The organism is Streptomyces sp. NPDC028305 (assembly GCF_055569495.1).
In genome coordinates, this window is record NZ_JBVHTN010000012.1 from 286,984 (window position 1) to 344,654 (window position 57,671).

Sequence of the window (57,671 nt, forward strand, 5' to 3'; positions counted from 1 at the left end):
AAGGCGGAGCCGACGCAGACCTGACTGCTTGCTCCCGCGCGCGAGCGCTCAGGAAGCGTCGGAGACGACGGAGCGGGGCGCCTGCCGAGACCGGGCCCGCGCCGTAAGCGGGAGTCCGCCGAATGCCTGATCGGCAACGCGCTCCAGCGCGACCGCGTCGAACCCGGCCTTGGCCAGCACTTCCATGCCCCGATTGATCGCCATGAGCAGTTGGCTGACTCCGGGGGCGTCCGCCTCGGGATCGAGGTCGCCATGTCGCTGCGCGGCCTGAACGCACTCGGTCAGCGAACTTTCAATTCTCATGAGGGCCTGCCTGACGCGTGCACCGGCCCGCGGATCATGGTCGGCTCCCTCGACGACGAAGCCGGTCACCATGCAGCCGAGCTGGTCGGGGTCATCATGCACAAATCGCGCTGACGCCATGAGATATGTGTGCAGCCGTTCCAGCGCGGTGTCATCGGGGCCTTCGAGTACGGCCGCCCAGCCTGCCTCACTGCGGTCGCAGTAGGCCTCCAGCGTCCGCAGGTACAGCTTGCTCTTGTCGCCGAAGGCGGCGTAGAGGCTGCCGCGGCCCAGCCCCCCGGCCTTGGCGATGTCGTCAACGCTGGTGCCGGCGTATCCGGCACGGCGGAACTGTCGCTCGACGGCCTGTACGACCTTGTCCTTGTCGAATCCCGGTGGGCGCCCCATGGGGCCAGCGTACAGGCCGGACGGCCATTCTTGACATTCCGTTCCACAAGTTCCTACCGTTCCTGACAGAGCGGTCCAGAACTCTGGTGTCCGTCACTCACGGCATCCCGCGAATCCCTCAGAACGGATGAGACGCATGTCTTCGCAAGATCAGATGGCCCCTCCACGAACACAGCGGGGAGGTGGAGGCTCCTCGAACGCCCGTCCGGCTCTCATCCTCGCCGTGCTGGCCATGGCGAGTTTCCTTGGCCAACTCGACGTGTGGATCACCAACGTCGGCCTGCCGGACATCGGGCAGGGCGTCGGCTCGACGTCTCTGTCGGATCTGAGCTGGGTGCTCAATGGGTACGCGATCGTCTATGCCGCCTTTCTGGTCCCCGCGGGGCGGCTTGCCGACCGCTTCGGCCGGAAGGCCGGCTTCGTCCTTGGCATGGCTGTCTTCGTAGCGGCGAGCCTGGGGGCGGGTCTGTCCGGCGATGTATGGGTGCTGGTCGTCTTCCGTGCCTTTCAGGCGGTGGGCGCCGCCCTGCTGACCCCGGCCAGCCTGGGCCTGGTGTTGACGAGTGCTCCCGCCGACAAGGTGGAGCGGTACGTCAAGATCTGGTTCACCGCAGGTTCGCTGTCCGGGGTATGCGGGCCGATCTTCGGCGGGCTGCTGGTCCAGGTCTCCTGGCGGTGGCTGTTCCTGGTGAACATTCCGATCGGGCTGCTCGCGATGGCGCTGGCCGCGCGACTCGTGGCCAACGTCAAGCACGAACAAGACGCCCGCATCCCCGACCTGCTCGGCGGTGTCCTGCTGATCATCGTGGTCGGCGGACTGTCTTTCGGCGTGGTCAAGGCGCCCGACTGGGGCTGGTCGGACGTCCGCGTCGTTTCGTCTCTGGTCGTGGCAGTGGTCGGGGTGGTGGTGTTCCTGCTCCGCTCGTCACGTCACCGGGCGCCCGTGGTGGACCTCTCACTCTTCCGTGACCGGATCTTCGCCTCGGCGAACCTCGCCGCCACCCTGCAACTGGCCTCGTTCGCCGGCTTCCTGCTGTCGACGATCCTCTGGCTCCAGAGCCACTGGCACTACTCCGCCATCAAGACCGGATGCGCCAGCCTTCCCGGTCCCGTGGCCTTCGCACTGGCTGCCGCTCTCGGTGAAGCCCTCCAGCGCCGATTCCGGGTCCCGGCCGGTTTCATCGCCGCGGTCGGCAGCGCCATCGCCGCTGTCGGCATCCTGCTCTTCGTCGTACTGCTGCACAACGACCCGAACTACGCGTCCGGAGTCCTCCCGAGCTGGTTGATCTTCGGGGCAGGCGCCGGGCTGGCGCTTCCGACCGTCGTCTCCTCCGCGACGGTCGGCCTGCACCCCGAGCAGGCGGCTACCGGCAGCGCCATCGTGACCATGGCAATGCAGATCGGTTCGGTCGTCGGCATCAGCATCCTGGTCGCCATGCTCGGCACCGCCTCCGGTGGAGCCTCTCTCGAGACCTACCAGCACGCATGGTTTGTCGCGATGGGACTCATGGCTGCCGCAGTTGTGGTGTCTCTGGGCGTATCGAAGAAAAAGGTGGTGGCAGTCCGATGACAGCGTCCATTCCGGCTCAGGCTTCCCGCGCCACGACCCTCGGCGGCGGGCGGTCCCGCTGGCTCGGCCTTCTGGTGGTTTGTCTCGGCGTCATGATGGCCTTCGTCGACGTCACCTCCACCATCTCGGCCCTGGGTGAAATACAGAGCGACCTGCACGTCAGTGCGAGCACGCTGGTATGGATCACCAGCGCGTACAGCCTTGCTGTCGTGAGCTTCGTGATGTCCGCCGGAACCTTCGGCGACCTCGTGGGACGTCGACGCGTGTTCAGCCTGGGTGCCGCCGTCTTCCTGGCCGGCAGCGTACTCGCCGTTTTCGCCGACAGCGCCGGCATGCTCATCACCGCACAGGCGATCGCGGGCCTCGGCGGCGCAGCCGTGTTGCCGACGAGCCTGGCGATTGTCAGTGCCACCTTCACCGACCCGCACGAGCGCACCGCCGCGATCGGCATCTGGGCCGCGTGCTCCGGACTGGGCCTGGCCATCGGCCCGATCCTCGCCGGAGCCCTGCTCGAACATTTCTCCTGGCACACCGTCTACCTCGCCAACATCGCCATCGCCGGCATGGCCATCCTCCTGGCCCCGGTCTTCGTGGCCGAGTCCAGACTCCCCACGCGCAAGCCCGATCTTGCGGGCCTTGTCCTGGGCACCGTGATGACGGCCTCGGCCACCTACGCGATCATTCAGGGTGGCGCCACGGGATACGCCAAGGCGCCGATCATCACCATGTATGTGGTCTTCGCTGTATCTCTGTTCATGTTCATACGCGTAGAACTCCGTCACCCCGACCCCATGCTGGACCTGAGGCTCTTTCGGAGCGCTTCCTTCTCGGCCGTCATGGGCGTGGCCGCTGTCAGCGTTTTCGGACTGGTCGGTGTCGCCCTGCTCAGCGTGCTCTACATGGAACGTGTGGGACAGACCAGTCCCCTCGACGTCGGCGTGCGCCTGCTGCCGCTGTTCGGAACGTTTCTCCTGGTCACCGTAGTGACCGCCCGGGTGCTGGTACAAAGGGTCGGCTTCACGCTCTTGATCACTGCGGGCCTGGTCCTCATCGGAGCCGGGTCTCTCGCGATGCTCGCGACCGATGCCTCGGGAGGTTACGGGGCGATGTGGCCCGGGCTGCTCGTGGCGGGCATCGGAGCGGGCCTGCTGACGGCGCCCTCGACCGCTGCCGCAGTCAACAGTGTCCCGCCACAGCAGCAGGGCATGGCGGCGGCAGCGGTGAACATGGCTCGTCAGCTGGGAACGGTGCTCGGCCCCAGTGTCCTCGGAACCATCGTCACCAGTCGCTTCCCCCGGAACCTGCATGAGCGTCTCGTCGAGGCAGGCACCCCCTCGCCCCAGGCGGACAGGATCGTGGAGGGTGCGTCACACGGCGGCGGTGCGACGGACATCCCCGCATCCCTCGCTCGCGTGGTGGGAACTGCCGTACCGAGGGCGTTCACCGACGCCGTGCACGTGGGCAACGTCATAGGCGGAGTTGTACTGATCGTCATGGCCGTGCCGGCGGCGCTGTTCGTCCGCCACAAGGTTCACCGTCCCCGGACATCCGCTGAGGCGTAAGCGATACGTCAACGGGACGGCGTCAGGCGCCCACAGGACTTCTGGCCGAACAACGTCCCCCGGACAGCCGGTGTTGATCGCTGAGCATGGCCATCAACACCGGCCTCCGACCTGCCGGGTGGACACCACCTCTTCCAGCGCACGTATCCCGAGGTTGACAAGCCGGTTCCGCCGACTGCCGCGGCGCACACAGGTGAGGATCCGCCGCGTCGGCATGTTCTCGCCCGACACCGGGACCCGCACCACCGACCGGCCCTCCGGGCCCTCAGCCAGCCGCGGGACGAGCGAGACTCCCAGCCCGTTCCCGACCAGCGACCAGACCGCCTGCCACTGGGTGGCGGCGTGCACGATCCGCGGTGAGAATCCGGCCACCGCGCACAGCATCCGCACCCGCTGGGCGTGGTCGCAGGTGCCCGGGTCGGCGACGATCCAGTCCTCGGCCGCCGCGTCCTCCAACCGCACCGATGCCACCCTCGCGAACGGGTGGTCGGCGGGCACCAGCATGACGTACGGCTCCTCCAGCAGCAGGCTCTGCTCGAACCGCGAGTCATCCAGCGGCGGCCCGCCCTCGGTGGGCTCCACGACCGCCAGATCCACCTTGCCCGCCACCAGCAGGTCCATGCTCGCCGCCGTGTCACACTCCCGCACCTGCACCAGGAGGTCGGGATGGCTGTGCCGCAGCCGCCCGGCCGCGGGGGCGATCAGGCCGCCGATCGCGGTGTTGAAGCCCGCGATGCGCAGCGGTCCGGCCACGCCCGCCCGATAGGACTCCAACTCCGTCTGCGCCTCCTCCCAACGGGCCAGCAGCGCGTCGGCATGGTCGACGAGCAGGCGCCCGGCCGGGGTCAGCCGGACGCGGCGGCCCTGCGGTTCCAGGAGCGGGACCTTGAGCTGCCGCGCGAGCTCGCGCATGTGGTGGGAAACCGCCGACGGGGTGAGGTGCAGGGCCTCCGCTGCCGCGGTGACCGTGCCCTGCTGGTGCACCACGCGGAGCATATGAAGCCGACGCAGGTCAATCATGAAATGATTTTGCACACAGCACCAGCAAAACATGCAATAGACCGCAACGGTTGTCCCGGGTCATCCTGCTGCCATGAACACCAAAACGAACACCATCGTTTCCCGGCACACCACCAGCAAGGGTGTCGTGGTCTGGAGCCGCTGCGCCTGCGGACGGCTTCAGATGGCCCTGGTTCCCTACGACGTCGACGGCAAGGGACTCGCCGCGGGCGGACACGACATCCAGTGCCCCCACCAGGTCCGTTAGTGCTGCTCGGCGTCAGAACGAACACCCCCGTCGCGGCCGGGCCCGGCGCTCGCCGCCGGGCCCGCGCCCCGGCCTGCTTCGGCTCAGCCCAGTGTGCCCATCAGGGCGGTGACATAGGCATCCAGCCGCTCCTCCACGGCTCGCGTCGTCAGCTCTGTCCTCCCTGCCTCCCGCCATGCCTGCGCCACCAACCGCACTTCCTCCGAGCACGCCAGCCCGTCCCGCACCTGCCAGTACAGTCGCCCGCTCGCGGCCGCGGCCAGCACCCCGCCGGCCTCCTCATACGCCTCAGCGAACCGCAGACCCCACGCCGGGCCGTGCAGCAGCGCGAGATTGGTGGAGCAGTGCGCCACATCGAGATCCGCCGGGCCCCAGGAGGGCGCTGCCCAGTCGACGACGCCGGTGATCCGGGCACCTGCCGGCCCTGAAGGCTCCACGTCGAAGAGCACATTGCCGGGCTGGAAGTCCCGGTGCAGGAACCGCCCCTCGTAGGGCGGCGCGGGCTTGCGGATCACGTCGATCGCCGCGGCCCATACCGCCGCGTCGGCACCCTTCGGGACCACGACGGTGTCGGCGGTCGTCAACGCCACATACTCCGGGGGCCGTTCGGCAGGCCGCAACGCGTGGATCGCCACGAGTTGACGGGCCAGCAGGGGAACGCGCGTCTCCAATCCCTCATCGTCCAGGACCGTCCGGCCCGCCAGATGTGTCCTCAGGAGCGACGGATACTCGCAATGCGCGGCGGTCGGATCAACCGCGACCAGTCCAGGAGCCGGCACGCCGGTCCCCGTGAGCAGGGTCAGGGCGCCGGCCTCCCTGTTCAGCCAGTCCTCGGCGTGCTCCACGTCGACGAAGGTCCGCAGCACCAGGTCACGGGTGCCTCCGTCCCGCGTGGCGATGGTCAGCCTCCGGACCTCGGCAGTGATGCCGCCGTGCAGCGCCTCGGTTCCGACGACCCGTTCACCGGCCTCCAGGTGCCGGCTGACCCAAGCCAGTGTCAACGGTCGCACAGCCGCCGCCTCATCTCGGGGGAGCCGGTCCCCGTGGTCGGGTCGGTCGGCGTGAGGGTGGACGAGGCCAGGAGCACCAGTTTGTCGGCGTCCGCAGAGCCGGGCCGGGCGTGATAAAGGACGAGATGCGGGCCGTCTGTCCCGCTGATCTCGAGCCGCTCGCGGCTGAGTCGCAGTTCGCCGATCTGTGGGTGGTCGAATCGAATGGGCCCACCGCGCTGCGCGCGTACGTCGTGACGGTTCCACAGGGCACGGAAGCGAGGGCTCGCCAGGGAGAGCTCTCCGACGAGCTCGATGAAGCGACGATCGTCCGTCTCGACGCCGACGGCACGGCGGAGGCTGGCGATGTAGCACTCGGTAGTGCCGTTCCAGTCGAGGTGAAGAGCCTTCTCGGCAGGATCGAGGAACACGTCGAGCAACTGGTTACCTCCCACTGAGAGGCGGGGGGAGAGCGCACTGGCGAGAGGATTCGCGGCCAGGATGTCGAAGTAGCGGCCTTCCACGAAGGCGGGATGCGGCAGCGTCGCCAAGAGCTCGACCATGCTGGCCGGTACGGTCTCGCTGCGAGGTCCGCGCCGCGTCGGGCGGGGCCTGCCCGCGACGAGGCTCAGCAAATGCGTTGTGCTCTCGTCATCGAGCCGGAGCACGCGTGCGATGGACTCGAGAACCTGCGCGGAGGGATTGCGGTCGCTTCCGCGCTCGAGGCGCAGGTAGTAGTCGGCGCTGATGCCCGCCAGCGTGGCGACCTCTTCGCGCCGCAGACCGGGCACCCGCCGTCCACCGAGATCAGGAACGCCTGCCTGCTCGGGCGAGACGAGCGCGCGGCGGGCGCGCAGGTACTCACCCAGGTGATTCGGCTTGTCCGTCATGTCACCAAGGTAACCGGCGAAGCCACACGCGAAGGGGGCCCTGTCACTACCCGGCTCGCGGGGGCACTGGCTCAGCTCCCGCACCCACGTTTCTCTTGGCCGACGTCACTCGTCCGACACCAGGAGAGAAACTTCCATGAGTACACAGGTGAATCGTCAGATCGTCCTTGCGGCACGGCCGCACGGGGACCCGAAGGAAAGCGACTTCGCCATTGTCGAGGGGGCCTTGCCGGTTCCGGGCGACGGTCAGGTGCTGACGCGAAACATCCTGCTCTCGCTGGACCCCTACAACCGCATCATCATGGGTAACGCGAACAGCGACCAGCCCTCCCTCAACATCGGCGACCCGATGTTCGGCTTCACGATCGCGGTGATCGAGCAGAGCAACAACCCCGCCTTCGCGGTCGGTGACCACGTCGCCGGCATGTCCGGCTGGCAGGACTACGCGGTGTCCGACGGCTCGGACCTCAGGAAGATCGATCCGGAAGCGGCGCCGCTGTCAGCGAATCTCGGCGTGCTCGGGATGACGGGTCTCACTGCGTGGGTGGGACTGACCAAGATCATCAACCCGAAGCCGGGCGGCACGCTTGTGGTCACCGCCGCGGCAGGCGCCGTCGGCACGGCCGCGGCTCAGATCGGCAAGCTCCGGGGATACCGGGTCGTGGGAGTCGCCGGCGGCCCCGAGAAGTCACGCCACCTACTCGAGGACCTCGGCCTGGACGCTGCCGTCGACCACAAGGCGCCCGACTTCGCCGAGCAGCTCGCCCACGCCGTGCCCGACGGGATCGACACGGTCTACGAGAGCGTGGGCGCCTCCATGTTCGGGGCACTGCTGCCCCACCTGAACCTCAAGGCCCAGTTCGCGGTAGGCGGCGTGATGTCGCAGATCACACGGACGCAGGCGTTCGAGGGACCAGACCGCCTGCCGGACCTCCTGAGGGCAGTGCTGTACAAGAACCTCACCATTCGGGGCTTCTCCGTACCCGACCACTTCGACAGTTACCCGGCATTCCTCGCCGACCTGGCCCCGGCGGTGGCAGAGGGCAAGCTGCGCTACGCCGAACACATCGTCGAGGGACTCGAGAACATCCCCGCCTCGTTCCCGGAGATGTTTCAAGGCCGCATCATGGGCAAGATGCTCGCGAAGATCAGCTGGAGCCCTAGTCCCGCATGACCTCGGGTTCGTGCCGGCGCAGCAGGCGGGCCACCGCGAAGCCGCAGACCAGCCCGATGGCCAGGAGCACACCGAGGTCGATGCCCCACTGGGTGACGGTGTGGGCCCACAGCGGGTCGACATCGTCCGGCTTGTCGACATTCCAGGGCGGCATGGTGTGCGCGAGGTCGAGTGTGGTCCCGGCGCCGGCGACCGCCCAGCGGGCGGGCATCAGCCAGCCGATCTGTTCGATGCCCGGAGAGTCGAACAGCTGGAAGAGGACCCCGGTGAAGACGACCTGGACGACGGCGAACATCACGAGCAGCGGCATGGTCTTCTCCGGGGTCCTCACCAGCGCGGAGATGACCAGACCGAACATCATGGTGGTGAAGCCCAGCGCGCTGATGACCACGCAGACCTCGACGGCCGTGGGCATGAGCAGCCCCTGGGCGGGCAGTTGGCGGACGGAGAAGCCGATGGCGCAGATGACGACACCCTGCACCGCGGTGATCAGACCGAGGACGATCACCTTCGACATCAGATACGCCGATCGGGACAGCCCCGTGGCTCTCTCCCGTTCGTAGATCACCCGTTCTTTGATCAATTCGCGTACGGAGTTGGCCGCGCCGGAGAAGCACATGCCGACGACCAGCACCAGCAGAATGGTTCCGGACTCCTGGTTGTAGCGGAAACGGCTGTCGGGCGGCGGCGGGGCGAGTCCGAATGTCGCCGGAACCAGGCAGCTCACTCCGCCCAGCACGGCCGGGAGCAGCAGCATCAGCGCCATGAAGCCCTTGTCGGAGGCGATGACCGACGCATAGCGGCGCATCAGCGTCCACAACTGGCCGAGCCAGCCTTGCGGTTTGGGCCGCCGAGCCCGCGCGGGCGGCTGCGTCGCCGGGGTGCCCGACTGCTGCGGCGGTTCGGCCGACTCGATCTCCGCGGCGCACCGGTCGTACTGCCGGGAAGCCCGCCAGCGCCCGCCCCAGTCGTCCTCGCGGTGGTCCTCGAAGGCGGAGAAGACATCGGCCCAGCTCTCGTGACCGAAGAAGTCCAGGGCCTCGCCCGGGGGACCGAAGTACGCCACGGAGCCACCGGGCGCCAGGACCAACACCCGGTCGCACAGGGACAGTTCGGCGACGGAGTGCGTGACCACCAGCACGGTGCGGCCGTCGTCGGCGAGCTCCCGCAGCAGCTTCATGACATTACGGTCCAAGCCCGGGTCCAGACCGGAGGTGGGCTCGTCGAGGAAGAGCAGGGACGGCTTGGTCAGCAGTTCCAGGGCAACGGAAACCCGCTTGCGCTGACCGCCGGAGAGCGAGGCGACCTTCTTGCCCCGGTGGACGTCGAGTCTGAGCTCCTGGAGCACCTCGTCGATACGGGCCTTGCGCTCGGCCGCCTTGGTGTCACCGGGAAAGCGGAGCCTGGCGGCGTATTTCAGAGCGACGTCGACGGTCAGCTCCTTGTGCAGGATGTCATCCTGCGGGACGAGGCCGATACGGTGGCGCAACTCGGCGAACTGGGCGTAGAGATCGCGGTGGTCATAGAACACCTGGCCACGGTCCGCGGGCCGGTATCCGGTGAGTGCGCGCAGAAGGGTGGACTTCCCGGAGCCCGACGGCCCGATCACCGCGACCAGCGACTTCTCGGGGACGCCGAAGGAGACGTCGTCCAGGATGGTCTTGCCGCGCCCGACGGTCACTGTCAGGTTGCGGGCGGTGAAGGAGACCTCACCGGTGTCGACGAACTCCTCGAGCCGGTCTCCGGCGAGCCGGAAGGTGGAGTGGCCGACACCGACGATGTCGTACGGGCCGATGATCCGGCGGTCCACGGGCTGCCCATTGACATAGGTGCCGTTGTGACTTCCGAGGTCGACGATCTCGAAGCGGCCATCGGGCAGGGGCCGGAACTCCGCGTGGTGACGGGAGACATACGGGCCCTCCACCACGAGCTCGTTTTCCGGCCCGCGGCCGATACGCAGCCGTTGCCCCAGGACGAGTGGGTAGACGCCCGAGGGGTCCCGGTCGATGGAAAGGGCTGCGGCGGCTCCGCGGGGACCGGCCGCGGGGCCTTCGGACCGGCGACTGTCCCGGGGGTCACCCGCGTCTCCGGGAGTCGGGGGAACCGCGGCACGGGCGAAACCGGATGCGGGGTGGTGAGGGAGGGGGCGGAACTGCTCGTCGCCACGGGCTGCCGCCGCCCCCGTGGGGGCTCCCGGAACCTCTCCCGGCCGGGGACCGGGCACCACCGGGGGTGTGGCGGCGGCCACCGACGTGCCCCGATCCGCAGCATCCCGGACTTTGGGACGGGCCTCGGCCTGGGGCTGCCCCTCGCGTATCCGGACGTCAGCACGCACCTGATCGTCGCTCACCGCTGCGGAGGCTTCGGTGAAGTCCAGCCGCATGCCGGTGGAGACCTCTCCCAGCCGGATGATCGAACCGTGACCGATCTCGATCCGCTGAATACGACGTCCTTCGGCGAACGTGCCGTTAGCACTGCCGAGATCTTCGATGACCCACGTTCCGCCGTCGCAGCGGATCACGACGTGCCGCCGGGAGACTCGGCGGTCGATGAACGAGATGTCGGCCTGCTGGTCGCGCCCGATGGTGTAGCTCCGGGACGCCTCCAGGGTCCAGGTGCGCCCACTGGCATGCAGTACAAGTTCCGGCATGTCTGTCCCAAGTCGATCGTGTGCACCGAGGCCGTCTGCGCGAGGATAGACGACGGCTCGGACGGTTCCTGCAGCGCGAGGTGGCGAACCATCACCGGTCGGTACGCGGACCGGCAGATCGGCGGGCCGTGGGTGTTCGTCGGGCATCAGGGCGGTGTGTCCTCGTGGAGTCGGAACCGGAGTCGGTCAGCCGGTGTGCGGCCCGGACCAGTGCACATCGGCGCGTACGGTCATGGCCGGTATGGAAGAGGGCTCGGGACACGCGGAGGTTGCGTGTCATGGCGGGGAGCCGGGAATCCGCACCGCGTACCCGCGCCGCGCGCACATTGCTCCCGCCCGTGCCCACCGAGCGAGCTGACCACCGACGAAGCCGTGGTTATCTCTGTTCGGTCAGGCGATGGGGTCGCCGACGACCTCGCCGGTGGCCGCGCGGATCGCGTGGGCGAACCGCCGGGCGGCGGCCTTCACCTCGGTCAGCTCCGTGGTGTCGGCGCCGACGCCGGTGCCGGCGAGGAAGGCGACGCCGATCTGCTCGTCCAGCACCCGCACCACCGCGGCAGCAGACGCGCCGCCTCCCGCGAGATCTCCAGCCGCAACCGCGAACGCCGCCGCTCACTCATCCCTCCCACAGGGCGGCTCTCCGTCGCCATGGCACTCATCAACCCTTCTCCTCTCCGGCGCTCACGCGGTGCTCAGCGCCTCGGTAGGTGCCAGGCGGGCGGCACGTACGGAGGGGTACACCCCGGCCAGGACGCCGATGGCTGTCGCCCCGCCCGTGACCATGACGATGGCGGTCATCGGGATCACCGGCGGCCAGCCCTGATACGTCACGTAGGCGACCGTGGCCAGAGTGCCCATCACTGTTCCCGCCACGCCGCCGAGCAGCGAGAGCACCACGGACTCGGTCATGAACTGGCCTCGGATCTGCCTGCGGTTGGCCCCCAGCGCACGCCGGAGACCGATCTCACCGCGCCGTTCGAGGACGGAGATGTACATGGTGTTGGCGACTCCGATGCCGCCAACCAGCAGTGCCACCCCCGACAGCCCCAGGAAGAGAGCCGAGAACGTGCTGTCCGCCGCACGCTTGGCGGCCAGGGCATCGGATGGCCGACTGACTTGCACCAGCCCGGGGAGCTGCGGGTACAGGTGGCGGGAAGGACGTCGGCCACGGCTTCCATGGCGTCTTCATCGGCCCGCACATAGACGACGGTGGGGTGTCCGGCGATGCGAGGAATACCGAGCCGGGCGGCGGCCTGGTGGCCGAACACGACGGTGGGCAGCCGGTCGGTGGACGGGCTCAGGAAGCGGCCCGATCTCACTCGGCCGTTCACGGTGGGAAGCAGGTCGTTCTGGCTGGCGAGAACGCTGAGCCCGAGCCCGTCGTTGGGGTCTGTCCGGTCGGAGCGCCGGACGATGGTATGCGTGTTGGCGACGGCACTTGTGCGGCTCACCGGACCGATCCTGGCAGCCATCTTCGCCGCTTCCGGCGGCAGCAGCACAGGGGGCCGTTGGTTGGGCTGTGGCTGGGCCCGCAACAGGTTCGTCCCCAGCGCCGCGAGTTGCTCGTTGAGGGCACGCTGACTCGACGCCGGGATGCCTGTGACCAGGACCAGGGTGAGGATGCCGATCGAAATGCCGAGCGCGGAGAGAGCCGCCCTCATCCGGCGGACGCGGATCCCGAGCAGGCCGAGGCGCAGGACGTCCGACGGCGCCAGCCGCACGGGCCGGGCCGGGTCTCCGTGGTGAGCCCTCCTGCGGGTCACGCGCCGCTCCCGGAGGTGAGCGCCTCATCGTGTGAGTCCGTCATGACACGCCCGTCACGCATCTCGATCCGGCGTGGCAGGCGCACCGCGATGTCCCGGTCATGGGTGATGACGGCGATGGTGGTGCCTTCGCTGTTCAGCTGGGTGAGCAGATTGAGCACGGACTGTCCGTTCACGGTGTCGAGGGCGCCGGTCGGCTCGTCGGCGAGTACCAGCGCGGGCTCGTTGACCAGTGCTCGGGCGATGGCCACCCGCTGGCGTTCGCCTCCCGAGAGCTGGTGCGGCAGGTGGCGTGTGCGGTGGGCGAGACCGACGCGGTCCAGAGCGGCAACGGCCATCGGGTGACGCCGACGGCGTGGCACGCCCGCGTAGAGCAGTCCTGTGGCGACGTTCTCCTCCGCGGTGAGGCCGTCCGTGAGGTGGAAGTGCTGGAAGACGAATCCCAGCCACCGTCCGCGCAGCGCGGACAGTTCCCGGTCGGACAGTCGGGCGGCGTCCCGGTCGCCGATCCGGACCGTGCCGCCGGTCGGTCGGTCGAGGGTGCCCATGATGTTCAGCAAGGTGGACTTTCCTGAACCCGAGCGGCCGACGATCGCCAGCAACTCGCCTGCCCGGATGGTCAGGGATACGTCATCGAGGGCGGTAACCCCTCCCGCGTACGCCTTGCTGACGTTGTGCACAGCGAGCACGATCGGGCCCCGGTCATGACCCTGGCAGCCGGCGCTTCGCGTTCCCGGCGGGATGGTCATGATGCCGTCACCACCACGTCGCCTTCCTCGACGCCGGCACCGCTGACCTCCACGAGCCCCTTGGCGAAGAGGCCGGTCGTGACGCCGACCAGCTTCCCGCCGGGGCGTTGCAACGCGTAACCGCCCTCGCTCAGGGCGAGGAGAGCGCCTACCGGCACCACAAGGACGTTCTTCCTGGTCTCGGCTGTAAAGACAACCTGTACGGACGCTGCGTCGATCTTGGCGACATCGGCGCTGTGCGTCGGCCGCACCTTCACCTGGAGCGTGGGGGCCGTGTCGGTGCCGTCGCCCGCGTCGGTGTCGCCACCGCCCTGCACGGTGGTGCTGACGGACACGACCTTGCCGGGAACACGCTTGGTGTCGGGGAGGACGATGGTGACTTCGGCGCCCTTGTGAATGGAGTCGGCGCTGCCCGCGTCGACCTTGACCGTGACCGTCTTCTGCTGTGCGGTCAGGGTGAGTACGGACTCGGCGGCCGGGTCGCCCAGTTGCGCGATGACGGCGTCGACGCGCGAGGGACCGGACAGGACCATCGCCCGGCCCGGGTCCGCATCGCCGGCTGGTCCGCGGCCGTGCTCGTGATGACGGTGGCCGTGACCACGTTGGCGGGCATCCGCCTGGTGAAGCCGCTCAGAACACTCACCGAAGCGGCCATGCGCATGGAAGCCGGCGAGTTGTCCACACGTGCAACATCCGGGGCTGGCTCGAGGCGGTCGAGGACGGCATCGCACGTCCCGACGTCGATCTGGTGACCTCCCTGCTGGGACAGTCGCGCCAGCTTCAGCACATCATCGACGATCTCCGGGATCTCTCAGCAGCCGAGGCCGGCGAGCTTCGCCTGGCTCCGGAGCCCATTCAGGTCTCCGAACTGCTGTCGGCCACCGCCATGGCCAACCAGGCCACCGCCGCGGCGGCAGGTGTCACCGTCACCGTGGCGGACGGCGAAGCCATCGTGGTCATGGCTGATCCCGTACGGGCACGGCAGATGGTGGGCAACCTCGTGTCGAACGCGATTCGCCACACACCTGCGGGAGGATACGTCACCCTGAGCGCCCGTGCCGATCCCGGGACCGTTGTGATTGACGTGGCGGACACGGGAACCGGGATCTCGGCCGATGAGTTGCCGCATGTCTTCGACCGGTTCTGGCGCGCGGAGAAGTCCCGCGGCAGGCAGAGCGGCGGGAGCGGCCTCGGGCTGGCCATCGTGCGCCGCCTGGCCGAAGCGCACAAGGGAACGGTCACCGCGGTCAGCACTCCGAACGTCGGCTCAACCTTCACGCTCCACCTGCCGCGCCACTCAATCACCACAGAACCCCCAGGTGAACGCCGGTCGGCTACGGCCCGGGGGCCGGGACGAGGTGAAGTGGTGGTGTGAACGGCTCACGCCGACCGTGGCACTCCGCATCACCAAGAGTGCGAAACATTACTTTTGTCGCCTTATGCTGGCGTCGCGGCTGCCGCTCACACACGCATGCGTGGGCTCGCGGGACCGGAATGCGGAGGTGGGTGCGATGCGGCGTTGGCGGGCGTTGGCCGTGCTGGGCACCGCCCAGTTCCTGATGGTGCTGGACACCTCGGTGATGAACGTCTCGATCAGCCGGCTGGTCGAGGACTTCCACACCGACGTCACCGCCATCCAGGCCGTCATCACTGTCTACACCCTGGTCATGGCCGCCTTCATGATCACCGGAGGGAAGCTCGGTGACATGTTCGGGCGGCGCCGGGTCTTCGCCATCGGACTGGTCGTCTACGCCACGGGGTCCGCGCTCACCGCGGCGGCCCCCACTCTGTGGGTCCTCACACTTGGGTGGTCGGTGATCGAGGGGCTCGGCGCCGCGCTGGTCCTCCCCGCTCTCGCTGCCCTCGTCGGCGGCACCTACACGGGCCGGGAGCGCGCCGTGGCCTACGGCGTCATCGGCGGCCTGGCCGGAGCGGGCATCGCGGTCGGCCCACTGCTCGGCGGCTGGGCGACCACGTACCTGACCTGGCGGGTGGTCTTCGCCGGCGAGGTCGTCGTCGTGGCGCTGATCCTGTGCGGCGTCCGCTGGATCCAGGACCACCCCCGGACCGGCCCCCCAGTCCGCCTCGACCTCGGAGGCGCCATACTGTCCGCTCTTGGCCTGGCCTTGATCGTCCTGGGTGTCCTGCAGAGCAGTTCCTGGGGATGGCTGAAGCCCCGCAACCCCCCGTTCACGGTGCTCGGCTTCTCCCCCACCGTATTCGTCATCACCGCGGGAGCGGCAGCCCTGTGGCTGCTGTGGGCATGGGAGCGACACCTGGAAGGCCGCGGCCGGGAGCCGCTGGTGCGGCTTTCGCTGCTGGGCGTCCCGCCCCTGCGGGCGGGACTGGCCATGCTGCTCGTCCAGAACCTCGTCCTGCTGGGCCTGTTCTTCGCCATCCCCCTCTACCTCCAGGTCGTCCAGGGCTTCGACGCCTTCCAGACGGGCCTCAGGCTCCTGCCGGTATCGGTCACCATGCTGGTGGCATCGATGAGCGGTCCCCTCCTCGGCCGCGTCGCCGGCCCCCGCATCACTGTGCGTCTCGGTCTATTGGTGCTGCTCGCCGCGATCGTGTGGCTGCTCGCGACCGTCCGTCCGCGCATCGACGACCTGTCCTTCGCGCTCGCCATGGCCATGCTGGGCATCGGGCTGGGCCTGCTCGCCTCCCAGCTCGGCAACGTCGTCCAGTCCAGCGTGGGGGAGGCCGAACGCAGCGAGGTCGGCGGCCTGCAGTACACCGCCCAGAACCTGGGCTCCTCCCTCGGCACCGCCCTGATCGGCGCCATCCTCATCGGCGCTCTCGCCGGCGCCTTCACCTCCCTCATCGCCGACAACCCGCGGATTTCCGAAGCCGCACGACAGCAGACCGGCATCGCCATCGAAGCCGGCATCAGCTTCGTCAGCACCGACCACGTGCGCGCTGCCGCCGAGCGCGAGGGGCTGCCGCCGTCCGAAACCGAGGCGCTCGTCGACGACTACGCCGCCGCCCAGCTCGCCGGCCTGAGAGCCGCCATCCTGGCGACCGCCGGCATCACCCTCACCGGCCTCGCCTTCACTCGCCACCTGCCCACCGCCCGCCTCACCCGGACAGGACGTGATGCCAGGACATGAGCGGCCCCAGCCCCCGGCCCGAGGAAGGATCCGCCCCCCGGCCCCGGCGCTCCGGGACATTCGGACGCGCGCCGACACTCCCGGCGGCAGTGCGCGCCGTGTCGACGGCGACCGGTCTTGTCGTCGCCTACTACCTGCTGCCCATGGGACCGAGACTCACCGGCAGCGCAACCACGGCTCTCGTCCTGGGGCTCCTGGGACTGCTGGCCCTGTTCACCTGGCAGATCCGCGCGATCGCCCGCTCCCGGTATCCCCGGCTGCGGGCGGTCGAGGCACTGGCCACCACCCTCCCCCTGTTCCTCCTGCTCTTCGCCACCACCTACTACCTGCTCGAACGCTCCGAACCCCGCAGCTTCAGCGAGCCGCTCACCCGGACCGACTCCCTGTACTTCGCCCTCAGCATGTTCAGCACCGTGGGCTTCGGCGACATCACCGCCCACTCACAGACCGCCCGCGTCATCGTCATAACGCAGATGACGGCCGACGTCCTGCTCATCGTCCTCGCCGCCCGCCTGGTGGTCAGCGCGGTCGAGACCGGCCTGCACCACCGTGGTGGCTGACCGGGGCGGTGTGGGTTCGGCACCACTTCCAGCGCACCAGCACAGATCGGTCAGTCAGGATCTGTCCCTCGGGCGCAGTACCGGGCGCGCGCGTCGGCCGTTGTCCAGATGAGGCGCCAGTTCGGCGACTGTGGGGGCCTCGAAGACGGTCTGGAGGTCAAGACCGGTCCCGAACTGCGCGCGGACGCGGTTGACCAGGAGCATGGCGAGCAGTGAGTGCCCGCCCAACTCGAAGAAACTGTCGTCCCGGCTGACACCGGGTACCCCCAGGATGTCGGCGAACAGCTTGCACAGGGCTTCTTCCCGGGCGTTGCGGGGCAGTTGCGAGGTCGAGGCGACCGCGTGGTCGGGGGCGGGCAGCGCGGCACGGTCCAGCTTGGCGTTGATCGTCAGAGGCAGTGCCTCCAACCGTTCGCTGAACTCCGCACCCGGCTCCAAGCCGATCCCGAATGGCAGGTCCATGACCTCCCTACCGGCCATGACGCAATGCACGAGGCCCCGGAGGCGGTCGCTGCACTGCTGTCCGACACTGTTGTCGGTGTCGGATGACACCATCCGGCCATGAGTGGCGAGTCTTTCAACTGGCACGAATTCCTGGGTCGCTGGCAGGAGGAGTGGGCTCCGCGCGAGGACGAGGACGAGGACGAGGACGAGGACGGCGGGCAGACCGTCGTCCCCCTGGGAAGGCCCGGGGCGGACGAGGCGGCGATCGCCGCGGCCGAGGAGCGGCTGGGACGGCGGCTGCCGCCCTCGTACCGGGAGTTCCTCGCCGTGAGCGACGGGTGGCACGTGGACGAGACGGCCGGGGTCTATCAGCTCGGCGGCGCCGCGGACATCGACTGGTTCCAGGATCCGTTCGGCATGACCCCGCTGTACGAGGAAAGTCTGGGCGACAACCCGCGCGAGGAAGACGGCCTGCTGGCCGGGATGTGGCAACGGGCGCTACGGCTGGAGACGGACTCCGACATGTCGCACGCCCTGCTCGACCCGGGCGACAGCGACCAGGACGGCGAGTGGGCGCTCTACGTCTACAAGGGCTGGAGCGGTGAACTGCCGGACCGTTACCCGTCGTTCCGGGCGTACATGGAGGCCATGTACCGCGACTTCCACTCCGACCGGGCAGAGCGACCCGACTTCGTGAACGCGACCACGCGCGCCCAGGACGCCCATGTGGAGGAGGCCCGCCTGCTGGCCCTGCGCGGACGGTACGAGGAGGCCCTGCCCCTGCTCGAGGAGGCGCTGGCCTTCGGACGGTCACAGAGCGCCGTCCTGCTGAACCAGCTCCGGCATCTGCTGGCCCCGCGCAGTTCCCGGGATTACGGCTACCTGGTGGCCGACCCGCGCTACCTGCCCGAGATTCTGCCCGTGGAGGCCATGACGCCGGCACGCGGCGAGTGGCGGCTGGGCGGGGACGACCACTGGCTCGGGATGATGACCGCCCGCGGGGCCGCTCGGAAGACCGCCGAGGCCGTACTGAGCACGATGCGCGACGGTACCCATCGCTACGCGCCTCCCGGCCCATGGGGCCGGGCCGTCGCCGAGGCCTGGGAGTCGGCCCGCTGGGGGGCGACCGACGCCGCCTGGCGGGTGCTGCGGGACGCGCTCCCGCGGTGGGAGGCGCCCGGGCCCTGGCTGATCGCCCCGATCGGTCTGCTCGCCGATCCGGTCCTGGGTCCGCTGATCACCCCGGAGCGTGGGCGGGAGATCCTGGCGACACCGCGGGCCGGGGAGCGGGGACCCGCTCCCGATCCGGTGCCCGATCTCGACCCGCCGGGCCTCGCCTGGCTGACTGAGCCCGCGGCGAACCGGGGGCCGCGCGACGGATACCGCTGTGTCTGGGTCGAGGGGATCGCCCCCGCCCGCCTGCCCGCCCTGATCGGCGAGGAGGGCGCCGAACTGAGCGCGCCCGCGGATCCGCGCGACGCGTTCTGGCCGGCACCCCGGCCCCACGAGCGGGAGGGCGTGGAACTCTGGGAGGACCGGGCCGTGGTCGCCGTCGGCCGCACCGCCGGAGCGTGGGCCTTCGCCTTCGACGGCGGCTCCCGCCATTTGAACAAGCTGTTCCTGTCCCCCGCTCCGGCCGCCTCCTCGTCCGGCCGCGCGGTGGTGGTGTGGCGCGACCCGAGGAGCTCGTCCTCCGGTGACCGCCCGGCCGCATTCCACCTGTCGGTGGCCGAAGGGGGCGAGGAGCTCTACGCGTTCACCGTGCGGGGTACGGAGATACAGCGCTCCGGCGCGATACCCGAGGCCCTGGACCCCGCACTGCTGTTCCGCCCTGAGGACACCGAACTGGATTGCGAGCGGCACGTGTTGGAGGCCTTGCACGCCGAACTCGGGCTCTCGCTCCCCCGCTTCGCGCTGACCCAAGGCAGGCTCCGCACCTTCACCACCCGATCCTGGACCCGGGCACCACGCGCGGGCGAGGGGTTCGCCTACTCCTACGTCAGCTTCGGGCGGCACCGGCCCTGAACCCGGGCTGGCCCGCCCCTGGTGGAAGTCGAGCCCACCGGCGAGCCCGGTCCTATCCTGCAAAGTCTTCACACTCCAGGAGTAGATCTGCTGGGATAATCGTTCGCACAGACCAACCGTGAGCAGGGGGACGATCAGTGGGGCCAGAGTTCGGGCATCGCCTCGGGCTACCCGGAGCTCTGTCCGCATTGCCGCTGTCACCACTGGTAGACCGTGGTCAGGAGCCTGTGGCACAGCAGCATGTCCTGGGGTTGCGCCACATCGGCGAGGCGCTGCCTCCTTCCGGTGGACGGTGACCACCCCGATGACGGTGGCTGTGCCGCTGCGCGTCGAGGATCCGACGCTGCTGTGGCTGCTCGGGGGGCGCGGACTCCGTCGCGTGAACGAACCCACGAAGCCCGGGAAGTCGGCCGGCGGGGAGGCTGGAGCATGAGCCTGACACAGCTGCACTACACCTCGGCGCCCCCGGGGCCGGACGGTTCGGGGTTCCGGTTCACCGCGCTCACCCCCGGGCTACCCCCGTCGCTGCTCAAGGAGGCCGAGCAGCTCATCGGCTATGAGCCGCCACGCGATGCCCCTCCTCGTCCCACCGACGCCGAGCTGGCCGCGTTCCCCGAGGCGTTCAGCTACAGCCGACTCTCGGACGGAAGTTGGCTGCTGGCCCGTACGGTCTATACGGGAGTCGACCACAGCGGGCGCTGGGGCAACTTCCATGCGCACGCGCTGCATCTCCCCACGGACACGACACCGCCGCGCGGGGCGCTGCCCATCACCGCCTGGGGTTCCCCCCAGTGGGCCGGCCGCACCCCGGACGGCGGGGTGCCGGAGCCGCTCGAAACGCTGCCTGCCTCGGGTCGCTTCGACCGGGACGGCTTGGTGATGTTCGCGGCCGCTCGCTCGCCGTGGCTCGCGGGCTTCTTCGCCGATCTGCGCGGGCTGAGCCAGGACGAGTCCGCGCCCCGGATCATCGTCATCGAGCGGAACAGCGCAGATGTGGCCCGGTGGATCGCGCTGGCGAGCACCGTGCTGCCACGCGAAGACGCCCAGCGGCTGACCTTCACCACCTATACGAGGCGGCCGGAGCTCGCCCGGCAGCATGTCATCGGCGTACTGCCGGAGGTTGGTCAGGGGCTGACCGACTACGACCATCGCTACCGGGTGCACGACTGCGCCGGCGGAAAGCCCCGGGAGCCGGTGGCCGACGCCTGGGCGGAGGCGGCCGCGGTCATCTGGCTGGGTGATGCCCCCGAGCTGTTCCGGGAGGCGGCCTCGCTCGCGGACGACCGCTTCGCCCCCGGCCCGCTCGCCTGCGTCGCGCTGTGCGCCGGGCTCGAGCTCGGCACCACCGGCCGCGCCGAGGCGGCGGACTGGGCGCACAGCCACCGGGAGGCACTGGGCGAGGAGCGACTGCACCGTCTGGTGGCGGCGCTGGGCGCGCCCGCCGGGGACCGGACGGATCCAGAAAGGGCGGCCCTGTTCCGGTTGTTCACGGCGCTCGACGGCCGTGTACCGGTCGCCTCCATCGCGCCGCTCGCCGCGCTGGTGCTCACCGAGGCTGTTTGCTCGCCCGGGTCGGTGCCCGGGCTGCACGCCCTGCGCCCCGACGCCCTCACCGAGGAACTGCGCCAACGTCTCGCCGGCGAACTGGCGCCGGACCTGCGCGCGGGCGTGGCGGACGGCGGTCGGGGCGCCTCACGCCCCTTGGAGCTGCTGCGCATCGCGGACCTGCTCGGGGTGGACTGCTCGGACCTGCTGCCGGAGGTGGCGCGCAGGCTGGCCCACGAGATGCTGGCTGCTCCGGAGGAGGCGCACACTCCCGCGGTACGCCTCGCGGTGGAGGAACACTTCACGTTGCGGACCACCCTGCTCGGCAGGCTCGACGAACTGGCCGCCGGCGATCCGCTCGCCGCGGCCCGGCTGCTGACGCGGATCCCGCTCCGCTTCGCGGAGAGCCAGGCCCTGCCCCATCTGCGGATGTGCGCCGAGGCGCCGCGGGTGACAGCGGGCGGCGGCGACCGAGTCGGCGTGCTGAACGCCGTGGTGCGTGCGAGCGGAGTCTCGATGTTCGCCGATCCGCTCGTCCTGCGCACGGCAGTCCGGCTGATCTGGCAGGACAGTACGCCCACCGCCGGGGAAGCGCGGCTGATGCTGGTCGAGGCCGGGTCGGACACCCACCTCGCGGCGGGTACCTGGCCCAGCCTGCTCAGGGCCGCGCTCGAAGGGCCGGAGGACGATCTGGACGTACCCGATCTCGCCCAGAACCTGCTGCGCTGCTTCACCGAGAATCTGACACCGCGCCAGCGCGCCTCCCTGCTCCTCCTGGAGCTGGCACGCGATCTGCGGAGCGGCTCGGCGGGCCCGGGCTGGACCGACCGGGCGATGTCACTCCGGGCGGCGGCGGAACCGGTGGAACGCAACGTTGTCGAGCACGCCTTTGGGGCTCTCGCATACCGGCTGCTGTCCACCGATTGCCCGGACGGAGAGCTGTACGCACTCATCCACAGCCGCGATCCCGACCTCATCGGCGCGTACGGCCGCGTGGCCCGATCCCGGCCGGTGCGTGACCGGCTGCGGACCGACCCCGCGTATGCGGCCGAGTGCTTCCATACCTGGAGTTCGCACCCTCAAGCCGGCGGGGCCTGGCAGGAGACGCGTGCAGAGCTGCTGGACTCGGTGCTCCGTCCGGTGGCGCGAGACCTGTCCGAGACTGATATCGCCGCCGTCGAGCGGTGCCTGGAACGTACGGGTGTCCGCTGGGCGGAAGAGTTCCGGGCCTGGAACCGGCCGGGGGCGTTCGGCCGGATCGGCCGTCGGCTGACCCGCCGGCGCCGAAAGAGCGCGGCGGAAGGGGACCGCTGGGGCGAGGTGGAGCCACCGCGGGAGGACGGCGATCTGTCATGACCGTGAACCTGCTGACTGCGGCTCTGTGGGCCACCGGCCTTGTGGCGAACGCACTGTGTGTCGGCTATACGCTCTGGCTCTTCCCCGGTCTCGCGCTCACGACGGCTGGGAAGGCGCCGGGCCCCGCCAGGCTGCGGATCCCCGGATTCCGCGCGTCGGGCCGGTAGAGACCGCCCTCGGCCAACAGGCCGCCGGCCGCCGGCCCCCGGCCGGCGGCCTGACGCGGCGCGACCGGTGACCGCGGAGAGTCACGCCGGAAATAGCGCCTGCGGCGCTACGCGGCAAGGCGCCAAGGAGGCCCCTGGACAGCCCCCTGTCGCATTTTCAGGGATCCAAGGCAGGGGGGATTGATCCAGGCAGTGCGGGAGCCCCACAGTGGCGCATGGAGGTGTTCTCGCCCCATCGACAAGGGGCATCTCCGGTATCCTGGACAGCGTCCCGGTAGTCGACGGTCCCGAGGCCCGTGAGCCCCGGGGCCCTGTTTGGGCTGCCGCGCCCTGTCTTCGCCAGCTGTCCGGCCGCTCCCGCACCGTGGTGTGGGAGCGCGGTCTGCCATGCCCGAAAGAGAGCATCTGTGACCACTTACGACACTCGCACCGCCAGCGGTACCCCCGAATCCCAGCAGCCCGGCCATGCCGGGACGGCGTCGTACGACGCCAACGCGATCACAGTTCTGGAAGGCCTGGACGCGGTGCGCAAGCGGCCCGGGATGTACATCGGCTCCACGGGAGAGCGCGGGCTGCACCACTTGGTGCAGGAGCTCGTGGACAACTCCGTGGACGAGGCGCTCGCGGGGGTGGCCGACCGGATCGACGTGACGATCCTGGCCGACGGCGGGGTGCGGGTGGTCGACAACGGCCGCGGCATCCCGGTGGGGATGCACCCGGTGGAGAAGCGGCCGGCCGTCGAGGTGGTGCTGACCGTGCTGCACGCGGGCGGGAAGTTCGGGGGCGGCGGGTACGCGGTCTCCGGCGGTCTGCACGGTGTGGGCCTGTCGGTGGTCAACGCGCTGTCGACCCGGCTGTCGGCGGAGATCCGGACCGACGGCTACCGGTGGACGCAGGACTACAGGGACGGCACTCCCACCGCCCCACTGGTCCGTCACGAGGCCACCTCCCGGACGGGCACCTCCCTGACGTTCTGGGCAGACGGCGGCATCTTCGAGACCACCGAATACTCCTTCGAGACGCTGGCCAGGCGATTCCAGGAGATGGCCTTCCTCAACCGCGGGCTCACCCTGACCCTCACCGACGAACGGCCCTCCGCGCGCGCGACGGCCGCGGCCGACGAAGCCGACTCGGACCCGGCGGCGAAGACGGTCTCCTACCGCTACGACGGCGGCATCACCGACTTCGTCGCCTACCTCAATGCCCGCAAGGGCGAACCGGTCCATCCCTCGGTCATCACCATCGCCGCCGAGGACACGGAACGGCTGCTGTCGGCCGAGGTGGCCCTGCAGTGGAACGGCCAGTACACCGACAGCGTGTACTCCTACGCCAACGCCATCCACACCCATGAGGGCGGCACCCACGAGGAGGGTTTCCGCACGGCCCTGACCACCGTGGTCAACCGCTACGCGCGGGAGAAGAAGCTGCTGCGGGAAAAGGACGTCAACCTCTCCGGCGAGGACATCCGCGAGGGCCTGACCGCGATCATCTCGGTCAAGCTCGGCGAGCCGCAGTTCGAGGGCCAGACCAAGACCAAACTCGGCAACACCGAGGCGCGCACCTTCGTGCAGAAGATCGTCCACGAGCACCTGAGCGACTGGTTCGACCGCAACCCGAACGAGGCCGCGGACATCGTGCGCAAGGCCGTCCAGGCGGCCACGGCCCGGGTCGCGGCCCGCAAGGCGCGCGACCTGACCCGCCGCAAGGGCCTGCTGGAAACGGCGTCGCTGCCGGGCAAGCTGTCCGACTGCCAGTCGAACGACCCGGCGATGTCGGAGATCTTCATCGTGGAAGGAGACTCCGCCGGCGGTTCGGCCAAATCCGGCCGCAACCCGCAGTACCAGGCGATCCTCCCGATCCGCGGCAAGATCCTCAACGTGGAGAAGGCCCGGATCGACAAAATCCTGCACAACCAGGAGATCCAGGCGATCATCTCCGCGTTCGGCACGGGCGTGCACGAGGACTTCGACATCGCCAAGCTCCGTTACCACAAGATCATCTTGATGGCGGACGCCGACGTCGACGGCCAGCACATCAACACCCTGCTGCTCACCTTCCTGTTCCGCTTCATGCGGCCACTGATCGAGGAGGGCCACGTCTACCTCTCCCGCCCCCCGCTCTACAAGATCAAGTGGAGCCGTGATCACGTCGAATACGCCTACTCCGACCGCGAACGCAACATGCTCCTGGAACGGGGCCGGCAGGACGGCCGCCGGATCAAGGACGACTCCATCCAGCGCTTCAAGGGCCTGGGCGAGATGAACGCCGAGGAACTGCGCGTCACCACCATGGACCCCGACCACCGCGTCCTGGGCCAGGTCACCCTCGATGACGCAGCCGTCGCCGACGGCCTCTTCTCCGTCCTGATGGGCGAGGACGTCGAAGCCCGCCGCCACTTCATCCAGCGCAACGCCAAGGACGTCCGCTTCCTCGACATCTGACCCTGGGCACTGGCCTCCCGCCCCTCTCGGACGCCCGACCCGAAGCCCCACCACCCCCCTCTGTCGCCCAGGAGAGCACCGCGTGAGCACACTCCCCGTCCCGGCCGCCGGCAGCCGCCCTCAGGACGGATCCGACTACACCGCACGGCACCTGATGGTGCTCGAAGGACTCGAGGCCGTACGCAAACGCCCCGGCATGTACATCGGATCCAGCGACAGCCGCGGCCTGATGCACTGCCTGTGGGAGATCATCGACAACGCGGTCGACGAAGCCCTGGTCGGTGCCTGCGACCACATCGAGGTCATCCTCCACGACGACGGCTCCGCGGAAGTCACCGACAACGGCCGCGGCATCCCCGTGGACACCGAACCCCGCACCGGCCTGTCCGGAGTCGAGATCGCCTACACCAAACTCCACGCCGGCGGAAAATTCGGCGGCGGCTCCTACGCCGCTTCCGGTGGCCTGCACGGCGTCGGCGCCTCCGTGGTCAACGCCCTCTCCTCGCGGCTGGACATCGAGGTCGACCTCCACGGCCGCACTCACGCCATCAACTTCCGCCGCGGCACACCCGGCACCTACACCGGCCCCGGACCCGACGCCTCCTTCACCCCCGCCCAAGGCCTGCGCCAGACCACCAGAATCCCCAAGGCCCGCACCGGCACGCGCGTACGCTACTGGGCCGACCGACAGATCTTCCTCAAGGACGCCAGGCTCTCCCTCGACACACTGCACCAGCGGGCCCGCCAGACGGTGTTCCTGGTGCCCGGCCTGACCATCGTCGTCCGCGACGAGTACGGCCTCGGCGAGGGCGGCAGCAAGGGCGAGGAGTCCTTCCGCTTCGACGGCGGCATCAGCGAGTTCTGCGAGTTCCTGGCGAGCGACAGGCCGGTCTGCGACGTGCTCCGCTTCAGCGGGCAGGGCAGCTTCAAGGAGACGGTGCCCGTCCTGGACGACCACGGCCAGATGACGCCCACCGAGGTCACCCGGGAACTCGGCGTGGACGTCGCACTGCGCTGGGGCACCGGCTACGACACCATCGTCAAGTCGTTCGTCAACATCATCGCCACCCCCAAGGGCGGCACCCACGTCACCGGCTTCGAGCAGGCGGTGGCCAAGACGATGAACGAGGTGCTGCGGGCCAAGAAGCTCCTGCGCGTCGCCGAGGACGACATCGCCAAGGACGACGCCCTGGAGGGGCTCACGGCGGTCGTCACGATCCGTCTCGCCGAGCCCCAGTTCGAGGGCCAGACCAAGGAGGTCCTCGGCACCTCGGCGGCCCGCCGCATCGTCAACACCGTGATCAGCAAGGAACTCAAGGCGTTCCTGACCTCCACCAAGCGTGACGCGGCCCAGCAGGCCCGTGTGGTCATGGAGAAGGCCGTCGCCGCCGCCAGGACGCGCATCGCCGCCCGCCGGCACAAGGACACGCAGCGCCGCAAGACGGCCCTGGAGTCCTCCGCCCTGCCCGCCAAGCTCGCCGACTGCCGCAGCGACGACGTCGACCGCAGCGAGCTGTTCATCGTCGAGGGGGACTCCGCGCTCGGCACGGCGAAGCTCGCCCGGAACTCCGAGTTCCAGGCGCTGCTGCCGATCCGCGGCAAGATTCTCAACGTCCAGAAGTCGTCCGTCACGGACATGCTGAAGAACGCCGAGTGCGGCGCGATCATCCAGGTGATAGGAGCCGGTTCCGGGCGGACCTTCGATCTGGACGCGGCACGCTACGGCAAGATCATCATGATGACCGACGCCGATGTGGACGGCTCCCACATCCGCACCCTGCTCCTGACGCTGTTCCACCGCTACATGCGGCCCATGGTCGAGGCCGGCCGTGTCTTCGCCGCCGTGCCGCCGCTGCACCGCGTCGAGCTGATCCAGCCGAAGAAGGGCCAGGACAAGTACGTCTACACGTACTCCGACCGCGAGCTGCGCGACAAGCTGCTCGAGTTCCAGAGCGAGAACATCCGGTACAAGGACTCGATCCAGCGCTACAAGGGCCTCGGTGAGATGGACGCCGACCAGCTGGCCGAGACCACCATGGACCCGCGCCACCGCACCCTGCGCCGGATCAACCTCTCCGACCTGGAAGCCGCGGAAGGCGTGTTCGACCTGCTGATGGGCAACGAGGTGGCTCCCCGCAAGGAGTTCATCACCAGCTCCGCTGCCACGCTCGACCGGTCCAGGATCGATATCTGAGTTTGTCCGCACCCCCTCCGGTGGCGTCAGGGCCGACGTAGGCGGTCGACGATCGGTGGATCCTGTCTCAAAGCTTGCGCACAATTTACACACATCCTCTCTACACACCGGCCCCGATGGTCTAGATTGACCGTGCTTCGGCCGTTCGGGCACGAGGCGACCACTAATGATCTATAGGTCCGGCGCTACGGAAGGCCAGCAGTCGCCTCCCCGGCGCCAGACGTGGGGGTGGATCAGTTCTTTGGGCCCGAGAGGGGCCTTGGGTGCGGGGAGCACCCGAGGTTTCGACGGGTTCCGGCGCACGCCGCAACTCGAGGGGCTGGCGGGGCAGGCGAGCCTGCTGCCGCCAGGGTGGGTTGTTCAAGTAGCGCTGAGATAGCCGGGATGTCATGCGGGGGGCGGGGGCCTCCCGAGGGGAGGAACAGCGCGGCGCGGGGGGCGGGGGCCTCCCGAGGGGAGGGACAGTACGGGAGGCGGGGGCCTCCCGAGGGGGAGGAACAGTGTTGGGCGAACACGTCGAATCACTGGGGACCTGGGGGGTTCTGTGCGGCGAGGGGGATTAGTCAGCCCGTTTCCGTCAGCGCGCGGGCGTCTGGCGGACGGGGCAATCAGTCAGCCCGCGATCGACTGGGAGCAGCGGTACCGCCGTACCGTGATCACCAGCGATACCGTGGCCACCGCCTTCGTGGTGGCGGCGATCGGCAACTTCTTCGGGGCCCGGGACGCGGCCAACTGGCACGAGAAATGGGGGATTCTCGCATTCGGCACCGAGCTGCTGGTGCTGGGGGCGCTTGCGGTGAGCCGGTCGTGGGCTCCGGCCGTGCTCGGCCAGGGCGCCGAGGAATTCCGCCGGCTCGGACGCTCGCTGTTCACGGCGACCGTCGTGCTGGCGCTCGGCGGGATCGCCCTCACCTCGCGCAACATCAAGCTCTGGATCTTCGTCGCGATCCCCGCGATCGCGCTCACCACCATGACCGCGCGATATCTGCTGCGCCTCTGGCTGCACAGAGAGCGCAAGGAGGGACGGTGCCTGAGACCGGTGCTCGCTGCCGGGAGCCCGGCCACCGTACGCGACCTGATCACCCGGACCCGCAAGTTCCCGCACCTCGGCTGGCGGGTGGAAGCGGTGTGTACGACGGACGGTCTCGGGCTCGACGGTGACCACCTGGACGGAGTGCCGGTCGTCGGCCGACTGACGGACGTCGCGGGCCATGTCCGCCGCGACGGCTACCGTGTCGTCGCGGTCACACCGGACCCGCACTGGACACCGGACCGGCTCCAGCGGCTGGCCTGGAACCTCGAAGGCAGCGACGCCGAGATGATCGTGGCCCCGGTGCTGATGGAGGTGGCCGGCCCGCGGCTGCACGTCGACGCGGTGCTCGGGATCCCGTTGCTGCGGGTCAGCATGCCGACCTTCACCGGGGGCCGCCGGGCGGTCAAAGGGGTCGTCGACCGGATGGGCGCGGCGATCCTGCTGATGCTGTTCGCGCCGCTGATGGTGTTCGTCGGGCTGCTCGTGCTGGTGGACAGTCGGGGTGGGGCGTTCTACCGCCAGCGCAGGGTCGGCAAGGACGGCCGCGAGTTCACCATTCTCAAGTTCCGCACCATGGTCGCCGGGGCTGACGGGGCACGTGCCGAGCTGGCCGACCTCAACGAGGGCGCCGGCCTGCTGTTCAAGCTCCGCCGGGATCCGCGGGTGACCAGGGTGGGAGCAGTGCTGCGCCGGTACTCGATCGACGAGCTCCCGCAGCTTTTCAACGTGCTCACCGGATCGATGTCGCTCGTCGGTCCGCGGCCTCCGTTACCGGAGGAGTCCGCCGCGTACGGCCCGGACATCCGGCGGCGGCTGCTGGTCAAGCCCGGACTCACCGGCCTGTGGCAGATCAGCGGACGCAGCGACCTGCCGTGGGAGGAGGCGGTCCGCCTCGACCTGCGGTACGTGGAGGACTGGTCGCTCGCGCTCGACACAGTGATCTTGTGGAAGACGCTGCGTGCGGTGCTCCAAGGGCAGGGGGCCTACTGATAACGCGGGGGCCGCAACTCAACGGTGGCGCCAACGCACGGATCGCAGGCCGGAGGGGCCTGCCTGGGGGGAGGAACGAGTCATGAGAGTCAGCGTTTTCGGGCTCGGCTACGTGGGCTGCGTGTCGGCCGCGTGCCTGGCCGGCATGGGTCACGAGGTCATCGGGGTGGACGTGAACCAGGTGAAGGTCGACCTGGTCAACGACGGCAAGGCCCCGGTGGTCGAGGAGCGGATCGGCGAGCTCATCGCCGAGGTCGTGCGGACCGGGGCGTTACGCGCCACCGGCGACGTCCGCGAGGCCATCATGGGCAGCGAGGTGTCGCTGGTCTGCGTGGGCACGCCGTCGGAGCCCAACGGTGGCCTGTGCACCACGTACTTGGAGCGGGTCACCGAGCAGATCGGCGCCGTGCTGGCGGATCGCGGTGGGCGCAGTGGGCGGCACACCGTCGTGTTCCGCAGCACCATGCTCCCGGGCACCTGCCTGAACCTGCTGGTACCGATCCTGGAGAAGTACGTCGGCGGCACGGCCGGGGTGGACATCGGGGTCGCGGTCAACCCGGAGTTCCTGCGCGAGGGCACGAGCGTGCGGGACTTCTTCGACCCGCCCAAGACCGTCATCGGCGAGCTCGACCCGGCGAGCGGCGACGTGGTGGCGGCGCTGTACGACGGCTTGCCCGGCGAGGTGTTCCGGGTGCCGGTCCCGACGGCCGAGGCGATCAAATACGCGGACAACGCGTTCCACGGCCTCAAGATCGGCTTCGCGAACGAGCTGGGCGCGGTGTGCCAGGCGCTCGGGGTGGACTCGCACCAGGTGATGGACGTGTTCCTGGCCGACCGCAAACTGAACATCAGCCCCGCCTACCTGCGGCCCGGCTTCGCCTTCGGTGGCTCCTGCCTGCCCAAGGACCTGCGCAGTCTGGTCCACGCGGCGCAGCGGGCCGACGTCTCGGTGCCCATCCTCGCCCATGTGCTGCCCTCCAACTCCGAACATCTGCAACGCGCGGTGGAGCTGGTCGAGCGCACCGGCAAGCGCCGGGTGGGAATGTTCGGGTTGTCCTTCAAGCCCGGCACCGACGACCTCCGCGAGAGCCCGCTCGTCGAGCTGGCGGAGAGGCTCTTCGGCAAGGGTTACGACCTTCGGATCTACGACGCCAACGTGAGCCTCTCCCGGCTGATCGGCGCGAACCGCGAGTACATCGAGACCCGGCTGCCGCACCTCGCGCAGCTGCTCGCGGACTCCGTCGACGAGGTGCTCGAGCACGCCGAGGTGTGCCTGGTCGGGACCGGGGATCCGGCCGTACTGTCGGCGCTGCCCCATGGCGACGGCCCGGTGATTGTCGACCTCATCCGCCTTCCCGACGCCGAGGCGCGCCGGGCCGAACCGGGGTACATGGGCCTTGCTTGGTGACACATCGTTTGGTGACACGGTCAGCGGCGACCGGCCGGACCGGCGCGCGCTGATCCTGGTGGAGAACCTGTCGGTGCCGTTCGACCGGCGGGTGTGGCAGGAGTGCACGACGCTGCGCGACGCGGGCTGGACGGTGCACGTCATCTGTCCCCGGGGGACAAAGCGGGACACGGAGCCGGAGGCGGAGATCGACGGGGTGCGGATCCACCGCTACCCGTTGCGCGCGGCCACCGGAGGGCCGGCCGGCTATCTGCGCGAGTACGGATCGGCGCTGTGGCATACGGTCCGGCTGGCCCGGAAGGTCGGCCCGGTCGATGTGGTCCACGCCTGCAACCCGCCCGACCTGCTGTTCCTGCCGGCACTGTGGCTGAAGCGGCGCGGCGCGCGGTTCGTCTTCGACCAGCACGACCTGGTACCCGAGCTGTATCTCTCCCGGTTCGGCCGCGGCGAGGATCTGCTCTACCGCGCCGTGTGCGCGCTGGAACGGCGGACCTACCGGGCCGCGGACGTCGTGCTCGCCACGAACGAGAGCTATCGGGATGTCGCGGTGCGCCGTGGCGGTCGGCGGCCGGAGGACGTTTTCGTGGTGCGCAGCGCGCCCGACATCGACCGGTTCCACCCCGTACCGCCCGAGCCGGAGCTGAAGCGCGGCAAGCCTCATCTGCTGTGCTACCTCGGCGTCATGGGCCCGCAGGACGGCGTCGACTACGCCTTGCGGGCCCTCGCGAAGCTGCGTGACGAGCTCGGGCGGACCGACTGGCATGCGGTGTTCGTCGGCGGCGGCGACACCTTCGACGCGATGGTGGAGCTGTCCCGGCGGCTCGGGCTCTCGGAGCAGGTGCAGTTCACCGGGCGCATTCCGGACGCCGACCTGGTGCGCTACCTGTCCACCGCGGACGTGTGCCTCTCCCCCGACCCGCACAATCCGCTCAACGACGTGTCGACCATGAACAAGGTGCTGGAGTACATGGTGATGGGCCGGCCGATCGTCTCGTTCGACCTCCGGGAGGCGCGGGTCTCCGCCGGTGACGCCGCCGTCTACGCGCCCGCCAACGACGAGGCCGAGTTCGCGGGGCTCATCGCGCTGCTGCTGGACGATCCGGAGCAGCGCACCCGGATGGGCAAGATCGGCCAGGAGCGGATCAGTGGTTCGCTCTCCTGGCGGAACTCGCAAGCGTCGCTGCTCGCCGCCTACGCCGCTGCCTGCCGTGGCCACGCTCCGGTGTCGGCGGGCGACCCGGACCGGGCAGGGAAGAGGCCGCGCCGTTGAGCGATGACACGATACGCCTGGTCACGATCGGGCGGATTATCCGTCGGCGCCGGCGGTTCCTCATCATCCTCGCCGTGGTGGGCGCGCTCGTCGGCTACGGCACCTCTTTGCTGTTTCCGCCGCGTTACACGACGTCGGCATCGGTACTGCTGCCTGGGGCGTGGCAGGAGCGCGAGCTGCTGACCCAGGTGGAGATCGCGACCAGTTCGGTGGTGGTCGACCGCGCGGCCGCCACGCTCGGCTGGCACGGGGTCAGCGGCAGCGAGCTGCGGGATCGGGTGAGCGCCAAGGCCGCCGACGGGAACATCATCAAGATCTCGGGCACGGCCGACACCCCGGAGCGCGCACAGCGACTCTCCGACCAGATGGCCCAGCAGTTCGTCACGTTCGCCGCGCGGATCGTGGGCGACAACACCGACCCCGAAGCGGCGACGCGGCCCGAGGCGCTGCGGCAGATGGTGGCGAAGACCAGCCGCCGCATCACCGAGCTGGCCGATGCGGCGGATCCGGGACAGACCGTGGAGAGCGTGCAGACCCGCACCGAGCTGACGAAGCTGCGCACCACACTCCAGGAGGCCGTCAACAAGCTGGACCAGGCCGACCCGGCCGCCAACAAGGCCAACATGGTCGTCATGGGGCCGGCGGCCCGGCCGGCCGGCGAGGCACCGCCGACGAGGATGCAGCTCATCGTCGCCGGGGCGCTGCTGTTCTTCCTGCTCGCGGTCATCGGCCATCTCACCGCCGCACGGATGAGTGGCCGGCTGCGCACCGAACCGGAGATCGCCGCGGCGCTGGGCTCGGTGCTGCTGGGTACCGTCGACGTACCTGGTGAACGGCGCGCGCACCGGCCGGAAGGCCGTGGCGCGTGGGCCCGGATCCGCCGGCTGCTGGGCGTCGACATCCGGTGGGACATACCGACCCCGCGGACGTCCGGCGACGAGACCGGCAGGCAGATCCGCTACCGGCGGGTGTGCGCCCGCCTCCGGGACCAGCTGCCGGGCCCCCGGCGGCTGCTGGTTGCCGTCCCGGACGGCGACGAGATCGCCCGCCGGGCCGCAGGGCAGCTCGTCGCCGAGGCCGAGAGCAGCCCCTCCCCAACCATGCTGCGGATGGTGGGGGTTTCGGTGTCCCAGCCGATGGTGCCGGACCGCGACAACGAGTCCGGTGTCCTGGTCGTGCTCAGCGCGGGCAGCTGGACCGCAGGGGAGCTCGCCGGCATCGCCGAGGCGTGTGCGGACGCGGGGCACGAGGTCGTCGGCATCGTCCTCGCCGGCACGGTCCGGGCCCGTCCGATGCGGGCTGCCGACCGTCCTCGGGATCCCGCCACGCCGGTGCTCGCGGCCCGCGACCACGCGACGGAAGGTTCAGGGTGACGACGAGTACGACTTCGGAGTCGTCGGCCGCCGCTCCGCTGCTGGATCTACAGGCGCTGGTGGTGGCGGTGCGGAGGCGGCGCCGTCTCTGGTGCTCCATGGCGCTGCTGGGGCTGCTCGTCGGCGTGGCGGTGGCGGTCCTGCTGCCGCCACCGCCGACCGCGGTGACCAAGGTGCTGGTCGCGCATCAGGAGGACCAGCCGAACGACCCCGGAACGCTGATCCGCACCGACGTCGCGCTGCTGCACACCACGCGGATCGCCGGTAAGGCCCTGAAGTCCCTCGGGTCCCCGGAAAAACCGGAGGACTTCATGCAGGACTACGGGGGTACCGGCTTGACCAACAACCTGCTCCAGATCAATGTGACGGGTGACAGCGACGCGGAGGCGATGGCCCGCGCCAAGGCGCTGGCCGACGCGTTCGTCGCGGACCATGTGCGGCGCATACGGGAATCCGCGAACGCCGAGGCCAAGACCCTGCTCGACCAGCGTGACCGAATGCGGGACGAACTCGCCCAGGTAAACAAGGCGATCGAGGACGGATCGCCGGAGAGCGGGCCGAAGGCGTCGGCGAACATGGAGTCGCTCTTCGCCCGCCGGGCCGAGCTCACCTCGCGGATCACCGATTTCGGCCAGCGCGCCGCGGAGGCGCGCATCGGCACGCCCCGGGTCATCGCCGGCACGCAGATCGTGGACGCCCCGCGCGCGGTGCGGCACTCCCTGCCCAGGACCGCTGCCACCAACGCCGCGATCGGGCTCGTCCTCGGTCTCGTCCTCGGGCTCGCGGTGGCCGCGGTCGGTGTGGTGGTGGCGGACCGCCCCGTGCTGCGCCGGGACATCGCGGCGAACCTGGGCGCCTCGGTCATCGCGGAGCTGCCCCGCCGGTCGGGCAGGCTGTGGCAGCGCCGACGGATCCGGGCGGCACGGACGAGGCTCACCACGTCCCTGGCCCGCACCGTGCGCGGCTCCGCGGAACCGGTGTCGCTGCTGGAACTCGGCTGTGCGCGCAGCACGAGCGTGATCGCCCTGGACCTCGCCGGGGCACTGGCACCGGACGGGCCAGTGGTGATCATCGATGGTCTGCCCGGCCCGCAGCTCGCGGGCCGCCGCCAGAAACCAGGAGACCCGACCGTGGTCAGCGGCGAGCGTGCCGCGGCCGTGTCTCATGAGGAACGCCGGTTCGGCGTCGGCTCGGTGGCGCCCGGCACGGCGTGGACCGACCTCCAGTACCTCGGCACCCGGACCGTGCTCGTCGTGCGTGCCGGGCACGGCAGCGCCGCATGGCTGCACACCGTGGCGCGGCACCTCGCGGACCAGGGCATTCCGGTGGTCGGTGTGGTGCTGATCGACCCCGATCCGCGTGACCGGACCGACGGCACGCTGTGGGACGGGCCGCACACCGGGCTGCGCGGCCAGAACGAGCGGCCGGCCCGGCAGAACGGGACGGGCCGGCGGCGGACGGAGCGGCTGCCGATGTGGGCGGGACGGGTCCCGGACAGCGACCAGGAGGCGCGGTAGGACATGTGTGGCATCGCAGGCACTTACCGATGGCCGGACGGGAAGGTCGTGACCGACCGGCTCACCGAAACCCTCGCCCACCGCGGTCCGGACGGGGCGGGCCGGTACAGCCACCCCGCCGGTGACGGCGAAGTGCACCTCGGGCACCGCCGACTGGCCATCATCGACCTGTCCGAGACCGGCGCCCAGCCGATGGTCTCGGGCGGCCTCGTCCTGACGTACAACGGCGAGCTGTACAACGCGCCCGAGCTGCGGGCCGAGTTGGCGGCCGCCGGGGTGCGCTTCCGCGGTACCTCCGACACCGAGGTGCTGCTGGAGGCCTGGCGGCGCTGGGGCACGGACTGCCTGCCCCGGCTGCGCGGCATGTTCGCGTTCGGGATCTTCGACGAGCGAACCGGTGACCTGGTGCTCGCCCGCGACCAGCTCGGTATCAAGCCGCTGTTCCTGCTCCGGCGCGGCGAGGGTCTGGTGTTCGCCTCCGAGCTCAAGGCGCTCGCCGCCGGGACCGGCGGGTCGCTGGAGGTGGACCATGCGGCGCTGGTGGCCTCGCTGCTGTACTACTGGGTGCCGGACTCACGGTGCGCGTTCCGCGAAGCGGAGAAGCTGCCGCCGGGGAGCTGGCTGAGGTGCCGGCCCGACGGCCGGGTGGAGCGCGGCCGGTACTGGCACCTGAAGGACGTCGCCGCCGAGGCCCAGGAGCGGGCCCGGGGCGGCGAGCAGCCGGATGTCGCCGCCATCGTCGAGGAGTCGACTCGGCGCCACCTGCTCTCCGACGTACCCGTGGCGACCTTCCTCTCCGGCGGTCTCGACTCCAGCTATCTGACCGCGCTGGCGGCCCGCGACCAACCCGGGATCTCCGCTTACACGATCGGGTTCCGCGCCGAGGACGCCAGGTTCGAGGCGATGCCGGACGACCTGCGCTATGCCCGGCGGGTGGCCGAGCGGTTCGGTGTCGACCTGCATGAGATCGAGATCGCTCCGAACGTGCTCGATCTGCTGCCGCGGATGACGTACCACCTGGACGAGCCGATCGGCGACCCCGCCGCGATCAACACGTTCCTGATCTGCTCGGCCGCCCGGGAGGCCGGGGTCAAGGTGATGCTCTCGGGGATGGGCGCCGACGAGCTGTTCGCCGGGTACCGCAAGCACCTGGCCAATCTGATCGCGCTGCGCTACCAGCGCGTCCCGCGGCCCCTGCGGCGCGGCCTGTCCAGGGCCGTGGACCGGCTGCCGGTCGCCACGGCCCGCCGGGGGTACCGGTCGGTGCGCTTCGCGAAGCGGTTCCTCTCCTTCGCCGATCTGCCGGAGGAGACCGCGTTCCGGCGCAGCTACACCATGTACGACCAGGACGAGCTGCTCGCCCTGGTCGATCCGGACCTGGCCGGCACGGTCGAGGACGTGCTGACCGAGCACGCGGATATCTACCAGGACAACGACCTCGACGACTTCGTCAACCGCATGTGCCTGGGCGACGCCCGGATGTTCCTGCCGGGCCTGAACCTCACGTACACGGACCGGTCGAGCATGGCCGCGTCGACCGAGGTGCGGGTGCCGTATGTGGACGTCGAGGTGGTCAGGGCGGCGTTCGCCGTGCCCGGTGATCGCAAGATCGTCGGACGGCAGGGCAAGGCCGTCCTCAAGGAGGCGGCCACCTCGATCCTGCCCCGGGAGATCGTCTACCGGCCCAAGGGCCTGTTCAGCGCCCCGCTGCGGGCCTGGATGAGCCGGGATCTGGCCCCGCTGGTACGAGAGGTGGTGCACGACGGCGTGCTCGTCAACTCCGGGCTTCTGCGCCGCGACGCGCTGGCACGCATGGCCGCCGAGGACGCCGCCGGGCAGCGGGACTTCTCCAAGCATCTGTGGCATGTGCTGACCCTCGAGTACTGGTATCGCGACGCGACCTCTGGGTCCGGCCAGAGCACTCGGTTAACGGCTTAGGAATCAGAGGAGTTCGGGTGAAACAGGTTGTGCAGAACTACAAGAGCGGCGAGCTGGCGCTGCTCGACGTGCCGGTGCCGGGGTGCAAGCCGGGCGGTGTGCTGGTCCGCAGCGCCTACTCGCTGATCTCCACCGGGACCGAGCTCATGAAGGTGTCCGAGGCCGGCATGTCGATGCTGGGCAAGGCCCGCTCCCGGCCGGACCAGGTGGCCAAGGTCGTGCAGAGCGTGGCCACCAACGGGGTGGGCGCCACCTACCGCAAGGTGATGGGCAAGCTGGACTCCTACACGCCGCTGGGCTACTCGCTGTGCGGGGTGGTCGAGCAGGTCGGCTCCGGGATCGACGATGTGAAGGTCGGCGACCTCGTGGCCTGCGCCGGCAATGAGCACGCGCTGCACGCCGAGCTGAACTGGGTGCCGAAGAACCTCTACGCCCGGGTGCCGGACGGTCTCGCGCCGCGGCACGCGGCCTTCGGCACCGTCGGGTCGATCGCGATGCAGGGCGTCCGCCGCGGCGAGCCGCAGCTCGGCGACGTGGCGCTGGTCATCGGCCTCGGGTTGATCGGGCAGCTGGTGGTGCAGTTGCTGGCCGCCTCGGGGGTCCGCGTCGTCGGGGTCGACCCCGACCCGGTGCGCTGCGAGCTCGCCGAGCGCCTGGGCGCGGCGGCCTGCGGCGATCCCGCCTCCGCGGCCGTGGAGAACTCCGTCGCCGAACTCACCGGCGGTCACGGCGTGGACCAGGTGTATCTGGCCGCCGGCGGTGGCAGCAACCAGCCCGTGGAGCTGGCCGCCCGGCTGTGCCGGGACCGCGGCCGGGTCGTCGACATCGGCAAGTGCCGCCTGGACCTGCCGTGGAACGCGTACTACGAGAAGGAGCTCGACGTCCGGTTCTCCCGCAGTTACGGCCCCGGGCGCTACGACCCGGAGTACGAGCTGGAGGGGCGGGATTACCCGATCGGCTACGTGCGCTGGACCGAGCGCCGCAATCTGGCGTGTTTCCTCGATCTCCTCGCCCGCGGCCGCGTCGACGTGGAGCCCTTGGTCTCCCGGATAGCCGACTTCGATGACGCCGTCGAGACGTACCAGCGCCTGAAGGACGGCGACCTGAAGGCCGTGGCTGTGCTGTTCCGGTACCCCGACCGCCCCGACCGAGCTGCGGAAACGGAGGCCCCGGCGGTTGCCATGCCCGCGGTGACGAGAGCCGGCGGCGGAGTGTCCGCCCCGGCCCGGTCCGCCAAGGTGCCGGTGCGGCTGGCGTTCGCCGGCGCGGGAAACTACGCGACGTCGATGCTGCTGCCGCATCTGGCGCGGCGCGACGGCGTCGAGTTGTCCACGGTCGTCACCACGACGGCGCTGTCCGCGGCCAACGCGAAGCGGAAGTTCGGCTTCGCCGAGGCGACCACCGATCTCGATGCCGTGCTCGGCGACCCGTCCATCGACGCGGTGTTCGTGGTCACCCGCCACAGCTCGCACGCCGAACTGACCCAAAGGGCGCTGCTGGCCGGCAAGGCGGTGTTCGTGGAGAAGCCCCTGGCCCTCACCGAGGACGAACTGGTCTGCGTGCTCGCGGCGGTGGAGGAGTCCGGCAACGACCGGCTACAGGTGGGCTTCAACCGCCGGTTCGCACCGCTGCTCAATGAGGCCAGGAAGCGGTTCGGCGCCCGGACCGGGCCTGGACACGTCCGCTACCTGGTCAACGCGGGCCGGCTGGACCACGGCAGCTGGTACCTCCAGCAAGGCACCGAGGGCTCGCGGTTCGCCGGCGAGGGCGGGCACTTCATCGACACGGCGAGCTGGCTGCTCGAGGCCGACCCGGTCTCGGTGTATGCGCTCACCACGCCCGGCAACGAGGACAGCGGTGACATTCAGGTTGTGCTGCGCTACCCGGGCGGGTCCACCGCCACCATCAGCTACGTCACCACCGGCCCGGCCGGCTTCCCCAAGGAGACGCTGGACCTGGTCGCGGACGGCCGCGCGCTGCGGCTCGACGACTTCGTCCGTGCCGCTGTGTACGACGGCCGCAAGCGGTGGATCAGTTCTCGGCTGCCCAAGGCCCGGGACAAGGGCCAGCGCGCCGAGCTGGACGCGTTCCTCGAGGCCGTGCGGACCGGCGGGCCGATGCCGGTGCCGCTGGAGTCGCTGGTCGCCACCACGGCGGCCACCCTCGCCGTGCAGACCGGCCTGGCCGGCGGCGCACCGGTGACGTTGGCGAGGGCGCGATGACTGTGAACTCGGGGAGCCCGAGCTGGTACCTGCGGCGGCTGTCCCGGATGGGACCGCGGGAGGTCGGCGGCCGGGTGGGCGACGCGGTGCGCAGGCGGCGGTGGCGGTCGGCGCGGCCGGACTGCCCGAGCGTGACCGGCGCGCGGTTCACCGCGGCGCTGCCCGCGGGGACGATCGCCGCGGTGCCACCGGACGCCGCGAAACGTCTCATCGCCGAGGCGGACCGGCTGATGGCCGGGCACGCCGAGTTTTTCGGGGTGGTCCGCGACGACCTGGCCGACCCGGACTGGTGGTACGACCCGAAGACCGGGCGCCGGGCTCCGTGGGGCTACGCCTTCGACGTGCCGTACCGGGACGAGGACGCGGTCGGGGACATCAAGCAGATCTGGGAGCCGTCCCGGCATCAGTACCTCACCCAGCTCGCCGCCGCCTACGCGATCACCGGGGACGAGCGGTACGCCGAGCGAGTGGCCGAGCACCTGCGGTCGTGGTGGGCGGGCAACGCGCCGCTGCGCGGGGTGCACTGGACCAGCGGCATCGAGCTGGGGATCCGGCTGCTGTCCTGGGTGTGGATCCGTCGGCTGCTCGACGGCTGGCCGGGCGCGGCCGGGCTGTTCGAGGGCAACCCGGTGGCGCTGAACCAGATCTGGCACCACCAGCGCTGGCTGGCCGCCTTCCCCAGCCGGGGGTCTTCGGCGAACAACCACGTCATCGCCGAGGCCGCCGGGCAGTTCGCCGCGGCCTGCGCGTTCGGGTGGTTCCCCTCCTCGGCGCGCCTGCGAGCCGACGCGCTGCGGTCGCTGGAGCGGCAGCTGCGCAGCAATACCTTCGGCTCCGGCCTCAACCGCGAGCTGGCCACCGAGTATCACGGCTTGGTGCTGGAGCTCGGCCTGGCCGCGGTGGCCGAGGCGGATGCCGCGGGCGTGCCGGTCCCCGCCTCGATCCGGCTGGTGCTGCTGCGGATGACCGACGCGCTCGCGGCCATCGTGGACAACCGGCTACGGCCGCCGCGCCAGGGGGACGCGGACGACGGGCACGGTCTGGTCGTGGACGGCGCGGGCACCGACCGCTGGGCCTCGCTGCTGGCCACCGGGGACGCCGTGTTCGGCCGGCTCGCCTGGTGGCCGACGGTGACCGGCACCGATGTGCGCACCCCGCTGCTGGCCGCGCTCATCCGGCCGTACTCGAAAGACGGAACCGCGCCGGCCGTGTCCCGCCCGCCGAGCCGACCGGCTCATTTCGCCGACGCGGGGCTCACCATCCTGCGCGGTCCGGCGGAGATCTGGTGCCGCTGCGACGGTGGTCCGCACGGATTCCTGTCCATCGCCGCGCATGCTCACGCGGACGCGCTGTCCGTGGAGGTCCGGCACGACGGGGTCGATGTGCTCGCCGACCCGGGGACGTACTGCTACCACGGGCAGCCCGAGTGGCGGCAGTACTTCCGGTCGACCCTCGGCCACAACACCCTGCGAATGGACGGCGGTGACCAGTCCGTCTCCGGCGGCCCGTTCCTGTGGACCCGGCATGCCCGCAGCCGCGTCCTGGTCGCGGACGCATCCGGCGCCTCCGACCGGGGGACGGCCCGCTGGTGTGCCGAGCACGACGGTTACCAGCCCTCCGTGCACCGCCGCCGGGTGGAGCTGACGGCCGCGGCCAAGGAGCTGAGGGTGGTCGACGAGGTGCGCGGCCCGCGCCGGGCCGTGCACCTGGCGTTCCACCTCGGCCCGGCGATCGCCGCGGACCTGGTGGGAAACCGGGCATCGCTCACCTGGACCCGGGACGGCGAGGACCGCTCCGCGGTGCTCGACCTGCCCGGGCAGCTGCGCTGGCGGGCGCATCGCGGCGAGAGTGACCCGCCGCTGGGCTGGTACTCCGCCGGCTTCGGGCGCAAGGAACCCACCACCACGCTGGTCGGCACCGGCTTCGCCGACGGCGCTGCGCTGTTGGGGGAGTTCACCACCGTACTCAGGTTCCACGGCTAGGGAGGACGCTTGGGGATCAAGTGGCGGCACTGGGCGTTACCGGCGGCACCGCTGGCGCTGGCCCTGCTGGCGGCGACCGGCTGTGAGAGCACGCCGGACGCGCGGCCGAAGCCGCCCGCTGCGCCGTCCACGTCCGTGGCCCGGGTGTGCGCCAAGCCCGCGGCCGGGCCGGCGAAGGCGCCGGCGGGGGCGGTGACGGTCGACCCCGGGGTGGCCGGTGACCTGGCCGCGAAGACCAGGAGCAGCCCTCCGAACACCACGTTCTGGCTTCGACCGGGCAAGCACAGGCTCGGGCCGGACCGCTACGCCCAGGTCATTCCCAAGGAGGGGAACAGCTACCTCGGCGCGCCGGGCGCGGTGCTCGACGGCCGGAAGACCAACCAGTACGCGTTCGGCGGCACCGCCCGCGACGTCACCATCCGCTATCTGACCGTGCAGGGTTTCGTCGCGCCGCATGACGAGGGCGTGGTCAACCATGACTCGGCCGACGGGTGGGTGATCGAGCACGCGACGATCCAGAACAACTCCGGCGCCGGGCTGATGGCCGGTGCCCACCAGCGGGTCCACGCCAGCTGCCTGCGCGGCAACGGTCAGTACGGCATGAACGCCTACAAGTCCACCGGCCGTATCAGCGACCTGGTGGTCGAGGGCAACGAGATCGTGGGCAACAACAGGGACGACTGGGAGCGGCGGCGGCCGGGCTGCGGCTGCACCGGAGGCGTCAAGTTCTGGGCCGTCAACGGAGCCGACGTGCGCGGCAACTGGGTGCACGACAACCGCGGAACCGGGTTATGGGCGGACACCAACAACAACGACTTCCGCATCGAGAACAACGTCCTCGAGGCCAACGACGGTGCCGCGCTGATCTACGAGACCAGCTACAACGCGGTCATCCGGAACAACACGATCCGGCGGAACAACTGGGTCGAGGGCCGCAGGTACGCCGACCGCGGAGACAACTTCCCGTTCGCGACCGTCTACCTGTCCGAGTCCGGAGGCGAACCACGGATCCGAGCCCGCACGGACAAGATCGAGATCTACCGGAACGTGCTGGAGAACAACTGGTCCGGGATCACCCTGTGGGAAAACGCCGACCGGTTCTGCAACAGCCCGGCCAACACCTCGTCCGGGGACTGCACGTTGCTGGTGAAGCACACCGACCGCTGCGCACAGCCGGCGATCGCCACCGCACCGCTCTACGCCGACTGCCGGTGGAAGACCCAGCGGGTGGACATCCACGGCAACCGCTTCGTGCTGGACAAGTCCGTCGTCGACTGCACGGCGAAGTGCGACCGGATGGCGGTGCTGGCCAACTACGGCACCTATCCGGACTGGTCTCCGTACCAGGGCGAGCGGGTGGCCGAGGCGATCACCCGCAAGCAGCACAACCGCTGGCACGACAACGTCTACCTCGGACCGTGGAAGTTCATCGCCCACGACCCGAGCCGGATACTTGACTCCTGGCAGTGGCAGAGCACGCCGTACCAGCAGGACGCGGGCAGCACCTTCCGTGCACGGGACGGTGGTTGAGATGAGCGCCGGCCACTCGACCCACACGTCGAAGATCGTCGGGACGGTCTGGGGGCTGCTGGTCCTCAACACGCTCGGCTCCGCCGGGGCGAAGACCATCATCCCGCTGCCCCGCTCCCTCATCCAGTTGGTCACCATGGGCGCGCTGGTCGCCGCGTTCGCGCTGGCGCTCGCTCTCAATCTCCGGCTGCGCATCCGACCCAGCGCCTATCTGTTCCTGCTCACCCTGCTGCTGGTGCCGAGCGTGATCTCCAGTGCGCACCTGGAGTCCGGATTCGGCGCGCTGTTCCGGTGCGCCCGGCTGGCTCTCTTCGTCGGCACGCTGTGGCTGGTCGGCCGCTGGTGGGACGGCGACCTGACGTTCGTCCGGCACCACATCCGGATGTACTTCGCGGTGCTCGGGTCGGTGGCCGCCGGCCTGGTCGTCTCGCCGGGCGCGGCCATGCCCGGGCTCTACGGCGGGCGGCTGGTCGGCGCGTTGTGGCCGCTCACGCCGCCGCAGATCGGACAGTACGCCGCGGTGATCATCGGGCTCACCGTGCTGCTCGTACTGGGCCGCCGGACCGACAGGGCGAGCGCGGCACTGGTCATCGTGCCGTCACTCGTCCTGCTCGCGCTGACCCATACCCGGACGGCCACGCTCGGCCTGTTCATCGGGCTGGCGTTGGCGATCGCCTCGCTCATCCTGACCAGCGCCGCCGCCCGCCGGTTCTTCAGCTGGGCGGTGCTGTGCGCCGCGGTGGCCGCGGTGGCGCTCGGTTCCGTGCTCCAGGCGTGGTTCCTGCGCGGACAGAGCAAGGAGAACTTCTCCAGCCTCACCGGTCGGGCCAAGGTCTGGGACGCCCTGCTGGCAGCGGACCGGACGACCGCGGAGCAGGTGTTCGGCGTGGGCCTGGGTGACAAGTCGTTCGGCGGGCTGCCGATCGACAACAGCTGGCTGGCCGTCTACAACGAGCAGGGTCTGATCGGCATCGCGTTGGTGGCGGCGGTCATCATCGTGCTGGGCGGCGTCGCGTTACTGCGGCCGCCGTCGCTGCAGAGGGCCTGCGCGATCTTCCTGATCAGCTACTGCGCGATCGCGTCGTACACCGAGGCCGGGCTGGGCGACGCCTCGCCGTATCTGCTGCATCTGGCCGTCGCCGCCTCGCTGCTGGCGGCGCCTGCCGCGGCCACGCCCGTTCCGGCGCCCGAAGTTCCTCGACGCGTCCCGCGATGGGCCCGCAGATCGGAGGTCCCTTGAGCATGCACGACATTCACGTCCTCGTAGTGCACAACCGCTACTCCTCGGCGCAGCCGAGCGGGGAGAACAAGGTCGTCGACCAGGAGGTGGAGCTGCTGCGCGCGGCCGGCCACCGGGTCGAGCTGTTCGAGCGGCGCAGCGACGACATCGCCGCCCGTTCCCTCCCGGGCAAGGCCGCGGTGCCCCTGCTGGTGCCCTGGAACCCGCGGGTCCGCACGGAGCTCGCCGCCCGGCTCCGCACCGAGCGGCCGGACGTGGTCCACGTCCACAACGTCTTCCCGCTCCTGTCGCCCGCGGTGCTGGCCGCCTGCGCCGACGCCGGCGTGCCCGCCGTCGCCACGCTGCACAACTACACCCAGGTCTGCCCGCCCGGCACGCTGCAACGGGACGGCCGGCCGTGCACCGAGTGCGTCGGTTCGGCGCCGCTGCCCGCCGTCCGGCACGGCTGCTACCGGAGCTCCCGGCTGGCGACGGTGCCGCTCGCGGTCAGCCTGTCGGTCAACCGGCGGCGGTGGTGGTCCGGCGTGGAGCGGTTCTTCTGCATCTCCGCGGCGCAGCGCGAGGTCCTGGTGCGGGCCGGCATGCCGGCCGAGCGGCTGGCGGTGAAGCACAACTTCGTGCCCGACACTGACACCCGCCGCTCGGGCGCCGGCGAGCATCTGCTCTACCTCGGCCGGCTCGCGGAGGCCAAGGGCGTGCGGCTGCTCATGGCCGCGTGGGACGAGATCGCCGCGAGCGGCGGTGTGGGCGTGCCGCTCGTGATCGCCGGCGCGGGGCCGCTGGAGCGAGAGGTGACCGCCTGGGGGGCGGGCCGGGACGACGTGCGTTACGTCGGCCTGTACGACACGGCGGAGTGCCGGCAGGCCATCGCGCGGTCGGTCGCCGTGGTGGCTCCCTCGACGTGGCTGGAGGCGTTCGGCCTGGTGGTCGTGGAGGCGATGGCGGCGGGGGTTCCGACCGTCGCCGCCGGTCACGGCGCCTTCGTCGAACTCGTCGAGGACGGGGTGACCGGGCTGTTGCACCGGCCTGGCGAGCCCGCCTCGCTCGCGTCCGGCCTGCGCCGGATCACGGCCGAGCCGGCGCGCAACCGGGAGATGGGGCAGGCGGCCCGGCGCCGTTACGAGCAGGGCTTCAGCCCGGCCGTCGGGCTGGAGCGCCTGGTGGAGGGGTACCGCACCGCGATCGCGGGTCGGATGGAATCAATGGGGGGCAATAGATGACACAATGCCGACTCTGCGGCTCGGAAGCGATGGCGAGCGTCGTCGATCTCGGGGCGACGCCACCATGTGAGAGCTTTCTCGCCGCGGACCAACTGGACCAGCCGGAACCGGCGTACCCGCTGCACCTGCGGGTCTGCACCGACTGCTGGCTCGCGCAGATTCCGCCGCTGATCACGCCGGAGGAGACGTTCAGCGAGTACGCGTACTTCTCCTCCTTCTCGACCTCCTGGGTGGAGCACGCGCGCACATACGTCGCCGACGCCGTGCAGCGGGTGGGCCTCGGCCCCGACTCCTTCGTGGTCGAGGTCGCGAGCAACGACGGGTACCTGCTGAGGCACGTGGTGGACCGCGGGATCCGCTGCCTGGGCATCGAGCCGTCGGTGAACGTCGGCGCCGTGGCGCGGGACGCGGGTGTGCCCACGCTCACGGAGTTCCTGTCCCCGGACACCGGCTCGGCCGTCCGCGCCGAGCACGGCCCGGCGGACCTGGTCGTGGCGAACAACGTGTACGCGCACATCCCCGACGTGGTCGGGTTCACCCGGGGGCTGCGCGCCCTGGTCGCCGACGACGGCTGGGTCTCCATCGAAGTGCAGCACCTGCTGACCCTGATCGAGGAGAACCAGTACGACACGATCTACCACGAGCACTTCCAGTACTACACGGTCGCGTCCGCGATCCGCGCGCTGGAGAGCGGCGGACTCACGCTCGTGGACGTCGAGCTGCTGCCCACGCACGGCGGCTCGATCCGGCTGTGGGCCCGGCCGGCCGAGGTGGCGGGCGAGCCTACCCGGCAGGTGGCCGACGTGCTGGCCCGGGAGAAGGCCGCCGGGCTCCAGGAGCTGTCCGGGTACACCGAGTTCTCCGATCGGGTGGCCAAGGTGCGCCGGGACCTGCTGCGGTTCCTCATCGAGGTGGCCGAGCGCGGTGAGACGGTGGTCGGCTACGGCGCCCCGGGCAAGGGCAACACCCTGCTGAACCACTGCGGCATCCGGCCCGACCTGCTCCCGTACACGGTCGACCGCAACCCCTACAAGCACGGCAGGTTCACCCCGGGCACCCGCATCCCGATCCTGCCGCCCGAGCAGATAGCCGCCGACAGACCGGACTACGTCCTCGTCCTCCCGTGGAACCTGCGGGCCGAGCTGGTCGAGCAGCTGTCCTTCGTGCACACCTGGGGCGGCCGTCTGGTCTTCCCCATCCCGGAACTGAGCATCGTCGAGGTCGCGTCGTGAAAGAGGTAGCAGCATGAAGGTCGTTCTGTTCTGCGGCGGTTACGGGATGCGGATGCGGAGCGGTGCCGCGGACGACGTGCCCAAGCCGATGGCGATGGTCGGCCCCCGGCCGCTGATCTGGCACGTCATGCGCTACTACGCGCACTTCGGGCACACGGAGTTCATCCTGTGCCTCGGATACGGGGCCCACCACATCAAGAACTTCTTCCTCAACTACGAGGAGACGACGTCCAACGACTTCGTGCTGCGGGGCGGGCGGACCGAGCTGCTGTCCACCGACATAGCCGACTGGACGATCACGTTCGCGCAGACCGGCACCGAGTCACCGATCGGGGAGCGGCTGCGCCGGGTGCGGCACCACCTGGACGGCGACGAGATGTTCCTCGCCAACTACGCCGACGTGCTCACCGACGCCCCGCTGCCGGAGATGATCGACCGGTTCGCCCGGCGCGACGCCGGCGCGTCGATGATGGTGGTGCCGCCGCAGTCTTCGTTCCACTGCGTGGACCTGGGCGAGGACGGCCTGGTGGGAGGCATCACCCCGGTGAGCGAACTGCCGCTGTGGGAGAACGGCGGCTACTTCGTGCTCCGCCAGGAGGTCTTCGACCACATCCCGGAGAACGGGGACCTGGTCGCTGACGGATGCGCCCAACTGGCCAAGCGCGGCCGGCTGGTGGCGCACCAGCACCGCGGCTTCTGGAAGCCGACCGACACCGTGAAGGAGCGGGCGGCGCTCGACGCCGCCTACGCCCGGGGCGACCGCCCGTGGGCCGTGTGGGAGCGGGACATCGCCGGAGCGCGGGCGTGATCCGGCTCGGCGCCGGGCGTCTGGACCGGATCGTCGCGTTGGGCGCGCACTGCGACGACATCGCCATCGGCGCCGGCGGCACGCTGCTGACGCTGTGCCTCGCGCGGCCGGGTATCCGCGTCGACGCGCTGGTGCTCTCCGGCGGCGGCAGCGAGCGGGAGCAGGAGGAGCGGGCCGCGCTCGCCGCCTTCTGCCCGGGTGCCGACCTGCGGCTGACCGTACTCAAGCTGCCGGACGGCCGGCTGCCGACGCACTGGGACGAGGCCAAGGCCGCGGTCGAGGAGCTGCGCGAGCGGACCGAGCCGGATCTCGTGCTGGCCCCGCGCACCGAGGACGCACACCAGGACCACCGCGGCCTGGCGAAGCTGGTACCCACCGCGTTCCGCGACCACCTGGTCCTCGGCTACGAGATCGTCAAGTGGGACGGCGATCTCGGCCGCCCGGCGGCGTACCAGCCGCTGTCGCTGGAGATCGCCGAGCGGAAGGTGCGGCTGCTCCAGGAGCACTACCCCTCGCAGCGGCACCGGCCCTGGTACGACCGGGAGGCATTCCTCGGTCTCGCTCGGATCCGCGGCATCGAATGCCACGCGCGCTACGCCGAGGCGTTCGCCGTCACCAAACTCACTCTCGACCTGGGGGAATGAACCTTGCGCGTACTGCTGACCGGACACCAGGGCTACCTGGGCACCGTGATGGCCCCGGTACTCAACGCCGCCGGACACGAAGTCGTCGGCCTTGACTCCGGCCTGTTCGCCGACTGCGTGCTGGGCCCGCCTCCCGCGGACCCGGCGGGCCATCGGGTGGACCTGCGCGACGTCACGGCCGAACACGTGGCCGGGGTGGACGCCGTGATCCACCTGGCCGCCCTGTCCAACGACCCGCTGGGAGCGCTGGCGCCGGACCTCACCTACGACATCAACCACCACGCGTCCGTGCGGCTGGCCCGGCTGGCCCGCGACGCCGGAGTGCGGCGCTTCCTGTACGCGTCGACCTGCTCGGTCTACGGTGCCGCGGGCGGTGACGACCTGGTGGCCGAGGACGCCCCGCTGCGCCCGGTGACGCCGTACGCGGAGTCCAAGGTGCGGGTGGAGGACGACCTGCACGCGCTGTCCGACGGCGACTTCAGCCCGGTGTTCATGCGCAACGCCACCGCCTTCGGCTACTCCCCCAGGCTGCGCGCCGACATCGTGCTGAACAACCTGGTGGGCCACGCGCTCCTGTCCGGCGAGGTGCTGGTGCTCTCCGACGGCACCCCCTGGCGGCCGCTGGTGCACGCCGCCGACATCGCACGGGCCTTCGCGGCCGCGCTGGTCGCGCCGCGGGAAGCCGTGCACGGCCGGGCGTTCAACATCGGCAGCGAGATCAACAACGTCACGGTCGCCGAGATCGCCGAGCAGGTGGCCGAGGCGGTGTCCGGCGCCAAGGTGGTGATCACCGGGGAGACCGGCGCCGATCCGCGGTCGTACCGGGTGGACTTCTCCCGGTTCCGCGCCGCGATACCCGGCTTCGACTGCGAGTGGACGGTGAAGCAGGGCGCGCTCGAACTCGCCGACGCCTACCGGAAACACGGGCTGACCCGGGAGGACTTCGAGCGACGCTTCACCCGGCTGGCCGTGCTGCGCGCCGCGTCCGACGCCGGCGCCGTCGACAACACCCTGCGGTGGCGCCGATGACCGCGCCCGGCGAGGAGATGCACGCGCTGGTGGAGCGGCTGTACCCGCTGTGCCGGAGCATCACCGGCGACGGTGTGCGCGCCACCCTGGCGATCGTCGGCGAGTACATCCCTCTGCGGGTGCACGAGGTGTCGACCGGGACTCAGGTGCTCGACTGGACGGTGCCGCAGGAGTGGAACATCCGGGACGCGTACATCGCCGATGCCGCCGGCAACCGGGTCGTCGACTTCGCCGCGTCCAACCTGCACGTGCTCGGCTACAGCGTGCCGGTGTCGGCGACCATGCCGCTGGCCGAGCTCCGGGCGCACCTGCACACCCTGCCGGACCACCCGAGCTGGGTGCCGTACCGCACCAGCTACTACAAGCCGGAGTGGGGTTTCTGTCTGGCCCAGGACACCTTGGACGCGCTCCCGGACGGCGACTACGAGGTGTGCGTCGACTCCACTCTCGCCGACGGCCACCTCACCTACGCCGAGCACGTGGTCCCCGGGCAGATCGCCGACGAGGTGATCGTCTCCTGCCACGTCTGCCACCCGTCGCTGGCCAACGACAACCTGGCGGGCATCGCGGTGGCGACGTTCCTGGCGCGGGCGCTGGCCGAGCAAACGCCGTACTACACCTACCGGTTCATCTTCGCGCCCGGAACCATCGGAGCGATCACCTGGCTGGCACGCAACGCGGAGCGGATCGATGGGGTATCCCCTGCTCGAGCGGAGCCGAGAGCTCGGGGAAGGGTCAAGCACGGCCTGGTGCTGGCCTGCGCCGGTGACCTGGGCCAGCTGACGTACAAGCAGAGCAGGCGCGGCGACGCGGAGATCGACCGGGTGATGCGGCACGTGCTGACCGCGTCCGAACGCCCGCACCGCGTCGCCGAGTTCACTCCGTACGGCTATGACGAGCGGCAGTACTGCTCGCCCGGGTTCGATCTCGGCGTGGGTTCGCTCAGCCGGACCCCGTACGCCGGCTACCCCGAGTACCACACCTCGGCGGACAACCCGGACTTCGTCTCCCCGGAGGCGATGGCGGACACGCTCGCCGTCTGCCGCGAGGCATTCGCCGTCCTTGACCGCAACCGGCGGTACGTCAACCTCAGCCCCTACGGCGAGCCGCAGCTGGGCCGGCGCGGGTTGTACGACTCGCTCGGCGGCCGCAGCGACGCGAAGCAGGCCGAGATGGCCATGCTCTGGGTGCTCAGTCTCTCCGACGGCGAGCACAGTCTGCTGGACGTCGCCGAGCGGTCCGGGCTGCCGTTCGACACCGTCGCCGCCGCGGCCGGCGCCCTGCACGGCGCCGGGCTGATCAAGGCATGACGCCGATGACCGCCGAGGGGCAGAAGGCGACGGCACCGGCGGCCCCGACCGCCAAGCGGGCCATGGTCGGCCGGCTGTCCTGGGGACTGGCCGACCAGGCGGCCTCCAGCATGTCCAACTTCGTGGTGGGGATCTATGTGGCCCGCTCGCTGGGGGTGGCCGCGTTCGGCGTGTTCAGCCTGGCCTGGGTGACCTACGGCGTGGTGCTCAACGTCTCCCGCGGGCTGGCCACCGACCCGCTCGTGGTGCGCTTCAGCGGTGTGCCGGCCGCGTCCTGGCGCGCGGCGGTGGCCCGGTCCTCGGGTACCGCGCTCGGCCTCGGTGCCGCCCTCGGCGCGCCCTGCTTGGTGGTCGGGCTCGCCCTCGGCGGCAGCGTGGGGTCCGCGTTCGCCGTCCTCGGCGTCGTGCTGCCGGCGCTGCTGCTTCAGGACGCCTGGCGGTTCGCGTTCTTCGCCGCCGGCAACGGGCGGAAGGCGTTCGTCAACGACCTCGTGTGGGGCGTCGCGCTCGTCCCGGCCATGGTGGTGGCGGCCCGCGTGGGCAGCGTGGCCGCGTATCTGCTCGCCTGGGGGGCGTCCGCCGCGGTGGCCGCGGGGTACGGCTGCCTCCAGTCCGGCATCCGGCCCCGGATGCCCGAGGCGCGCGGGTGGCTTCGTGAGCAGCGCGATCTCGGCTACCGGTACCTGGTCGAGAACGTCGCCCTCAGCGGCGCGAGCCAGCTGCGGGCGTACGGGCTCGGCGCGATCGTCGGGCTCGGCGCGGTGGGTGCGGTGCGGGGCGCCGAGCTCCTGATGGGCCCGTTCCTCGCGGTGCTGATGGGGCTGTCCCTGGTCACCGTCCCGGAGGCGGCACGGGTGCTGCGGCAGGCCCCACACCGCCTCGGCACGTTCTGTCTCCTGCTGGGCGGAGGGCAGGCCGCCGCCGCGCTGCTCTGGGGCGTGGCGCTGCTGCTGATGCCGGACCGGCTCGGCGAGCTGATGCTCGGCGGCGTCTGGCCCTCCGCCTCGCAGCTCATCGTGCCGATCACGCTCGGCGTCGCGGGCGCCGGCCTCGGCACCGGCGCGGCGGCCGGGCTGCGCGCACTCGCCGCGGCCCGGCGCAGCCTGCGCTGCCAGCTGTTCGCCTCCGCCGGTTACGTCGGCGGCGGGCTCGGCGGGGCGGCCGTCGCCGGCGCCGTCGGCTCGGCCTGGGGCGTCGCCGCCGCGACGTTGAGCAGTTCAGCCGTGTGGTGGCTGCAACTGCGGTCCGCCCTGCGCGAGCGCCACCACACCCCCACACCCGAAGTGAGGACCTCATGACCGACCGACCCAGGCTGAGCATCGGCCTGCCCGTGTACAACGGCGAGGAATACCTGGCCGAGTCGCTCGACGCCCTGCTCGGCCAGACCTACGAGGACTTCGAGCTGATCATCTCCGACAACGCCTCGACCGACGGGACCCAGGACATCTGCCGCACGTACGCCGCGCAGGACTCACGCATCCGGTACCTCCGGCTGCCCCGGAACATCGGAGCCACGCCGAACCACAACCATGTGTTCGCCGAGTCCCGCGGCGAGCTGTTCAAGTGGGCCTCGCACGACGACCTGTACGCCCGGGACCTGCTGCGGCGCTGCGTGGAGGCGCTGGACGAGCGGCCGGACGTGATCCTCGCGCACACCGGCCAGGCGGTCATCGACGGCGACGGCCAGGTGAAGGTCCCGTACGAGTACGGGCTCGCCACCGACTCGCCGCACCCGCCGGAGCGCTTCCGCAGTCTGCTGTTCGAGCCGGGTGGCGACGACTTCTACGGGGTGCTGCGGGCCGACATGCTGCGCCGGGTGAAACCGATGGACAGCTACCACCACGCGGACCGCACGTTCGTCGCCGAGATCACCCTGCACGGGCCCTTCCACCAGGTGCCGGAGCTGATGTACTTCCGCCGCGATCACCCCACCCGCGCCGAGCGGGCGAACCCTTCCAAGCGGTCCCGGTGCGTCAACCTGGACCCGCGCCGGGCAGGCCCGCTGCACCCGACGCCCCGGCTGCTCGCCGAGTACGTCTGGGGCTTCGCCTCGGCGATCCGGCGGGCGCCGTTGTCCCCGGCCGACCGGCGCGCGTGCTACCGCCACCTGGCCGCGTGGATGACCAGCCGGGTCCGGCCGGGCGCCGGCGAGCGGGTCGAGGACCGCGCCCCGGTCGACCCGGCCCTGCTCACGGTCTCCGTCGACGCCCTCGTCGCCGGCCGTGAAGGGAGGCGGGCATGACGCCTGCGAACGAAACCCCGGTGCGCGTCGGGGTGTTCGGCCTGCTCGGCTCCGGCAACCTCGGCAACGACGGGTCGCTCGAGGCCGTGCTGGGGTATCTCCGCGCCGAACACCCGGAGGCGGTCGTGGACGCGCTGTGCGGCGGGCCCGAGGCCGTGACGACCCGGTTCGGGATCCCCGCCACGCGGCTGCACTGGAACCGCGCGGAGTACCGGACCGCGTCACGTGCGGGCGCGATCGCGGCGAAGGGTCTGGGCAAACTCGTCGACGTCTTCCGCACCGCCGCCTGGGTGCGCCGGCACGACGTGGTGATCGTGCCGGGCATGGGCGTCCTGGAGGCCACGCTGCCGCTGCGGCCGTGGGGCTTCCCGTACTCGCTGTTCCTGCTCTGCGCGAGTGGCCGGCTGTTCGGCACCCGGGTCGCGCTGGTCGGCGTCGGCGCCGCCGCGATCGGCAACCGGCCGACCCGAACCCTGGTGCGCTGGTCGGCGCGGCTGGCCGCGTACCGCTCGTACCGGGACGCCCAGTCCCGCGACGCGATGCGGGCGATGGGCGTGGACACCGCGCGCGACGAGGTCCACCCGGACCTCGCGTTCGCCCTGCCGACGCCGCCCGGGAGCGCTCCCTCAGGGCGGCCGGGCCAAGTCTGCGTCGGCGTCATGGACTTCCACGGCGGCAACGACGACCGCGCCCGCGCCGAGGAGATCCACCGGCGCTACCTCGACGGGACGATCCGGTTCGTGCGCGCACTGGTCGAGGACGGCAGGCCCGTCCGGCTGCTCACCGGCGACAAGTGCGATGCGTCGGTGGTCGCCGCGATCCTTGACGCGGTGGACTCGCCGCTGGTCACCGCAGCCGAGACGGCCTCGCTTGCCGACCTGATGAAGGAGACGGCGGCTGCCGACACCGTGGTGGCGATCCGCTACCACAACCTGATCTGCGCGCTGAAGGTCGGCACGCCGACACTCGCTCTCAGCTATGCGGCGAAGAGCGACGCGCTCATGGCGCGGATGGGCCTTGCCGCGTACCGCCATCCGGCGCGCGAGGTCGACGCCGACCGGCTGCTCGAACAGTTCCGGGACCTGGAGCGGCGATCGGCCGAGCTGCGGCGGACCCTCGCCGAGCGGAACCTGGCCGCCGCCCGGCAGCTTGAGCACCAGTTCACCGCCTTGACCGCGGCCCTGTTCCCGGCGGCCGACCATGCCCATGCCCGCGCTCGTCAGGAGTCTCCATGAAAGCGACCGAAGTCCCGGCGATCGTCGGCGCGTACCTGTTCGAGCCGACGCCGTACGCCGACGATCGCGGCTTCTTCTGCCGCACCTTCGACGCGGATGTGGTCCGCTCGGTGGGCCTCGACCCGGACGCCTTCGTCCAGGACAGCCTGTCCCGCTCGGTCCGGGGCGTGCTGCGCGGCCTGCACCTGCGCTCCGGCGCCGGCGAGGCCAAGCTGGTGCGGTGCTCGTACGGGAGGATCTTCGACGTCGTCGTGGACCTGCGGACGGACTCGCCGACATACCGCAACCGGGCCTTCTTCGAGCTGTCCGACGAGACGCAGATGACCCTGTACATCCCGGCGGGGTGCGCGCACGGCTTCCAGGCGCTGACCGAAACCGCCGACACCTCGTACCGGATCGACCGCCCGCACGATCCGGCCGAGGATGTGACGATCGCCTTCGACGACCCGGAGCTCGCCATCCCCTGGCCGCTGCCGGTCACATCGATGTCCCAGCGGGACCGGGAGGCGCCGAGCCTCGCCGAGGTCCTCAAGCAAAAAGGGAGTTGAGGTCGGCGTGGCCACCGAAAACACCGAAGAGTTCCTCCTGCCCCGGTCGCGGCTGGCGAACGAGCGGCTGCACGCCCTGATCCCCGGGGGCGCGCACACCTACGCCAAGGCCGACGACCAGTACCCCGAAAACCTGGCCCCGGTCATCAGCCACGGCCGCGGTGCCCACGTGTGGGACGTCGACGGCAACCGCTACGTCGAGTACGGCTCCGGCCTGCGGTCCGTCAGCCTCGGCCATGCCCACCCACGCGTCATCGAGGCGGTGCGGCGGGAACTCGACCGCGGCAGCAACTTCGTCCGTCCGTCCATCGTGGAGGTCGAGGCCGCGGAACGTTTCCTGGCCACGGTGCCGACCGCCGAGATGGTGAAGTTCGCGAAGAACGGCTCCGACGCCACCACCGCCGCGGTGCGCCTCGCCCGCGCCGCCACCGGGCGCCCGCGGGTGGCGATCTGCGCCGACCATCCGTTCTTCTCCGTCGACGACTGGTTCATCGGCACCACGCCGATGTCCGCCGGCGTTCCGGCCGCGACCAGCGAGCTCACCGTGGCGTTCCCGTACGGGGACCTGGCCGCCACGGAGGAACTGCTCACCCGGTACCAGGACGAAATCGCCTGTCTGATCCTCGAACCCGCCACCCACACCGAGCCCCCGCCCGGGTACCTCGCCGGCCTGCGCGAGCTGGCCGACCGGCACGGCTGCGTACTCGTCTTCGACGAGATGATCACCGGCTTCCGCTGGTCCGAGGCGGGCGCCCAGGGCCTGTACGGCGTCGTCCCCGACCTCTCCACGTTCGGCAAGGCGCTGGGCAACGGATTCGCGGTCTCCGCGCTGGCCGGGCGCCGCGATCTGATGGAGCTGGGCGGGCAGCGTCACTCCGGCGACCGGGTGTTCCTGCTGTCCACCACGCACGGTGCGGAAACGCACTCCCTGGCAGCCGCGATGGCCGTGCTCACCACCTACGTCGAAGAGGGCGTCACCGCGCGGCTGCACACCCTCGGCGAGCGGTTGGCCGCCGGTGTCCGCGACGCCGCGGCCACCATGGGCGTCGGCGACCACATCGCCGTCCGAGGCCGGGCCAGCAACCTGGTCTTCGCCACCCTCGACGAGAACGGGCAGCCGTCGCAGCAGTACCGCACCCTGTTCCTGCGCCGGCTCCTCGCGGGCGGGGTGCTGGCCCCGTCGTTCGTGGTGAGCAGCGCGCTCGGCGACGCCGACATCGATCACACCGTCGACGTGGTGGCCCAGGCATGTGCGGTGTACCGGAAGGCACTGGAGGCCGCCGACCCCACCCCCTGGCTGGCAGGACGACCGGTGAAGCCCGTATTCCGCCGCTTGGCGTGACGTAACGTCAGCGGCGCTTACGGAGAACCGCGTCGGCCGTCCGGTCGACCAGCCACGCGGTCGCCGGTATCACCGCCAGCGCGGTGCACCAGCCGCCGAGGACGTCGGTCGGGTAGTGGGCACCCAGGGCGACCTGCGCCCAGCCCATGGCGGCGCCGGCCACCAGCGCCGCGGCGAGCACGAGTGACGTGCCGGCCGTCCTGCCGAGGCCGAGCCGGCCGGTCGCGAGCAGCGCCACCACGAGGGCGAGCGCGGTGAGGAAGGCGGTGTGCCCGCTCGGGTAGGACAGGTTCCCGTCGTGGATGGTGCGCCCCACCAGGGACTTGAGCAGCGTCGCCGTCCCCACGGCCATGCCGACGCCGACAACGACGAGCACCGCCGCGCGAGGACGCCGAAGCAGCAGGCAGCCCGTCACGGTGGCCACGACCAGCATCGCCGCTCCCCCGGGCTCCCCCAAGAAGTCCGTGGCCAGAGCGACGTGCCGCCACGGCAGCCCCGCACCGTCCACCGCGGCCCCGATCCGCGCGTCCACCATGCCGGGCTTGCTGTCGTCGGCATACCGGACCCCGAGCACGACGACCACCAGCCCGGCGAGGGCCGCGACCATCCCGAGCCACACGCGCAGCGATGAGGGCAGCACCGCGGGCGCCGACCGGCCGGTCACACGCCCGCCGCGCCCGGTCGACGTGTCCTCGAGCCTCTGCCGGCGCCAACTCCCCACCAACGAGCCCCCCGTCATGACCGACTTGGCCCGCGCGGGAGCCATCAGCCCGTCCATCAGTCTCTCCTGGCCACCCTAGCCAACAATGTGGTCGCGCCAAACCGCCGCAGGAAGAAGCGGCGCGGAGAAACGGTCAGGTCTCATCCGGGCCCGACGTCTCCCCGTGTCCCGTCGGACCAGTGGGTTCCGGTACCGCCTTGCGTCGGGCCGCCCTCGCACGCAGTGCGAATGCCAGCGCACCGCCCCCGAGGACCGTGCCGAGCACCACTGCCATCACCAAGAGCATGGAGTCGTCCTTGCCCTCGCTGTCCCCGGTGGCCGATGCCGGCTTCGGGTTCGGCTCGGTGGGCTCGACCCATGGGCCCCCGGTGGCGCGTACTTCGATGGGTGCCGAATCGTTCGACTTCTTCGGGTCGTTCGCGGGCCGCTCAGGATCGTGGACCGCTTCGAGCAGACCCCTGGCTCCGCGTACGTTCCGGTCGATGCGGAACTCGAGGGTCGTCTCCCAGGTGTCGCCCGGCTCCAGGGGGTTGTCAGGGCCGCAGAGGTAGACGCGCTCCTCGATGCGGGAGCACTCCCACTCCCATTCCAGCTCGTTGTCGGGGTCGGGTGGCGGCGTGGGCGCCACGACGCTCAGGCCCTCGGGCACCGTGATGCGCAGGCTCGTGCCCGAGATCCGGCCCGGTCCGGCGTTGCGCACATGGAACGTGGACTCGGCGGTGCTGCCTGTCGTGCCCTCGATCGCGTCGGCGCGCACCTGTAGGTCGGCGGTCTGTGAGGTGTGGAGCCGGACCTCACCGAGGCCGAACCTGTCGGTGAAGGCGTCGGCCGGGGTGTCGACGGGACGTACCTTCAGCTCGGGGCCCGTGCCCGGCCGCAAGCCCGGGTCGGTGCCGGTCGCGCCCAGATCCTCCTCGGCGTTTCCGGTCATGCCCTGGAGGTACGGCTTGTAGGTGAAACTGCCGTTCACCATCGTGTCCGGCACGGCGACGGAGATGGGCTCGACGACCTCGTACGCCTGGCCCGGCTCGATCCGCTGATCGAACCAGCAGTCAGCGGAGGTTGAGGCGCCTTCGGGCCCGTACCGGCAATTGCCGTACTGCCTGGCGAAGGCGACACGTGGGCTTCTGATGGTCAGGCCGAAGCCTTGGGCGGGGAACGCGCCGGCGTTGCGGATCTGCGGCTTGAAGCCGAAGCTCGCGCCGGGCGCGTCGCCCTCACGAGGCTTCTCCTTGCGCGGGCGCAGGTCGGGTCCCTCTATCCGTACGTCCGTCTCGAAGACGACATCCTCGGCTCCAGGGGCGCTGAAGGTGTAGCGGATAGTGCCGTGACTGCCGAGGCGCGCTCCGGGGACGGCCTCGATGTAGACGGCGTCCGGGTAGTTGTCCTTGCCGCGCGTGAGGGTGCCCAAAGCGCAGTCGACGACGTCGGTCGCGCCCATGGCGTGATCTCCGCACTCACGGCGGGTGCGGATTCGGGCGACACTGTCCAGGTCCGACGCGTCGACCTTCAGCGTCACATCGGACTGCGTCGCGCGACCCGCGCCCGGCTGCGGGGCCAGCCAGAGACGGAGGCCGCCGGTGGGGCTGGTCCCGCGCTTGGGCAGGTACGCCGTTTTCGGCACGTCCAACTCGACGGCCGGTCCCGCTGCTTGGGCCGAGCCTGCGGGCGCGAGCAGGGCACCGGCGCCG

At 70.6% G+C, this 57,671-nt stretch carries 43 protein-coding genes and 2 pseudogenes (2 of these 45 only partly in view); 33 read left to right on the top strand and 12 right to left on the bottom strand.

The features are described from left to right. On the top strand, window positions 1-24 hold the 3' portion of the coding sequence (locus tag ACZ4WQ_RS42875; protein WP_358842954.1) for a GlxA family transcriptional regulator. The gene continues 933 nt to the left of window position 1, outside the view; only the last 24 of its 957 coding nucleotides appear in the window; its start codon lies off the left edge, out of view; it ends in the stop codon at window positions 22-24. A 24-nt stretch (window positions 25-48) separates the two neighbouring features. Here ACZ4WQ_RS42875 and ACZ4WQ_RS42880 read toward each other — a convergent pair whose 3' ends face one another. Then, window positions 49-690, bottom strand: a complete 642-nt coding sequence (locus ACZ4WQ_RS42880; RefSeq protein ID WP_311721649.1) for a TetR/AcrR family transcriptional regulator — start codon at window positions 688-690, stop codon at window positions 49-51. A 232-nt stretch (window positions 691-922) separates the two neighbouring features. Here ACZ4WQ_RS42880 and ACZ4WQ_RS42885 point away from each other — a divergent pair, with 232 nt between their 5' ends. Both ACZ4WQ_RS42885 and ACZ4WQ_RS42890 read left to right on the top strand, forming a co-directional pair. Then, a complete protein-coding gene (locus ACZ4WQ_RS42885) occupies window positions 923-2,260 on the top strand; it encodes an MFS transporter (RefSeq protein WP_398373016.1) in 1,338 nt (445 codons plus the stop codon). Next, window positions 2,257-3,822 (top strand): MFS transporter, encoded by a 1,566-nt coding sequence (locus ACZ4WQ_RS42890; RefSeq protein WP_398372771.1) that lies wholly within the window; start codon window positions 2,257-2,259, stop codon window positions 3,820-3,822. Before ACZ4WQ_RS42885 ends, ACZ4WQ_RS42890 begins: the two co-directional genes overlap by 4 nt. A 93-nt stretch (window positions 3,823-3,915) precedes the next feature. Here the strand turns inward: ACZ4WQ_RS42890 and ACZ4WQ_RS42895 are convergent, their stop codons facing one another. Then, the gene (locus tag ACZ4WQ_RS42895; RefSeq protein ID WP_398372769.1) at window positions 3,916-4,842 is read right to left on the bottom strand and encodes a LysR family transcriptional regulator; all 927 of its coding nucleotides are present in this window, start codon (window positions 4,840-4,842) and stop codon (window positions 3,916-3,918) included. Window positions 4,843-4,915: 73 nt separating this feature from the next. On the opposite strand from ACZ4WQ_RS42895, the gene ACZ4WQ_RS42900 reads away from it, so the two are divergent. Continuing rightward, a complete protein-coding gene (locus ACZ4WQ_RS42900; RefSeq protein WP_311721645.1) occupies window positions 4,916-5,089 on the top strand; it encodes a hypothetical protein in 174 nt (57 codons plus the stop codon). A gap of 83 nt (window positions 5,090-5,172) precedes the next feature. Here the strand turns inward: ACZ4WQ_RS42900 and ACZ4WQ_RS42905 are convergent, their stop codons facing one another. After that, complete coding sequence (locus tag ACZ4WQ_RS42905; RefSeq protein ID WP_398373014.1) at window positions 5,173-6,090, bottom strand: phosphotransferase family protein; 918 nt, start codon at window positions 6,088-6,090, stop codon at window positions 5,173-5,175. Then, window positions 6,087-6,968 (bottom strand): helix-turn-helix domain-containing protein, encoded by an 882-nt coding sequence (locus tag ACZ4WQ_RS42910; protein WP_385338794.1) that lies wholly within the window; start codon window positions 6,966-6,968, stop codon window positions 6,087-6,089. The genes ACZ4WQ_RS42905 and ACZ4WQ_RS42910 overlap by 4 nt, the downstream gene beginning before the upstream one ends. Before the next feature lie 136 nt (window positions 6,969-7,104). Between ACZ4WQ_RS42910 and ACZ4WQ_RS42915 the strand changes: the two genes are divergently transcribed. Beyond that, window positions 7,105-8,142 carry an NADP-dependent oxidoreductase gene (locus tag ACZ4WQ_RS42915; protein WP_398372766.1) on the top strand — a complete coding sequence of 346 codons (1,038 nt, stop codon included), beginning with the start codon at window positions 7,105-7,107 and terminating at the stop codon, window positions 8,140-8,142. Here ACZ4WQ_RS42915 and ACZ4WQ_RS42920 read toward each other — a convergent pair. The 5 genes and pseudogenes from ACZ4WQ_RS42920 to ACZ4WQ_RS42940 all read right to left on the bottom strand — a co-directional run bounded on the left by ACZ4WQ_RS42920 (window position 8,129) and on the right by ACZ4WQ_RS42940 (window position 13,837). Beyond that, window positions 8,129-10,792 carry an FHA domain-containing protein gene (locus tag ACZ4WQ_RS42920; RefSeq protein ID WP_398372763.1) on the bottom strand — a complete coding sequence of 888 codons (2,664 nt, stop codon included), beginning with the start codon at window positions 10,790-10,792 and terminating at the stop codon, window positions 8,129-8,131. The two genes, ACZ4WQ_RS42915 and ACZ4WQ_RS42920, sit on opposite strands and share 14 nt — an antisense overlap. A gap of 390 nt (window positions 10,793-11,182) precedes the next feature. Then, the gene (locus ACZ4WQ_RS42925; RefSeq protein WP_398372761.1) at window positions 11,183-11,344 is read right to left on the bottom strand and encodes a hypothetical protein; all 162 of its coding nucleotides are present in this window, start codon (window positions 11,342-11,344) and stop codon (window positions 11,183-11,185) included. A 129-nt stretch (window positions 11,345-11,473) separates the two neighbouring features. Further along, window positions 11,474-12,513: pseudogene (locus tag ACZ4WQ_RS42930) on the bottom strand (ABC transporter permease). Between the two features lie 38 nt (window positions 12,514-12,551). Next, complete coding sequence (locus tag ACZ4WQ_RS42935) at window positions 12,552-13,304, bottom strand: ABC transporter ATP-binding protein (protein ID WP_398372759.1); 753 nt, start codon at window positions 13,302-13,304, stop codon at window positions 12,552-12,554. Beyond that, window positions 13,301-13,837, bottom strand: a complete 537-nt coding sequence (locus ACZ4WQ_RS42940) for a hypothetical protein (RefSeq protein ID WP_398372757.1) — start codon at window positions 13,835-13,837, stop codon at window positions 13,301-13,303. Before ACZ4WQ_RS42940 ends, ACZ4WQ_RS42935 begins: the two co-directional genes overlap by 4 nt. A 9-nt stretch (window positions 13,838-13,846) precedes the next feature. On the opposite strand from ACZ4WQ_RS42940, the pseudogene ACZ4WQ_RS42945 reads away from it, so the two are divergent. The 3 genes and pseudogenes from ACZ4WQ_RS42945 to ACZ4WQ_RS42955 form a co-directional block, all read left to right on the top strand. Continuing rightward, a pseudogene (locus ACZ4WQ_RS42945) lies at window positions 13,847-14,679 on the top strand (sensor histidine kinase); the annotation flags it as partial. A gap of 136 nt (window positions 14,680-14,815) precedes the next feature. Next, a complete protein-coding gene (locus ACZ4WQ_RS42950) occupies window positions 14,816-16,414 on the top strand; it encodes an MFS transporter (RefSeq protein ID WP_311721636.1) in 1,599 nt (532 codons plus the stop codon). Between the two features lie 98 nt (window positions 16,415-16,512). Continuing rightward, window positions 16,513-16,974: a potassium channel family protein gene (locus tag ACZ4WQ_RS42955; RefSeq protein WP_398372752.1), complete on the top strand. Its 462-nt coding sequence runs from the start codon at window positions 16,513-16,515 to the stop codon at window positions 16,972-16,974. Window positions 16,975-17,028: 54 nt separating this feature from the next. On the opposite strand, the gene ACZ4WQ_RS42960 is transcribed toward ACZ4WQ_RS42955, so the two are convergent. Then, window positions 17,029-17,436: a phosphopantetheine-binding protein gene (locus ACZ4WQ_RS42960; protein WP_398372750.1), complete on the bottom strand. Its 408-nt coding sequence runs from the start codon at window positions 17,434-17,436 to the stop codon at window positions 17,029-17,031. Window positions 17,437-17,535: 99 nt separating this feature from the next. On the opposite strand from ACZ4WQ_RS42960, the gene ACZ4WQ_RS42965 reads away from it, so the two are divergent. The 25 genes from ACZ4WQ_RS42965 (at window position 17,536) to ACZ4WQ_RS43085 (ending at window position 55,259) form a co-directional block, all read left to right on the top strand. After that, on the top strand, window positions 17,536-19,443 hold the full coding sequence (locus ACZ4WQ_RS42965) for an SMI1/KNR4 family protein (protein ID WP_468022832.1): 1,908 nt from the start codon (window positions 17,536-17,538) through the stop codon (window positions 19,441-19,443). Between the two features lie 429 nt (window positions 19,444-19,872). Continuing rightward, the gene (locus tag ACZ4WQ_RS42970; protein WP_361181911.1) at window positions 19,873-22,344 is read left to right on the top strand and encodes a GTPase-associated protein 1-related protein; all 2,472 of its coding nucleotides are present in this window, start codon (window positions 19,873-19,875) and stop codon (window positions 22,342-22,344) included. Between the two features lie 574 nt (window positions 22,345-22,918). Continuing rightward, entirely contained in the window at window positions 22,919-24,952 is a 2,034-nt protein-coding gene (gyrB, locus tag ACZ4WQ_RS42975; protein WP_311721618.1) for a DNA topoisomerase (ATP-hydrolyzing) subunit B, read from the top strand. 82 nt (window positions 24,953-25,034) lie between these two features. Continuing rightward, entirely contained in the window at window positions 25,035-27,146 is a 2,112-nt protein-coding gene (locus ACZ4WQ_RS42980) for a DNA gyrase/topoisomerase IV subunit B (protein ID WP_468022833.1), read from the top strand. Between the two features lie 544 nt (window positions 27,147-27,690). Beyond that, window positions 27,691-29,169 (top strand): sugar transferase, encoded by a 1,479-nt coding sequence (locus tag ACZ4WQ_RS42985; RefSeq protein WP_358843401.1) that lies wholly within the window; start codon window positions 27,691-27,693, stop codon window positions 29,167-29,169. Between the two features lie 82 nt (window positions 29,170-29,251). After that, the gene (locus ACZ4WQ_RS42990; RefSeq protein WP_385338828.1) at window positions 29,252-30,577 is read left to right on the top strand and encodes a nucleotide sugar dehydrogenase; all 1,326 of its coding nucleotides are present in this window, start codon (window positions 29,252-29,254) and stop codon (window positions 30,575-30,577) included. After that, the gene (locus ACZ4WQ_RS42995; protein WP_311721613.1) at window positions 30,567-31,847 is read left to right on the top strand and encodes a glycosyltransferase family 4 protein; all 1,281 of its coding nucleotides are present in this window, start codon (window positions 30,567-30,569) and stop codon (window positions 31,845-31,847) included. The genes ACZ4WQ_RS42990 and ACZ4WQ_RS42995 overlap by 11 nt, the downstream gene beginning before the upstream one ends. Next, a complete protein-coding gene (locus ACZ4WQ_RS43000) occupies window positions 31,844-33,220 on the top strand; it encodes a Wzz/FepE/Etk N-terminal domain-containing protein (protein WP_468022834.1) in 1,377 nt (458 codons plus the stop codon). Before ACZ4WQ_RS42995 ends, ACZ4WQ_RS43000 begins: the two co-directional genes overlap by 4 nt. Next, the gene (locus tag ACZ4WQ_RS43005) at window positions 33,217-34,737 is read left to right on the top strand and encodes a Wzz/FepE/Etk N-terminal domain-containing protein (RefSeq protein ID WP_468022835.1); all 1,521 of its coding nucleotides are present in this window, start codon (window positions 33,217-33,219) and stop codon (window positions 34,735-34,737) included. The genes ACZ4WQ_RS43000 and ACZ4WQ_RS43005 overlap by 4 nt, the downstream gene beginning before the upstream one ends. Before the next feature lie 3 nt (window positions 34,738-34,740). Then, window positions 34,741-36,675, top strand: coding sequence for an asparagine synthase (glutamine-hydrolyzing) (asnB, locus tag ACZ4WQ_RS43010; protein ID WP_468022836.1), 1,935 nt, complete (start codon window positions 34,741-34,743; stop codon window positions 36,673-36,675). 17 nt (window positions 36,676-36,692) lie between these two features. Continuing rightward, complete coding sequence (locus tag ACZ4WQ_RS43015; RefSeq protein WP_311721608.1) at window positions 36,693-38,897, top strand: bi-domain-containing oxidoreductase; 2,205 nt, start codon at window positions 36,693-36,695, stop codon at window positions 38,895-38,897. After that, window positions 38,894-40,879: an alginate lyase family protein gene (locus ACZ4WQ_RS43020; protein WP_398372729.1), complete on the top strand. Its 1,986-nt coding sequence runs from the start codon at window positions 38,894-38,896 to the stop codon at window positions 40,877-40,879. The genes ACZ4WQ_RS43015 and ACZ4WQ_RS43020 overlap by 4 nt, the downstream gene beginning before the upstream one ends. A gap of 9 nt (window positions 40,880-40,888) precedes the next feature. Then, the gene (locus ACZ4WQ_RS43025) at window positions 40,889-42,409 is read left to right on the top strand and encodes a right-handed parallel beta-helix repeat-containing protein (RefSeq protein ID WP_398372727.1); all 1,521 of its coding nucleotides are present in this window, start codon (window positions 40,889-40,891) and stop codon (window positions 42,407-42,409) included. A gap of 1 nt (window position 42,410) precedes the next feature. Next, window positions 42,411-43,649, top strand: coding sequence for an O-antigen ligase domain-containing protein (locus ACZ4WQ_RS43030; protein ID WP_398372725.1), 1,239 nt, complete (start codon window positions 42,411-42,413; stop codon window positions 43,647-43,649). An 11-nt stretch (window positions 43,650-43,660) separates the two neighbouring features. Continuing rightward, the gene (locus ACZ4WQ_RS43035) at window positions 43,661-44,869 is read left to right on the top strand and encodes a glycosyltransferase family 4 protein (protein ID WP_311722328.1); all 1,209 of its coding nucleotides are present in this window, start codon (window positions 43,661-43,663) and stop codon (window positions 44,867-44,869) included. Beyond that, window positions 44,866-46,101 carry a class I SAM-dependent methyltransferase gene (locus ACZ4WQ_RS43040; RefSeq protein ID WP_385349131.1) on the top strand — a complete coding sequence of 412 codons (1,236 nt, stop codon included), beginning with the start codon at window positions 44,866-44,868 and terminating at the stop codon, window positions 46,099-46,101. Before ACZ4WQ_RS43035 ends, ACZ4WQ_RS43040 begins: the two co-directional genes overlap by 4 nt. A gap of 13 nt (window positions 46,102-46,114) precedes the next feature. Continuing rightward, window positions 46,115-46,909, top strand: a complete 795-nt coding sequence (locus ACZ4WQ_RS43045) for a sugar phosphate nucleotidyltransferase (RefSeq protein ID WP_311721603.1) — start codon at window positions 46,115-46,117, stop codon at window positions 46,907-46,909. After that, window positions 46,906-47,553 (top strand): PIG-L deacetylase family protein, encoded by a 648-nt coding sequence (locus ACZ4WQ_RS43050; RefSeq protein WP_398372722.1) that lies wholly within the window; start codon window positions 46,906-46,908, stop codon window positions 47,551-47,553. The genes ACZ4WQ_RS43045 and ACZ4WQ_RS43050 overlap by 4 nt, the downstream gene beginning before the upstream one ends. Window positions 47,554-47,556: 3 nt before the next feature. Beyond that, the gene (locus ACZ4WQ_RS43055; protein ID WP_311721600.1) at window positions 47,557-48,582 is read left to right on the top strand and encodes an NAD-dependent epimerase/dehydratase family protein; all 1,026 of its coding nucleotides are present in this window, start codon (window positions 47,557-47,559) and stop codon (window positions 48,580-48,582) included. Then, window positions 48,570-49,892: a DUF4910 domain-containing protein gene (locus ACZ4WQ_RS43060; protein ID WP_398372720.1), complete on the top strand. Its 1,323-nt coding sequence runs from the start codon at window positions 48,570-48,572 to the stop codon at window positions 49,890-49,892. The genes ACZ4WQ_RS43055 and ACZ4WQ_RS43060 overlap by 13 nt, the downstream gene beginning before the upstream one ends. Continuing rightward, a complete protein-coding gene (locus ACZ4WQ_RS43065) occupies window positions 49,889-51,190 on the top strand; it encodes a hypothetical protein (protein ID WP_398372718.1) in 1,302 nt (433 codons plus the stop codon). The genes ACZ4WQ_RS43060 and ACZ4WQ_RS43065 overlap by 4 nt, the downstream gene beginning before the upstream one ends. Further along, window positions 51,187-52,134 (top strand): glycosyltransferase family 2 protein, encoded by a 948-nt coding sequence (locus ACZ4WQ_RS43070; protein WP_398372716.1) that lies wholly within the window; start codon window positions 51,187-51,189, stop codon window positions 52,132-52,134. Before ACZ4WQ_RS43065 ends, ACZ4WQ_RS43070 begins: the two co-directional genes overlap by 4 nt. Then, complete coding sequence (locus ACZ4WQ_RS43075; RefSeq protein ID WP_398372714.1) at window positions 52,131-53,369, top strand: polysaccharide pyruvyl transferase family protein; 1,239 nt, start codon at window positions 52,131-52,133, stop codon at window positions 53,367-53,369. The genes ACZ4WQ_RS43070 and ACZ4WQ_RS43075 overlap by 4 nt, the downstream gene beginning before the upstream one ends. Then, window positions 53,366-53,917 carry a dTDP-4-dehydrorhamnose 3,5-epimerase gene (gene rfbC, locus ACZ4WQ_RS43080; RefSeq protein ID WP_311721596.1) on the top strand — a complete coding sequence of 184 codons (552 nt, stop codon included), beginning with the start codon at window positions 53,366-53,368 and terminating at the stop codon, window positions 53,915-53,917. The genes ACZ4WQ_RS43075 and rfbC overlap by 4 nt, the downstream gene beginning before the upstream one ends. A 7-nt stretch (window positions 53,918-53,924) precedes the next feature. After that, window positions 53,925-55,259: a glutamate-1-semialdehyde 2,1-aminomutase gene (locus ACZ4WQ_RS43085; RefSeq protein ID WP_398372711.1), complete on the top strand. Its 1,335-nt coding sequence runs from the start codon at window positions 53,925-53,927 to the stop codon at window positions 55,257-55,259. Window positions 55,260-55,266: 7 nt separating this feature from the next. Here the strand turns inward: ACZ4WQ_RS43085 and ACZ4WQ_RS43090 are convergent, their stop codons facing one another. After that, complete coding sequence (locus ACZ4WQ_RS43090; RefSeq protein WP_398373011.1) at window positions 55,267-55,923, bottom strand: phosphatase PAP2 family protein; 657 nt, start codon at window positions 55,921-55,923, stop codon at window positions 55,267-55,269. A 190-nt stretch (window positions 55,924-56,113) separates the two neighbouring features. Next, a protein-coding gene (locus ACZ4WQ_RS43095; RefSeq protein WP_398372709.1) for a hypothetical protein crosses the window boundary here: on the bottom strand, window positions 56,114-57,671 show its 3' portion. Its footprint extends 44 nt past the window's final position; 1,558 of the gene's 1,602 nt are visible here — the last part of the coding sequence; its start codon lies off the right edge, out of view; it ends in the stop codon at window positions 56,114-56,116.

What these genes read in the sequence shown, in the direction of transcription:
- ACZ4WQ_RS42895 (WP_398372769.1), bottom strand. Translation starts at nt 4,842, where the DNA reads ATGATTGACCTGCGTCGGCTTCATATGCTCCGCGTGGTGCACCAGCAG.
- ACZ4WQ_RS42910 (WP_385338794.1), bottom strand. Translation starts at nt 6,968, where the DNA reads ATGACGGACAAGCCGAATCACCTGGGTGAGTACCTGCGCGCCCGCCGC.
- ACZ4WQ_RS42880 (WP_311721649.1), bottom strand. Translation starts at nt 690, where the DNA reads ATGGGGCGCCCACCGGGATTCGACAAGGACAAGGTCGTACAGGCCGTC.
- ACZ4WQ_RS42940 (WP_398372757.1), bottom strand. Translation starts at nt 13,837, where the DNA reads ATGGTCCTGTCCGGTCCCTCGCGCGTCGACGCCGTCATCGCGCAACTG.
- ACZ4WQ_RS43045 (WP_311721603.1), top strand. Translation starts at nt 46,115, where the DNA reads ATGAAGGTCGTTCTGTTCTGCGGCGGTTACGGGATGCGGATGCGGAGC.
- asnB (WP_468022836.1), top strand. Translation starts at nt 34,741, where the DNA reads ATGTGTGGCATCGCAGGCACTTACCGATGGCCGGACGGGAAGGTCGTG.
- ACZ4WQ_RS42890 (WP_398372771.1), top strand. Translation starts at nt 2,257, where the DNA reads ATGACAGCGTCCATTCCGGCTCAGGCTTCCCGCGCCACGACCCTCGGC.
- ACZ4WQ_RS42920 (WP_398372763.1), bottom strand. Translation starts at nt 10,792, where the DNA reads ATGCCGGAACTTGTACTGCATGCCAGTGGGCGCACCTGGACCCTGGAG.
- ACZ4WQ_RS42990 (WP_385338828.1), top strand. Translation starts at nt 29,252, where the DNA reads ATGAGAGTCAGCGTTTTCGGGCTCGGCTACGTGGGCTGCGTGTCGGCC.
- rfbC (WP_311721596.1), top strand. Translation starts at nt 53,366, where the DNA reads ATGAAAGCGACCGAAGTCCCGGCGATCGTCGGCGCGTACCTGTTCGAG.
- ACZ4WQ_RS43075 (WP_398372714.1), top strand. Translation starts at nt 52,131, where the DNA reads ATGACGCCTGCGAACGAAACCCCGGTGCGCGTCGGGGTGTTCGGCCTG.
- ACZ4WQ_RS43030 (WP_398372725.1), top strand. Translation starts at nt 42,411, where the DNA reads ATGAGCGCCGGCCACTCGACCCACACGTCGAAGATCGTCGGGACGGTC.
- ACZ4WQ_RS42965 (WP_468022832.1), top strand. Translation starts at nt 17,536, where the DNA reads ATGAGTGGCGAGTCTTTCAACTGGCACGAATTCCTGGGTCGCTGGCAG.
- ACZ4WQ_RS42970 (WP_361181911.1), top strand. Translation starts at nt 19,873, where the DNA reads ATGAGCCTGACACAGCTGCACTACACCTCGGCGCCCCCGGGGCCGGAC.
- ACZ4WQ_RS43040 (WP_385349131.1), top strand. Translation starts at nt 44,866, where the DNA reads ATGACACAATGCCGACTCTGCGGCTCGGAAGCGATGGCGAGCGTCGTC.
- ACZ4WQ_RS42900 (WP_311721645.1), top strand. Translation starts at nt 4,916, where the DNA reads ATGAACACCAAAACGAACACCATCGTTTCCCGGCACACCACCAGCAAG.
- ACZ4WQ_RS43065 (WP_398372718.1), top strand. Translation starts at nt 49,889, where the DNA reads ATGACGCCGATGACCGCCGAGGGGCAGAAGGCGACGGCACCGGCGGCC.
- ACZ4WQ_RS43020 (WP_398372729.1), top strand. Translation starts at nt 38,894, where the DNA reads ATGACTGTGAACTCGGGGAGCCCGAGCTGGTACCTGCGGCGGCTGTCC.
- ACZ4WQ_RS42915 (WP_398372766.1), top strand. Translation starts at nt 7,105, where the DNA reads ATGAGTACACAGGTGAATCGTCAGATCGTCCTTGCGGCACGGCCGCAC.
- ACZ4WQ_RS42960 (WP_398372750.1), bottom strand. Translation starts at nt 17,436, where the DNA reads ATGGACCTGCCATTCGGGATCGGCTTGGAGCCGGGTGCGGAGTTCAGC.
- ACZ4WQ_RS42935 (WP_398372759.1), bottom strand. Translation starts at nt 13,304, where the DNA reads ATGACCATCCCGCCGGGAACGCGAAGCGCCGGCTGCCAGGGTCATGAC.
- ACZ4WQ_RS42950 (WP_311721636.1), top strand. Translation starts at nt 14,816, where the DNA reads ATGCGGCGTTGGCGGGCGTTGGCCGTGCTGGGCACCGCCCAGTTCCTG.
- ACZ4WQ_RS42885 (WP_398373016.1), top strand. Translation starts at nt 923, where the DNA reads ATGGCGAGTTTCCTTGGCCAACTCGACGTGTGGATCACCAACGTCGGC.
- ACZ4WQ_RS43070 (WP_398372716.1), top strand. Translation starts at nt 51,187, where the DNA reads ATGACCGACCGACCCAGGCTGAGCATCGGCCTGCCCGTGTACAACGGC.